Genomic DNA, 57,267 nt, shown 5'->3' on the forward strand with positions numbered 1-57,267 from the left:
ACCGGTCGGCGATCGCGAGCGCGGAACGCACCGCCAGCTCGCTCTTCCCCGAACCAGCCAAGCCGTACACCGAGCATACGGCACCCGGCTCGATCAACCTGGTGGTGAGCTTGGCGAGCTCGACCTGCCGTCCGATGAACACGGCCGTACCTGGCATGGGCAGTGCGGGTGCGGGACTCCGGGCGGGCATCGCCGACGGCACGGGTCCGCGCACCGCGCGTTGATGCCCCGGCTCGTCGGTGTCGACGGCCAGCAGCAGGGGATCCTCGGTGAGAATTCGCTGCTGCAGATCGCGCAACGGTTTGCTCGGCTCGATGCCGAGTTCGTCGACCAGGAGGTGGCGCAGATCCCGGTAGGCGCCGAGCGCCTCGGCCTGCTGGCCGGATCGGTAGAGCGCCAGCATCAGCTGCTCGTGCAGACGCTCGCGCAGCGGATGCTGGGACACCATGAGTTTGAGTCCAGGAAGCACGTCCTCGTGCCGTCCGAGACCGATCTGCACGGCGAAATGCGCTTCCGCCACGGCGAACTGGGATTCGTCGAGCCGCGCCGTCTCGGCCATCACCGACGGAGTCAGGGCGACATCGGAGAGCGCGGCGCCGCGCCACATCTCCATCGCCGCGCTCAACGCCTTCGCGGCACTGGTCAGATCCTCCGCTTCCCGCGCTGCCCGGCCCGCCACCACGAGCGATTCGTATTCGTGCAGGTCCAAAGCTCCGGGAAGCACGGTGATCCGATATCCGCTCGAATGCGTGCTGAGGACTTTGCCGTCCACGTCACCGAGCACCGATCGCAGCCGCCAGACGCAACCCGCGAGCAGGCCGGTCGCCCGGCCGCGTGGCTTGTCCGCCCACAACTCGGCGACGAGCAATTCCACCGGAACCACCCGGTTCGCGTTGAGCAGCAGGATCGCCAGCAAAGTGCGCAGCTTGGCGGCCGGAATGGTGGCCCATTTACCGCCGTCGAAGAACTCCACCGGCCCCAGAATCCGGAACTTGGACGCCGGTGGCCTGGATTCATCTGGCATCTCGAAATCCCCCCAGGGAGGCATTCTAGGTGTGCGCTCTCCGCACGGTGTACCGCCGAATCGACGCACTCACGCGCGGCATCGGGAGCAGGGCGAATCAGCCGCGGGACGACTCCAAATCCTTGGCCAGCAGTTTCCGGTCGACCTTGCCGACGATCGTCAGCGGGATCGACTCACGCCGGTGGAACCCGCGCGGGTGCATATAGGCCGGAAGCTGCTCGAGCAACCGAGCGAACTCGGCGAAGCTCACCTCGCCGCCGGTGTACAGCGCGTGCAGGTCGATCTCGCCGTCCGCCGCGGTCACGGTGATGACGACGATCTCCGCGACGGCGGGATGCCGCCGCAACACCGACTCGATCTCGCCGAGTTCCACCCGGTGACCGCGGACCTTGACCTGATGGTCGACCCGGCCGAGGCAGACGAGTTCGCCGTGTTCGAGCCGGCACCGGTCGCCGGTTCGGTAGTAGTGCTCGGCGGTGAGCGGCTCGCCGCCGTCGTAGATGTGACCCTGTCCGGCGGAAAACGTCACGAACCGGCCCACGTTCTCGCCCTCGTCGAGATATCCCGGAAAACGCTGCGCACCGCGGACGCAGAGTTCGCCATCGTCGCTTTCCCGCAGGTCCTCGTCCAGCAGCACCCAATCCAGATGTGGATACGGGTGTCCGAGCGGGATGGAACGGTTCGAGGTCTCCGGCCAGTCGACTCGTTCCCGCGGCACCGGGTAGCCGGTGATGATGACGGTCGTTTCCGACGGGCCATAACAGTTGTGCGCGGTCGAGTTGGGCGCCGCCGCGGACCACACCTCCGCCTGTTCGAAGGTCAGGCCCTCGCCGCCGAACATCGAGCACCGCAGGGTCGGCATGCTGCCAGGGGCGAGCGCCCGCAGTCGTTTGGCGAAGGAGATGATCGACGGCACGGACATCCAATGGGTCAGCTGCTTGGCATTGACGAACTTCACCGGGGTGAACACGTCGCTGTGCTGCGGGACGCACAACGTGGCGCCGGAGCACAGGGCGCCGAAAATGGAGATGACCGAACCGTCGAAGGACATCTCGAAGGTCTGCGACACGCGACAGCCGGGCCCCATCCGGAAACGCGGGATGGCGTCGGTGAGCAGCGACGAGAGATTGCCGTGTGTGATGGGCACGCCTTTCGGCCGTCCCGTCGTCCCGCTGGTGAAAATGATGTACGCGAAATCGTCACCGCTTCGCTGTGCCTGTGCAGGCACTGCGACGTCGGCGTCCGGGAGGAGAAGGCCACGCCAGCTCTCACCGGTCATGTCCAGGAGTACCGAGCTCGACTTTCGCCGGTACTCATCGAGACCGTCCCCGGATCTGTCGTCGATCACCGTCAGGTCGAGCCCGGCTTCGGCGGCGATGTCGATGTTGCGCAGCGCGGGTGCACCAGGGTTCAGCGGCACGGCCGCCGCCCCGAGCCGCGACGCGGCGAGGTAGCCGATATAGCTGACGACGTGGCGCGAGGTCAGCAGACCGACCCTGGCCGGTGCGGCGCCGAGTGCCTCCACCATGCGCGCGGACATGTTCTCGGCGGCCGTGCGCAGTTCCGTATAGGTCAGCGCGTCCTGGCTGACCTCGAGAGCGTTGCCGTCCGGGTTGGTTTCGGACGCCGCCAAGAACCAGTCGTAGAGGCTGCGGTCGGTCATCGTGTGTTCCTTCCGGGCGCGGGCAGGATCGGGTTCCGCCCGAATTCGCCGTCTACGAGGAGTTTCTGGTGCGCACCGAGAAATCCGTCCACCGCTTCGGACAACGCGGACGCGTGCTCGGGATCGAAGACGTCGAAATGTCCCGCTCGCAGCGAGACCGTCGTCAGGCTGGGGGCGAGTTCCGACCAGCGCCGGACCGCGGCGTCCGGAATCCCGGCACCAGGCGCCGTGCACCGCAGCAGCAGCACGTCGGCGTCGTACTCGCGGGTGGTCCGGTATTCGTTGAGCGCGGCCACCTGTCCCCGGAACACCCGGGCCACCCGGTCCCTCGCTTCCGGAGCGGCCTTCGGGCCGAGCTGGCGGACGATCAGTTCCTCGATCCGCCGATCCTCGTCCACTGTGGACACTCGGGCCAGGGGAGAGCTGTCGACGAGCATCAGTCGTGGTCGGTGCCCCCGGTCGGCGAGGCGTACACAGGTCTCCCAGGCGAGCAGCCCACCGAGCGACCAGCCGAAAACCAGTTCCGGTACGAGTTCGGACCTGTCGAGTTCGTGCAGCACCGAGTCGACCATCGCGGGAATGGCGTCCTGCGGTCGCTCACCGGCCAGCAAGCCGACAGGGCGGACGCCGTAGACGTTGTAGCCGAGGCCGAGATGCGAGGCGAGGCCGAAGTAGTGCGCCAGCCCGCCGCCCGCGCCGGGGAGCAGCAGACAGGCGGGCCGGTTCTTGCGCCGGACGAGAGTGATCATCAAGCTGGTCTCGGCGGCGTTCACCGGCTCTCCCTCACATTCGCGGGGTCCAGCTCGGAACGGACCAGCTCCGCCAGCGCGGCGACGGTCGGCCTTCGGAAGAAGTCGGACATGGTGATCGTCGTCCCGTAGTGCTGGTCGATCTCGGCGAACGCGGCGAACACGTTGAGCGAGTGGGCGCCGTATTCCAGCAGTGACCGGTCTCGTTCGATGCCGTCGACGTCGAGCACTTTCGCCCACAACCCGGCCATTTCCGACTCCAGTTCATCGGTGTAGGCCGAGGGCGGTGCGGCGGGGGAGACCTTGCGTTCGAGAACGAGCTTCTCGGCGAGCTCGGCCAGCGCGACGCGGTCGATCTTGCCTGTGCTGGAGGTCTGCAGGTCGTCCACGTCGAAGAACCAGGCCGGCACCATATGCGACGGCAGCGTGGCGGTCAGCCGGTGGCGGAGGTCCTCGTGGTCCGTGGCCGATCCCGGATCCGGGAGCAGCAGCAGTACGAGTTCACGATCGGCACCGGTTCCGCGGGCGACGGCGACGGCCTGCCGCACTCCCGGCACCGCGGTCGCCACCGCCTCGATCTCGCCGAGTTCCACCCGGTACCCGCGGACCTTCACCTGGTTGTCGCGTCTGCCGAGGAAAGTCAGGATCCCGCGCTCGTCGCGGACGACCAGATCGCCGGTGCGATACATCCGCGCTCCCGGCGTGCCATCGAAGCGGTCGGGCAGGAAGCTCGCCGCTGTGCGTTCGGCGTCGTCGAGGTAGCCGTCGGCCGGGCAGCCACCGCCGAGGTACAGCTCGCCCTGGACACCCACCGGTGCGAGATGACCGGAGTCGTCGACCACGTACGCCGCGACCCCGCGCAGCGGCACGCCGATCGGCACATGCGCGGGCCACTCCTCCTCGCCCGCGGTGAGCCTGCTGGTGGTCGCGGCGTTCGTTTCCGTCGGGCCGTAGAGGTTCACCAGCACGCACCGTGGATGCGCGCGGAAGAACGCCCGGATCCCGTCGTCGACGAGCAGCTGTTCCCCCGAAACACACAGGTAGCGCAAGGCAGGCATGTCGACGCCGCCCGCGCTCGCCGCCTGGGTGAACGGGCGCAGCGCGGCCACCGGGAGGAACGCGTGGGTCACCGCTTTGTCGGCGATATGCCTTGCCAGTGCGGGAAAGTCGCGCCGGTCGACAGGATCCCTCGATACCACGGTGCCACCGGCGATCAGCGTCGGCAGGATCTCCTGGAACGACACGTCGAAGCCGAGCGGCGCGTACTGGAGAAACCGGGTTCTCTCGTCGTGGCCGAGCGCGGCGTGCTGCCAGCTCGCGAGATCGAGCAGCGGCGCGTTGCCCATCAGCACACCTTTCGGCAGACCGCTGGAGCCCGACGTGAACATCAGGTAGGCGGCGGTCTGGGGATCACCGCCTCGCGGACGTCTGCTTCCGTCCGCCGCGGCCGTGATCTCCGCGATGGTGACGGATTCGTCCGACGGCAGATCGATCGCACCGCCGAGTACCACCGCGCAGTCCGCCCTGCGCACCATCGACGCGAGTCGCTCGGCAGGCAGGCTCGGGTCGAGGGGCAGGTAGGTCGCTCCACAATGGAGGGTGGCGAGGATCGCCACCACGGTGTCCGGCAGGGTGTCGAGCGCGAGCCCCACGACGTCACCGGCCCGCACCCCTCGGGTGGCGAGGCCGTCGGCGAGATCCTCGGCACGGGAAGCCAGTTCCGCGTAGGTGACCTGGCCTTGCGGAGCCTCGATGGCCACCGCGCCGGGCGTCCGGCGCGCGGTGTCGGCGAGCCAAGCGGCGAGCGTCGGCACGTCGCTCTCGATGCCGAGCCCGTCGGTGCACAGGCTCACCGCGGCGGACGCGTCGATGAACAAGTCGGCCAGTGTGCGCGAACCATCGGCGAGCGCGCGTCGCAGCGCGGTGCGCAGCGACCCGAGCACGCCGTCGGCGACCGCCGCGGAAAGGAGAGTGCGGTCGTATTCCAGTTCGAGCAGCCATCGGCCCTCGACCAGGGTCGCGCCGAGCCACAGATCGAATTTGGCCGTGTCGTTGCCCGGTTCGCTGATCCCGGCGATCGCGCCGCCAGGTTTGTCGTCGAAGGTGTCCTGCATCGCCAGCATGCAGGAGAACAACGGGTTGCGATTACCGGCGCGGTCCTGTTTGACCTCGGCGACGAGCTGATTGAACGAAACGTCGACATTGGCGCGGCAATGCCCGACCGCCGCACGGACGACCTCGCCGAAATGCTCGTCCACCGTGCGAGTCCAGTCGACCTCGACGGTGACAGGCAGCGTGTTGACGAAGAAACCGCACAAGTCGAACGAGGCCACCCTCCTGCGTGCGGTGAACGGACTGCCGACAAGCACGCTGGACACGCCGCCATGGCGCGCGAGCACCGTGCCGTAGACGGCGGTCAGCAGCACGAACGGGGTGATACCAAGGCGTTTGCAGGTGCGATACAGGTCCGCGGTCTCGGTCTCGCTCAGCGTCCACGCGATCCGCGCGCCGGAGAAGTCCGTTTCCACCGGCCGGTTCGGACGAGGGGAGAGGACGAGCGGCGGCACTTCCCGCAATCGCTCGGCCCAGGATCTCGCCCGTTCGGTGGTGTCCGCGGAACCGGAGATCCGGATCTGCGTCCGCAGTTCCTGTAACAGTGCCTCTTCCCGCCGCGCACTCTTGGCCCTGATCTCCGCTTCGCTCAGCTCACCGGTCAGCGCCGCGCTGAGGTCCCGGATGAGCGGTCCCATGGAGACACCGTCGCCGACGATGTGGTGCGCGCAGAACACGATCGCCGACGCCGACCCGTCGGACGCCCGGATGTGGGCGAGCCGGTAGGCAGGCCCGGTGGTGAGGTCGAACCGCAGGCCGCCGAGCCGCCGGGCCGCCGAGTCCACGGCCACCCGATAGCCGCCCGGCTCGACCACGACCTGTTCCAGCGGCAGCTCATCGGGGGCAGGTGGCGGCGTCAACGTCGCGTACGCCTCCGGCAACCGCGCGAACACCTGCCGCAACGCCGGCTGGAGGCCGACCATCGCGGCGAGTGCGGGCGCGACCACGTCCGACGGCAGCGCCGGATCCAGATCGATCCGCATGAGCTGGTTGTAGATCTGCGGAGTGGGCACCCAGCCGTCGATGACCAGCAGACCCTGTTGCTGTTCGGTGATCGGCAGTACGCCGGGTTCGACCGGGGTGTCGACCGTCATCAGGACGTCGTTTCGCCGGCCGGGCTGAGCTCACGCAGCCATGCCTTGAGTTCGCCGACCGTGCACAGGCCCGCCATACTGGTCGCGTCGATCTCCGCGTCGGTGTCGGTCGCGGTCTCGACCGCGAGCCGGAGTAGCGACAACGACTCCAGCCCGGCGTCGAGCAGCGGGGTCGAGTCGTCGAATCCGGACGTGGCGTACTTGGCAATCGCCGAGTCGAGGTCGACTGGAATGGTACTCACGATTCTTTTCACCTCGTGGTGCGAGCGGTAACGCCGGACTGCTGTCTCCGTCTGACGGCCGATGCTCCCGACAGTCGATGTTTTCTCGATGTACCGTCGATCTACTCGCGCTGTGTCGAGCACGGCACCGGCCGATCGCCGCTGTTCAGCGCCATCGCGCCCGGGGTCGTGGCGCGGATCAGATCGTCGATGGCGGCGACCCCGCGAGCCACCCGATCAGGACTTTCGGTGCCCACCGAGATCCGGATGTGCCGGTCGCAGGAAGCCCCGTACGCGATGCCGGCCACGACGCTGACATCGGACTCTTCGAGCAGCCGGGCGGCGAACTCGGTAGAACTGAGGCTGGAACCGCCCAGCGAGGCGAACAGGTAGAAGGTCGCCGTACCCGGCAACGTCCGGATTCCACGCTCCGTCAGCCACCCTTCGACCTCTTGCCGCATCCGCACCGTCCGCTGAATCTGTGGCCGGGTGATATCGAGAACGCGGTCGAAGTTCTCGGCGAGATATGCGGACAGAATGGTCGGCGCACAGGTCACCAGATGCTGGTTTATCTTGAGTACCTGGTCGACGAGTGTGCGGTGTGCGATGAGGTAACCGATTCGCCAGCCGGACACACCGTAATTCTTCGACATCGAATTGACCGTCACGGTGTGCCGCTTCTCCGGATCGAGTGCCCCGATGGCCAGGAATTCCTGGTCCGGCGGGATGAACTCGTTGTATGCCTCGTCGGAGATCAGCAGCAGGCCATGGCGATCCGCGAGGTCGTGCAGGTCGCGCAGTTCCGCCGCGGTGTAGACGTGCCCGGTGGGGTTGTTCGGGTTGTTGATGACGATCGCGCGGGTCCTCGGGGTCACATAGCCCGCCAGGTCGGACACGCTCACATCGTGCGGGACCATCACCGGAGTCCCGCCACACAGCCGGACCTGCTCGGGATAGCTGAGCCAGAACGGTTCCAGCAGGATGACCTCGTCATCCGCCTCCAGTATCGCCAGCAGCACCATGTATATCGCGGCCTTCGACCCCGCGGTGACCAGGAGTTCGTGGTCGGCGTCCACCGGAACACCGAACTGGGCGTCGTAGTACTTGGCCAGTGACCGGCGCAGTTCCGGCAGCCCCCGCGAATGCGAATAGTGGTGCAGTCCGGTGGTGATGAGCTCGTCGAAATTCGGTAGCGGGAGGTCGAAGAACGCCTCACCGAGGGACAAGGTGACGACGTCGCGTCCCGCGGCCCGCAAATCGTAGACGAGGTTGTTGTGTTTGATGGACAGCGCCTGGTCGATCCCGCTCATCAGCCTGGTGTTGCGCAACGGCGAGGGTGGTTCCATGACCGGGACGGCGTGGGTCGGCTGGTTCATCAGAGCACCCGCGTCTGGCCGTCGCCCCACACCACGTTCTTCACCGTGGTCAACGCTTCGAGCCCCATCGGACCGCGGACATGCAGCTTCTGGGTGGACACGCCGATCTCCACGCCGTAACCGAACTCGCCGCCGTCGGAATACCGGGTCGACGTGTTCACGAACACGCTGCCGGAGTCGACCTCACGGGCGAACCGGCGGGCGACCCGGATATCGGAGGCGACGATCCCTTCGGCGTTCGACGTGCCCCAGCGGGCGATGTGCGCGATCGCCTCGCTCGCGTCCTTGACCACCTTCACGGCGAGAGCGAGCCCGAGGTACTCGGTCCCCCAATCCGCCTCGGTCGCGGCCACCGCGGACGGCCAGGCGCCGCATACGGCGGGGCATCCGCGGATTTCGACTCCCTCCGCGGCGAGCGCGTCCAGCGCTCCAGGCAGCCAGTCGTGCACCAGTTCTTCGTGCACCAGCAGGGTTTCCATCGCGTTGCAGACGCTGGGCCGTGAGGCCTTGGCGTTGACAGCCACCTCCGTCGCCATCCGCCGATCGGCCGAGCTGTCGATGTAGACATGGCAGTTACCCGCGCCGTCGATCACTGTAGGCACGGTCGCGTCGCGCTCAACCTGGGCGATCAGCTCCGGCCCGCCTCTCGGCACCAGCAAGTCGACGTAGCCCTTGGCCCGCATCAGCTCCAGCGCTCCATCCCGCGAAGGATCGCGAATGAGCTGGACGGCGGCGGCAGGGGTGCCCGGATGGCGCGCGATCGCCTCGGCCAGTGCCGCCATGATCGCGGTGTTCGTGGCCATCGCCGTCGACGAACCACGCAGCACCGCGCAGTTTCCGGATTTCAGGCACAGTGCCGCCACTTCGGCGGTGACGTTGGGCCGCGCTTCGTAGATCACCGCGACGACTCCGAGCGGTTCCCGGATCTGCTCGACCAGCAGCCCGTTCGGCCGGGTCCAGCCCGCGACCACCTGACCCACCGGATCGGGCAGAGCGGCGATCGTGGTGATCGCCTCGATCAGTCCCGCGGTCCGCCGCTCGGTCAGCGTGAGCCGGTCGGCGAGCGTATCCGAGATCCCGCCGTCGCGGGCCACCTGGACGTCCTGGCCATTCGCCTCGAGGATCTTGCCGCGATGGTCGGCGATGGCCGTCGTCATATCGAGCAGTACGCGATCCTTTTCCGCGGTGGTCAGCGTTTTGACCGTCGCCGAAGCCTCGGCCGCGTCCCGGCAGATGTCTGTTACCGACATGGTTGATCCTCCACGATCCGTACGTAGTCACGATTGGTGAACAGGGTCGAACTGGGTGCGCAGGCCGGGCCGGACTTTCCGGATCCCAGGCGGATGGCGCCACGAGCGGCCGCGCCGCCGGTGACACCGGCGATGTCGACGACCGATCCCGCGTCGAAGCTGCCGCTGACCTCGCGGACCTGGCTCCGGAGCAGGCTTTCGTCGCGGTCGATGGCGCGCAGGCCTGCCTCCTCGCACACCACGGTGCCGCGCGGCGGGGTCCGGAAGGCCCGCCACAGGCGTTCTATGTCGACTGTGGCTCCGTTGACCGGCCGCGGCTGAAATCGGGTACCGACCGGGTCGCCGCGATGGGCGGCGACCAGCACACCGGGATCCTCGGTGTCGGCGATGACCGCCGGCACACCCGAGTAGGTGGCGATCCAGCAGGCGCTGAGCTTCGCCACCATCCCGCCGGTCCCGCCGTCACCGACCGACCCGCCCGCCAACGCCTCCAGCCCGGGGGTCAGGCGGCGCACTTCGGTGATCCGGGTGGCGTTCCCGTCCAGCATCGGATTGGCATCGTAAATACCGGGAACATTGGTCAGCAGCAACAGCAATCGGGCACGCAGGTATCCGCTGAGCACCGCGGCGAGTACGTCGTTGTTGCGTACGCCGAGCGCGTCGTTCTCGTTGACGATCGGAATGAATCCCAGCGACTCCATCGCGTCCAGGGTTCGCCCGACCCCGCCCGCGCCCTCGTGTCCCGGCGAGATGAGGTCGCGCGGGGTGAGCAAGATCTGCCCGGTCTCCAGACCATGGCGAGAAAACCGCTCGTGTAGTGCCGAATAGAGGATTCCCTGCCCCAGCGCGGCGGAGACCTGCTGCTCGGCGGCGCCCGCGCCGGCCAGCGCGTCGTGGCGGCGTCTGCCGATCGCGATGGCGCCGGAGGTGACGAGGACCGGTGACAATCCGGCTCGCCTGCCTCGGAGCACCGCCTCGCAGAGACGGTCCACCTTGGCCGGATCGAGGTGGCCATCGGTGACCAGTGAGGAGGTGCCGATCTTGAGTACCACTCGGTCGCCGTGTGCACGCCGCGCGGAGTCCGAGATGGTGCCGGGAATTGCCGAGCCGGAGCCGGATCGTGCCATTGTCACGGTTCTTCCACCTCCTGAGTGATTGCCGGGAATGGATAGGTGCGTGAATCAGCGCGATACGTACCGGAATCGTCGCCACGTCGGCGAACTTCGCGACTGTGGTATCGATACTCGCGCCGCCGGGTGTTTTTCCGATGTACTCACGATGGAGGAGCGCTGTGCCGGTACCGTGGCGGCTATTCGCGGCCGATCAGCGGCGCCTTTTTTATTCACCCATTCGGCGGCTGCTCGGCGTAGCCCGTCGAGGTCATTCTGGCAAGGGGTATATGATCCGAGCCTGCTCGATTCATGATTCCACGATTTCGCGAGGAGTTCGTTGATGGGGGACCCAACAGTCGTGGGCAACGCCGCGTCGGCCGGGCGTGCGGTGACCACCACGCCTGGTCCGTCCGACTCGAGTGGGCGCAACACGGTCGTCCTGGTGGTGATCACCGCGATCACCAACCTGGCGGACGGGGTCACCAAGATCGCCTTCCCGCTGATGGCCACCACACTCACCAATTCGCCGTTTCAGATCTCGGCGGTCTCGCTGACGCTGACGCTGCCCTGGCTGCTGGCGGCATTGCACGTGGGCGTCCTGGTGGACCGGGTGGACCGGCGCAAGTTGCTCTGGCTGGCGAATATCGCACGAGTGATCGTCGTTCTCGGGGTGCTCGCCGCGAACGCCGCGGGCGCGGTCACCCTGCCACTGCTCTACATCGGCGGCCTGATCCTCGGCGTCGCCGAAGTGATCGCGCTGACGGCGGCCACCGCGGTGGTGCCGGACGCGGTCGCGCCGCCGGGACGACAGCGGATCAACACCTGGATGGCGGGCGCGGAGACGGTGTGCAACGAGTTCGCCGGGCCGCTGCTCGGCGGGCTGCTGGTCGTGGTCGGCGCGTCGTTCGCGCTCGGCGGGACAGCCGCCGGTTACGTCGTCGGCATGGTGGCGCTGCTGTTCCTGGTCGGCAAGTTCCGGCCCGCGCGGCCCGAGGGGAAACCCGAGTCGCTGAACAGTCAGATTCGCGACGGACTGTCGTTTCTCTGGGGGCAGCCGGTTTTGCGGCTGATGGCGCTGGTGCTCACCATTCTGTGCGCGTGCTGGGGTGTCTGGCTCGGCCTGATGCCGCTGGTCGCGACCCAGCAGATGGGCCTGGACGCGAGCGGCTACGGAATCCTGCTCAGCGCACTCGGCGTCGGCGGGCTGTTCGGCGCGCTCGTGGTGAGCACCGTGAACCGGTGGCTGGGGCGCCAGTTCGTCATGTTCGCCAACATCTTCCTCACGCTGGCGCTGGTTCTGATGCCCGCCGTGACGACGAACTTGGTCGCCGTCGCCGCCGGAGCCTTCTGCGGCGGCATGGGGGGCACCCTGTGGTCGATCAACGCGCGGACGATCGCGCAGCAGCTCGTCAGCAGCGAGATGATGGGGCGCTACAGCGCCGCCGCGAAGATGTTCAGCTGGGGTTCTTTCCCGGTGGGCGCCGGGCTCGCCGGTGTGCTCGCGGAATGGTTCGGCACCCAGGTCGCCTTCTGGATCTTCTCGGTCGCCACTCTGACCCTCATCTTGCCCTTCCTGCGCATCTTCACCGCGGAGGCACTCGCTAAGATCGATGCCGGAGACGTCGCCGTCCGCGGCACGGAGACCGCGCCTGAACCCGAGAAGTAGGTCGCGGCGTCTGCACTCCTGGTGTCAGGTATCCATATCGATACTGCCGTAGTTGTCGTCAAAGGGTGACATGGCCGTAGCTGTCACCACCTCCTCTGCGAAATCCTGACCAGCAACGGTGAAGACGATGTTCTTGGCTGGGACTTCGTCGAACTGACCGATAGAGCATCATCGGCACCTCTCGGTCTTGTCGGGCCCTGCTGCGTCTCCACTGTCCACAGAGGACGATTCCTGGCGGCTGAATGTCGGGTTAATTCCTATATGTACGGTTCTGTTGTTGCGGGAGAGGTCGAGCTGTGCCGGACACTCGCTGTCTCCGCCGCGGCCACCGACAGCCCCAGGGAGGCCATCGCGTTCCGAAGGCGTGCCTTTGCGGTCGAGCCTGCGCGAAACCCGCATTGTCTTCGACCTGGCTGGCAGCGTGCTCGCCAGAACGCCACCGCCACAGTCGTGGTCATGATGTATGCCAGGTAGCGAAGCGCCCACCGACGCGCCATCCCGACTATCGTCCCGCCCTCCGGGACGACATCATGCGTGGACGTCGAAGGCACTGGGACAGTCGTCGCTAACGACGGACAAAGGGGCCGGCGAGTCGGACTTTCTCGACCTGGACTTCGAGGTGTCGTAGGCGAATGCCGTAGCGGAGGTTCGATATTTGGTCCATCAGGGATACTACTAGCCTCGAAGTATGATGCGTGAGAGTGAATTGTCTCGACAGCAGGCAAGTCATGGCGGACAATAGGATGCGCGCGGCACCCTGCAGGCAAGGTCCTTTGTTGCGCTCAGATCCCTGCTCCCATCATTCGGCGAAAAGGAAATTCATGCATGACGATGATGAGCCAGTAGGTCGGGTGCTCGGTAGGCGGCAGGCGTTGATTCTGCTCGGCGCCGCTGGTGCGACACTCGCTGTCGCCGGATCGACCACGGCGAGTGCTACCACCTCCACCGCAGGAACGCCCGACGTCTGCGCGCTGGATTGTGTAGTCAAGCCAGAGCAAATGGAGGGCCCGTACTTCGTCGACGAGCGGCTCAACCGCTCCGATATCCGCAGTGAGCCGGCCACCGGACAACTAGTTCCCGGCACCGCGCTGGTAATCAATTTTACCGTTCAGCAAATTCGTCAGCAGCTGTGCACGCCGCTACCGGGGGCGATGATCGACCTGTGGCAGTGCGACGCGTTCGGGCTGTACTCCGACATCCCGTCCCAAGGAAGTTCCGGCCGCCGATTCCTGCGCGGTTACCAGAACACCGACCAAGCGGGGACGGCCCGGTTCACTACCATTCTGCCGGGCTGGTATTCGGGGCGCACGCTGCATATTCACGTCAAAATACGCACCGTCGGAACCAACGGCCGACCCTACGAGTTCACATCGCAGCTCTACTTCACGCCCGAGTTCGGCACGGCCTATCTGCGGACCGAACCGTACCGGCGGAAAGGCCCGGCCGACACGACCAACAACCGCGACTCGATCTACCGCAACGGCGGTGCTCAGATGCTGCTACGCCCGCAGCAGGCCGGAAACGGCTACACGGCGGACTTCGCGATCGGTCTCGACCTGTCGAACACCCAAGTCGGCAGGCCCGACTAGGGCAGGCCCTGTAAGTCGCTTATCACGCCACATCGAGAGTGGCGTCGCTGATCGCCTCGGGCAGCCGGGCCGGTGACCTGATCAGGTGGCCGGCCCGGGTGTCGAGCAACTGGTGCTCTCGGTTCGCTGATGATCTTCGGCAGGTGCCGACTCGCGCCGCTGCGGCGGTCGAACATCCGCAACCGCTACTGGCGCGCGGTAGGGGATGGCAGCCAGGCCGAGGGCTCACGGCACAGCACTTGGCTGGCCGAGGACGGCATCCCCCGAGCTGGGGGAGTGGTTCCCGCACCTGCACGCCGCCTCCGTGTCAGGGAAGATCGAACCAGCTCCTGACCAGCGTCTCGTTCCTCCTCGTTGGGGCGACTCCTGTTCGGGTTCGGCGACGTCCTGGCCTTCGGGCCCCGACTTACCCGGTCGCGCGGAAGATGGAGACGTCGTCCACGGTGACGGTGAGTGGCGCGTTGGTGGCCGAGCCGGAGAGGTTGGTGAGCAGCCCGCGTTCCTGAGCCCTGAATCGCGGCGGTCTGGTCGGTCGCGGTTGCCTGCCAGCCCGTGGCAAGGCCGGTCGCCTGTGGACGGTCCTTTTCGGACGAAGCTCCCTCGCTTGCCGATATCTGCCGTCGCGGTCCGGTAACGTCCGTTGTGTCTCGTAGGCGTGGTGTGGTCTGGTAGCGGAATTCGCGGTCAGACCGAGCAGGTTCGGGTGATCTCGCGGTAGCAGCCGGTGAGGAGGCGCAGTGCCGTTCGTCCTTTCGCGGTTGCTGGCGCGCTGGGTGTTGCAGCAAGGCTGGATGCTTCCCGTCGCAGTGGTCCTCGTCGTCTTCGCGACCAGCTGGCCGTTGATGGCACTGGCCGAACCCGCGGGCAGCGAGCTCGTCCAGCCGGGGAATTACTGGTGGTACTTCGTGGTCACGGCCGCGACGGTCGGGTACGGCGACTTCTCGCCCGAGACCACCGCGGGGCATTTCGTGGGTGCCTACGTCATCATCGGGGGGATCGCGACACTCACCACGGTCTTCACCAAGCTCGCTTCGAGGCTCGAACAGGCGAAGGGACGGCGGATGCAGGGAATGGAAGCCGTACGGGCGAGCGGGCACACTCTCCTGATCGGCTATACGGCCGGTCGCACCGAGAGGATTGTCGTGCAGTTGCTCGCCGACGGGGTGACCGGTCTCGTGCTGTGCGCCGGGGACGAAGTGCAGGTGCACCCGATGCCGTCGCAGCCGGTGGACTTCGTCCGGGGCGAGCCGACCGCGGCCGACGTCCTCGCGCGGGCCGCCGTCGCCGACGCGAGCACCATCCTGGTCGACATGCGCGACGACAACGAGGCCCTGGCCGTCGCGGTGACCGTTGACCACGCGAACCGGTCGGCACACGTCGTGGTCACGTTGCGGGACATGGAGAAGTCCGAGCTGGTCCGCTACGTGGACCCGAGGATCAAGTGCGTGCAGTGGCACACGCCGCGGATGGTCACCGAGGAACTGACCTCACCCGGAATCGCCGAGGTCTACTCCCAACTAATGACGGCGGGCGGGGCGGGGACGTACTCGGTGACCTTGCCCGAGTCGCTGGGGCGGCTGAGTATCGAGAAATGCCGGATGGCGCTGGGCCGGACTTTCGGCGCCACGGTACTGGCCTCGCGGACAGGCGAAGATCTCGTCGTGAATCCTTCGTGGGACGGCGAACTACCGGCCGGCTCGGTGCTCTACTACGTCAGTCCTCGGCGCCTCACCGACGCGGAAATCGAAACGGCTCTGCGCGACCGCGGTCGTTGAGTTCACGACCACGAGGTATCGGTTTCGAGTGTCCGAAGTACGCGGAACCGCGCCAGGCGGTGGAGCATTTCTCATCGCGTCAGGGCGGATCTGGCCGTCGAGGTCCTCGTGAGCCGTCCGTACGATGTCGTGGACGGTCATGTCCCTCCTCCTTTCCGACGATTTCTTCATTGTGTCGGTGGTGGCGGGGACTGCACCTGACGACTGCCTGACGATTGCGGTGGGGTGAGCGGGCAGGGCGTCGGTGGCACCGATCGGCTGGAGACCGCCCGCGAAGACGAGCACGGACGTGCGGAGTTTCATACCGTGGCCTCCGGGAGTTCGACGACGAAGCGGGCGACACCGCCGGGCGGTCCTCTCCGCGCGACCGTGGGCTAGGGCCTCGGAATCGCCGCGGCCATGTTCGGCCTCCTGGCCATCCCGGCAGGTACCTGAAGTGACCTTGCGTCACTCTGTGGAGCACACTTCGCGTGCGGCGGGTCGCGCACCGATCAGGTTTTCGCGCCGCGCCCGTCTGTACGTGTGGGATCGACTCACGGGAGGCTGACGCCATGCGGAAACTGACCTTTGGCATGAATGTGACCCTGGACGGCTACATTGCCGCGCCCGGCGACGACCTCGGCTGGAGTGGGGGTGAGGGTCCGGACTCGTCGCCGAGCGACGAGCTGTTCCAGTGGTGGTCCGACCGGGTGGCGGCGACGGGCCTGGCGCTGTACGGGCGCAAGCTGTGGGAGGCGATGAGTTCCCACTGGCCGACCGCCGACCAGCAGCCCGGCGCCACACCGGCGGCGATCGAGTACGCCCGCCGCTGGCGGGACATGCCGAAGGTGGTGTTCTCCTCGACGACCAGCACGGTCGACTGGAACACCCGCCTGGTCACCGGCGACGCGGTCACCGAGATCACCCGGCTCAAGGCCGAGGACGCCGGCCCGATGGACATCGGCGGCGCGACGCTCGCCGGGGCGGCCATGCGGGCCGGGCTGATCGACGAGTACGTGCTGGTCACCGTGCCGGTCTTGGTGGGCAGCGGCACGCCGTTCTTCACCGTGCTGGACAGCTGGGTGAAGCTGACCCTGGTGGAGACCCGGGCGTTTCCCGGCGGCGTGGTGCTGACCCGCTACGCGACGAGGCGCTGATCCCCAATCCTCCTCGCCGGGCGGCCGATCAGCGGGATGCCCCGAACTCGGCGGAACAGCTTCGAGGGCGTCGTCCAGTTAGGCCGTCAGGACCCGTTCGACGAAAGCCCCGGCTGCCAACAGTTTCCGGTCACCGCCGACGGCGCCGTCGAGAGCCAGTCCCGCGGGCAGGCCACCGCGGCCGTGTCCCATCGGGACGGTCAAGCCAGGAACACCCGCGATGCTGCCGGGCTGGCAGTTTCGGATGAAGGTCGGGAAGGTCGGGACCGCGCGTCCACAGTGGATGAACTTTTCGACGGCGGAAAAGTCCTGGGCTGTCGCCGGTGTGGTGGGGAATCCCAGTGCGTCGATGCCGGTTTCGCCGAAGATCTTCGCGTAGGCGCGGCGTAAGGCCGAGCGGTTGGCGAGGGCGGCCTCGTAGACGGCCGGCTCGATGCCCGGCACGACCGACTCGGCGAAGATCGCCCGGACGTCGGACGCGGCGACTTCGTCGACGAGTCGCTCGAACGAAACCTCGGGCGTGTACTCGGCGAGGTACGCCCGTAGCCCGATGCCAGCTTCGTGGATCACCAGCGGCATGCCCTGATCGGTGACGAGTTCGGCGAGAGGCGCGTCGTCGACCGGCACCAGAGTGACCCCGGCCGCGCGCAGGCGGATCAGCGCGGCCGTCCACAGTTCTTCGACGTCGTCGGCCAGGTCGCCGGTCAGGAAACCGTGCGGCACACCCAGCCGGAACGGCGGGAGTTCGCGCAAAGGTTCCGGTTCCTCAGCCGCGAGTGCGGCGTCGAGGAACGCGAGATCGGTGACTGTGCGGGCGATCGGCCCCACCGTGTCCCGGGTGCTGCTCAACGGCGTGATGCCGTCGGACGGGTAGCGGCCCGTGGTGGGCCGGAAACCGCAGACCCCGTTGAGCGCGGCGGGCACGCGCACCGAACCCCCGGTGTCGGTGCCCAAGCCTGCCGGGACGATGCCCGCCGCGACGGCCACCGCGGTTCCGCCGCTGCTGCCCCCGGCGAAGCGGGACGGGTCGCGGGCGTTGCGCACCGGACCCAGTGGAGTCGTGTCGCAGGTGATGCCGAACGCGAGTTCGTGCATGGCCGCCTTGCCGATGACGGTGGCGCCCGCGTCGAGCAGACGCTGGATCACGCCCGCGTGCTCACGCGGAACGTGGTGTGCCAGTGCCGGGGTGCCCGCGGTGTTCGGCATGCCCGCGACGTGGATGTTGTCCTTGACGACCACCGGAAAGCCGGTCGGCGGCCCGATCGGCTCCGGCGCGAGGTGGCTGATCGCGTGGAGGTCCTGGACCTCTTCCGCCCGCGTGCGGCATTCGGCGGCACTCGGAGTTCCCTTCACCGGCGGCACCTCCAGATCGCGGGCGGCCAGCTTAGCGTGACAAGGCCGGAGTCACTGATAAAGACAGTCATTTTGATCAGGCTATGCCAAGATTCGATGGCACTCGGCCACAATCAGCGCGATGGCGGCGGTCGCCGCAGCGGGCAGCGGCCCTCTGGTGCCTCGGGCGTGGGTATTCTCGTGTCGTTGTGCATTTGGTGGTATGGGCGGGAGAGTGAGGTGACGTTGAGCGCGGTGGCGGAGTTCGATGCGCTGCACAACACGATACGGACGCGTGTCGAGGGTGGAGATGGCAACGGGGTGGTGGCTGATCTCGCCGCTGCGCTGGCGATGGCGCGGGCGGGGTTCGACGAGGATCCGGGTTTGTGGGTGATGCGGCTACGTATGGCCCAGCGGGATGTCGAGCGTGTCCCGGCGAACGCGCGGCTGAAGGCGGACAGCGAGGACGCCACGCGCGCGATCATCGCGTACGCGCGGGCGGGGGCAGCCGATGATCCTGCGCGACGGGGCCTCCTCGGCACCACCCTGAACAGCTACTCCATGCAGCTCGAAGCGGAGCAGCGGATCGACGAGAGCACCGTCTTCGCGTCTGAGTTTCTTGACCTTGTGCGCACCGAGCCGACGGCTAGCAGCGAGCAGGCGCACGCGCGCTCGCGTCTCGCGGAGCTTCGGCTCAGGGCCGGGGACCACACCGGGGCTCTCGCTCTCGCCGAGGAACTCGTCGACGCCGCACACCGGAACGGCGAGATTCCGGCGGAGGGCCCCAGTGGTCTGCCGTCATGGTTGCGGCTCCGGGCGCGGGCGTACGCGGCGCTGGGCCGGGAAGTCGAGGCCCGCGCTGATTTCGAATCCTCGCTCGACTGGGAACGCGCTCGCGTTCGCGCGGGAAAGTTCCTCGCTCACCTCGATCTCGCCGACGCCCTCGACGAGTACGCGGACCTCCTCGGCGCCCTGGGTGCGGCGGACGACGCTCGCGCGGCGGCGGTGTCGGCGGCAGAGACCCGCGAGAAGCGCCGCGGCTAACGGAATGTCGCTCCGCGCCCTCGTGAGGGAGACGACCGTCTCACGGTGGACCAAGGGTGAGCGGCACGCCGCCAATCCGGCGGGCGCTCCACCACGAAGACACGCAAGTGTGGTCCGGACAATGCAGGCGCACGGATGTCGCCAGCTCGGCACCACGTCACCGAGTACGTCCTCGACCACGATAGCGATCGCTTCCGCGGCCTGACCCTGCGTCCACGCCAAGGTGCTGCCCGGCTCAGATCGAGAGCGCTCGCGAATTCCATCGCTGGCGGTTGCGCCCGGCCCCCAAAAGGGCCGAATAGACCACACTGACCGGAGGCCCGTCCCCGTCGCGGGGGAGGAGCGCCCGAGTGGATATCAATCCGTCAATAACGGCTGGCCGAAGAGGCGACGGCTGTTAGGGTCCGGGCCATGCGTGTGTGGTGCTGTGGCCTGGTCGTGAGCGCGGGTGTGTTACTCGGCGCGTGTGCCGGGGGCGGGTCGGGGAGTGGCCAGGTGGTGCCCGCGACGACCACGCAGGCCCCGAAGACGGTGGCGACCGGCCCTCTGAAGACGTCGACGTCGTCACCGCCGGAGACCCCAGTGACCACCACGACCCAGCTGACGCCAGAGACGACGCGGACCACGGCTCATCGCTCCACGACGACCGCGAAGCGCCCGACGACCCCGCGCCGCACTCCCACCCGGAGACGCTGACGGCCTTGACCACTGTCCGCCGGTGGTCGACAGTCCTCTGTCCGGCGCGCTCGCCGATCGGGGTGACCGTTCCGTCGGCGGGGGTTGTTGTGCCGGAAGGCGATCAGTTGCCGTCCGTAGGTGAGATTTCGACGGCCTTGAGGCCGTAACGGGTGCGGCCGTCGCGTGTCAGTCCGGGTCCGGGAACAACGAACGGTAGGCTGCCGAGCCGCGGAACGTGGTGCCGTGGTGCGGCGACCGCCATACTATGTCTACTGTGGACATGCTGGCGCGCAGTATCCGGCCGGTGATCTCGTAGTCCGGGTGGACGCCATCATCACTGAGTGAACGCCGGATCTCCAGCGCGATGCGGTCGCCTCGCTCCACCGCGATGCCGTCCATGGACAGCGGCACGTACACGGGACACCAGCTGGTCTGCTGAGCCAGGGAGTCGATCGGCTGATCTTCCTCGCGCGTGATCCACAGGCGCATGCCGAGCGCGAGCCCGTGTATCCGGCCCGCCTTGGTCACCAGAAGGTCCACGTCATCGACACCCCTTCCCGGCATCGGACTGGTGAAGCGCAGTTCTTCCACCTCCGCTTGGGATGTAAGGAACTCTGCCTGTTCCAGCCCGAGCAGGCACAGCCGCAGATCGAACGGATTGCCGACGCTGGCGAAGATTTGTTCCAGATCCCGCAGGAAGAGCGGCGAGAACGCCAGGTCCCCAGCCGGAAGCACAGTGCTCGTGTCCACCGCGGCGACGGTGGTGACGCAGCGGTGCGGAATGGAGGCGCCGCCGGGTTTCAGGAACCGTCGACGTGCGTCGTCGAGTACGGACTCCGCACCCTCGGAACCACCGATGGCGCCGATGATCTCCGAAACCAGTACATCGACTCGTTCGGGCAGCGTGATTCGAGTGGACAGGCCCTCCAGGATGGTGACTTTATCCGTCAGGCCCGCGGCTTCGACCGATTGGCGGGCCTTCTCGGCTATATCCGGGATGACTTCGATGGCGTATACCCTGGTGGCACCCGCGTTCGCCGCGGTCACCGCCCAGATCGCGTCCTGGCCGGTGCCGATGTCCAGCACGACCTTGCCAGGGGCCAGCGCGTGCAGTGCCGCTCGGTACGCCTCGGTCCGGAGTTCGTCGGCGATCATGTAGTCGTACGAGAAATCGTCGTACACAGGATATTCGCCCAAGGAGGGCAGCAGGATCGGGGAGTCCTCGGCTGGGTCCTCGTCGGTGCTGACCCGCACGGCCAGGTCGTTACCAGACACGGAAATGGTACGGATGTGGGAAGCAGCGGACATGAAGGACACCTTTCGTGCCACGAGATCGACAACCACAACGTAGAGGCGGCACCGACGCTGCCAGAACCGCCAGATCGGTGGTCAAGCCGTAGGTTCGCGCGGCAGACCATTGTGGACAGACATGCACCGGCAGGCCGCGGAAGTGCCGGATGCCGTGGTGACGTTCCGGTGTGCCCAGGGAACACCGGGTGGGTATGGAAATCGAATGATCGCCGGTGCCGGGGCGAGGAAATCGGACGACATGGTCCACCCTTCACGGAAGACATGCGGCGCGGCTGTCCGGCCGATCCTCAAGCTGCTGCCGAACTCATGTCGCGGTGGGCGATCCACAGCGCTGGCTGCGACGGCTATCACCAGTGGCAGATAGCCGCAGGGCGCCGATGCGGGCCTGGACTTCCTCGTCGCGATCGACATCGAGTTCCGCGAACGACCAGGAATCGCCCCACGTCTTCAGAATTGACGCAGGCACGGGCTTCTCAGGTCCTGACGCCGTGGAGCGAGGAGACCTGTGCGGCTGTGCCGTTCACCGGGAGGTCGGGGTTCGGCGCGGTCGAGTCGCCGCATCGGCCAACCTTGCCGCGGTTCATCGAATCGCCACGGCTCCGGCAGTGGGCCACGGGACAAGCCCAAGCCGAGGCGCCGACGCGGTGACCTAGATGAGTGATTCCGTGAAGATCGCGTGAAGTGCAACCCCGCGAAGGAATCCTTCCCTTGACAGTCCATAAAGGACACTAGCCGAGCCCGAATTATCCGATTGCCCGTATTGCCGGGTCTGCGAGGATCCTCCCAAGGACTCGACATGGTCGTGAAGGCCTCCTTGCCTACCTTGAGGGTAAGCAAGGAGGCCTTCACGACCTTGACGATACGGACATACGGCATCTAATCGGACGTTTTGACTCGAAAAGCGTCCTCTATAGACAGTCACAGCGCCCCACTGAGCTTCACATGATCTTCACGGAATCAACCGTCTAGTGGTTGTCATACGCCGCGCGGGCGGCGTCGATGTGCGGCAGGTGCGTGATGCTCCACTCGAGCAGCGGTGCGGTGGCTTCGCGCAGGGTCCGGCCCATCGTGGTCAGCTCGTAGCTGACGTGCGGTGGCATGACGTTGCGGACCGTGCGCGTCAGGATCCCGTCGCGCTCGAGGTCGCGCAGAGTCACTGTGAGCATGCGCTGGCTGATGCCGTCGATGGCCCGTTTGAGTTCGGTGAAGCGTCGCGGCCCGTCCTTGAGCGTGCGCACGATCAGCAGCGCCCACTTGTCCCCGACGATCCCGAGGACTTCGCGGGCTTGGCACGGGTCCTGCATGGTTACCTCCTGAGAACCGGGGCACCGAAAAGTGCCGTATTGCCAGGTGTGCGACGTGTGGATCACGATGCTACCGGTTACCAAAGAGTACCGAGGCACGAGGAGGAACCGCACGACTATGGCCACATTTCTGCTGGTACACGGCGCCTGGCACAGCGGGCGGAGCTGGGACCGGGTGGTCCCGCTGCTGGAGTCGGCCGGGCACCGGGTGCTCGCGCCGTCGCTGACCGGCTACGGCGACAAGGCACACCTGCTGGGCCCCGAGGTCGGGCTAGGCACCCACGTTGACGACGTCACCGGCCTGATCGAAGGCGAGCGTCTCGACGACGTCGTGCTCGTCGGGCACAGCTACGCCGGGATGGTCATATCGGGGGTCGCCCACCGGGTCCCGGAGCGGATCGCGCATCTGGTGTTCCTCGACGCGATGGTTCCCGAAGACGGCGAAACCGCGGTCGACGTCCTTCCCGTCACCAAGCAGCTCATCGACGTCGCCGTGGACGGCTGGCGGATTCCGCCGATGCCGGAGCAGCCGCCGCCGCTCGGCTTGTTCGGGGTCACCGATCCCGAGGACGTCGCCTGGTTACGCTCGATGCTGTCGGACCAGCCGGTGCGGTGCCTTCAGGAGCCGGTCCGGTTGGACGATCCAGCCGCGCGCACGATCCCGCGTACGCACATCCACTGCGTCGGGGCTGGGCCGGCGGGCATCACCCGGCGTCCCGTCCCGGCAGGCGAGCGGGTGCGGGAGCTGTCGACCGGCCATGACTGCATGATCACCATGCCCGTCGAGCTCGCCGGGCTGCTGCGCGAGGTTTTCACGGTGTCGCCGTAGCCCGGTCGACAGGAGTCCGGCCATACGGGGCGCGGAGGTAGTCCTGCAACAGCGAAGGCATCAGAACTCCCTTCTGTACTAGGGAAATCGGGTCAGGTCAGGCTGCGCGGCGATCGATGTCTGCTGCGTGTGGACGGTTCTGCGACGCTGGTGCGGCCGAGCCTGCGCCGGGTACGACCCTGCCGGCCGTGTCCGCGGGTGTCCATGACTCGCGGGCGGTCTGACCTGGAGCAGGCGGGCGTAGGCTCTCAAGGATGCGGATCGGCGAGCTGTCCAAGCGCACGGGCGTGAGTCCGCGCTCACTGCGGTACTACGAAGAACAGGGCCTGCTGACCAGCTCACGCTCCGACGCCGGGCAGCGTCACTATGCCGATGCCACGGTTCAGCGCGTGTCGCTCATCCGGCAGCTGTTCGACGCGGGTATGTCCAGCCGGGTGATCACGACCGTTCTGCCGTGTGTGGACGTCCCCGGTGACCTAGGCGTCGCCGAGGAGACGTTCACGGCGATGACGCGCGAGCGCGCCCGGATCGACGCCGACATCGCGCACCTGATCGAGACCCGGGATGCGCTCGACGTGCTGATCAGGGCCAACAGTCGGCACCGGGCGATGCTGTCCACGACCCCGGAACCGGTGACCCGGTCGGCCTGATGCTGTGACCTGCACCTCAGCCGCTTGCCCCTTACGTCAATGTCAGCGGTGAGGATGGCGAAAGCGCCCGGAACCACCGGGTCGGTCATCCGGAAGGCGGCAGAGAATGGGGCAGGCATGGGGTTTTGGCAGGTATGGCGGGCCCGAGGTGCAAGAGTTCTTCGATCGTCCCGATCCCGTCCCCGGCCGCGGCGAGGTGCTGGTCCGGGTCACCGTGGCCGGCGTGAATCCCCTCGACCATCTTCTGCGCTCGGGTCTGGTCCCCGGGCTCGACGGCGGGCGTCCGTTTCCCCGCGTGCTGGGCATGGAGGCAGCCGGAATCGTTCTCGCCCTCGGCGAGGATGTCGAAGGGCTCGAGGTGGGTGATGCGGTCTTCGGCTTCGCCCTCACCGGTGGCGGCACCTACGCCGAGACGACGGTGCTGTCCGCGCCGAATACCGCGCGCATCCCGGCGGGCCTGTCCGCGACCGTGGCGGCAACGCTGCCGGTGGCCGGGACGACCGCGGTGGACGTGCTCGACCAGCTCGACCTCCCGGCCGGTACCACGGTCCTGGTCAACGGGGTCGGGGGCGGGGTCGGCCTCGCCGTCGCCAGGCTGGCCGTCGGGCGCGAGCTGCGGGTGATCGGCACCGGGAGTACCGCCAAGCGCGAGCACGCCGAAGCCATCGGGGTGCGGTTCATCGACTACACCGCCGAGGACGTCGTCGCCGCGGCACGCGAGCTGGTTCCGGACGGCTTCGACGGGATCGTCGATCTGGTCGGAGGCACCTCGCTCCGGACGGTCGCTCCGCTGGCCCGGGATCCCCGCACCATCATCGCCGTGGGTGATATGTCTGTGCCCGATCTCGGCGGGCGTTTCGTCGAGCGTCGCCTCGACCGCGAGAACCTGGCGCGATCCGCCCGGCTGGCCCTCGACGGAGTCCTCGCACCCGTGATCACCGCGATCCACCCGCTCTCCGACGCCCCGGCCACCCTCGCCACCGTCGAAAACGGTCACACCTCGGGCAAGGTTGTCATCAAGGTGACATGACTTCGGCTGGTACGCGGAGCGTGCGGTCTTCTTCGAGTGCGGCGATCGAACTTCCGCAACCGCTACTGGCGCCCGGTGTGGGACGGCAGCAGCCGGGAGCCATCTGTGAGAGTGCGCAGCAGGTCGTCGCCGCAGCGCTTCATCGCCGACGTGCCGGTAAAACCGGTGAGTGCCGAAAAGGCCGCGCACCTACGATGATCTTTGTGCAGGGGCCATCGGTTCGTAAGTGGGAGTTCTTGCTCTCCCGGCATCATCCCGGCGGGTGGGAGCCCGTCCTGAGCGGAGAGTCCGGCGCCTGGGTTTTCCGCAGTGCCGACGGCTCGCGGTATGCCAAGTGTGTCCTGGCCGAGCAGGAGGATCTGCTGGCACAGGAACGAAACCGGGTGGAGTGGCTCAGTGTCAGGGGCATCCCGGGACCCGAGGTGCTCGCGTGGAGCTCCGGAGCCGGCGGAGCGTGTTTGGTGACCAGCGCTGTCCGGGGCGTGCCCGCGGACAGCGTGTCGGCTCAGGACCTTCGTCGAGCGTGGCCGTCGATCGCTGACGGCGTGCGAGGTTTGCACGCCGTGCCGGCGAAGGATTGTCCGTTCAGCCGGGGCCTGGCGCAGATGTTCGCCATCGCCCAGGATGTCGTCGCTCGCGACAAGGTCGATCCGGAGTTCCTGCCGGCCGACCAGCGGCGGACGCCGCCCGCGGAGCTGCTCGCGCGGCTTGCCGGGCAAGTCGATCGCCGCCTCGTGCAAGAAGCCGGCGACACCGTCGTCTGTCACGGGGATCTCTGCCTGCCCAACATCATCCTCGATCCGGTCGCACTGAACTTCGCGGGATTCATCGACCTCGGTCGCCTCGGCCGGGCGGATCCCTATGCCGACATCGCTTTGCTGCTCGCCAACGCACGCGAAAGCTGGGATGACGAGAACCACGCGATCGCCGCCGACGACACCTTCGCCCGTACTTACGGGATCACGCTCGACACCGACCGACAACGGTTCTACCTCCACCTCGACCCCCTCACCTGGGGATAGCGGGCAAGGCCGAGACCATCGAGGATCCGGCTTGGCGGAACGGCGGTTCACGACGGGGCGGTGGCACGCCGCTTCGTGCTGAGGCCCCGCTTCGCGCGGTGTTCACTGGCGGGCTGCTGAGCTGACGGGCCGATCACGCGTGATTGGAGGCCGAACACCGCGTGGTTGAAGGCGAATTCGCGCATCGGGCGTCATCCGGCCACGCGACACTACGTTGGGCCAAGCGAGCGGCGGATCAGCGCAGTTTGTCGACCGACGCGATCCGCTCCCAGTGGGTGCCGAGCGCGTTGAGCAACGCCGCCATGTCGATGTCGCCGTCGATGCCGTCACCGTCGAGGAGCGCCTTGTCCAGGCGGCGGGCGCGGCGGTTCACCTGGCTCAGGACCGACTTGCCCTCGTCGGTGAGCGAAAGCAGTTTGCGCCGCGCGTCGTGCGGAGATTCGACGCGCCGGATGAGCCCCCTCCGCTCGAGTCTGCGGCACAGATCGGCCATCGTCGACGTGTCGAGGGCGACGGCGCCGGCCAGTGAACTCTGATCGCTCCCCGGGTAGGCACGGACCGCGGACAGGACCGCGAACTGCGGACCGGTCAAGACCGGATCCACGTGGCGGTTCCACGCGGCGAGGTAGGCCTGGTACAGCCTGCGGGCGCCGTAGCCGGGGGCCGCCAGCAGATCGGAGGGTGGCGCGGGAGTGACGGCCGGCGTGTCTTCCCTGCGCCGGCCCGTACGCGCCGGTTCACCCATCACTGTTCTCCCTTGTCGGTCTCACCCGCTGTCCGGGCCCCGAGTAATCCTACGTGTCCGGACGGTCGCTTACCGCCATCCATGGCCGAAGCCTGTCCACCGTCACCCCTTGCGTATCCGGATAGTACGTGTTCGGATGAGTGGCAGGCCCAATGCGTTGCGGGAGCGCGAATCCAGCGGCAACTCTTGCGCATCCGGATAATACGTGCTCGGATTAATGTGGAGGTGGTCAACGATGGATCAGAACCTGTTCAACGACATCTGCCTGCGCCAGCTGACGTTCTCGGGGGTGCACGAGGGCGAGACCGTGGTGGTGCTGACCCGCGGTGGGGAGCGGGCGGAGTACGCCGACGCCTTCCTGTGGGCCGCCCAGCAGCTGGGTGCCTCGGCGTACCACATGCGGCTGCCCTCGCCGGTCAGCGCCGCGGGCGCCTGGGCGGTCGGCGATTCGGGGCTCGGGAACATCCCCCTCGCGGTCGAGGCGCTCAAGAGCGTGGACATGGTGGTCGACTGCACGTTCCTGTTGTTCAGCAAGGAACAATTCGCCATCCAGGACGCGGGCACCCGGATCCTCACCGCTGTCGAGCCGCCCGAGCTGCTGGCCAGGCTCATGCCAACGAAGGAACTGCGGGAGCGCGTGGAGATCGGGGCCGAACTGCTCGCCAAGGCGGGCACCATGCGGATCACCAGCCCGGCGGGTACCGATGTCACCTATCAGCTCGGCGTCTACCCGACGCTGTCCGAGTACGGCTACACCGACACCCCGGGACGCTGGGACCACTGGCCGGCGGCGTTCGTGTTCACCGGCGGCGCCGACGACGGCGTCGACGGGAAGATCGTGCTCTCGCCCGGGGATGTGCTGCTGCCGTTCAACACCTACGTGCAGACCCCGGTGGAGATCACCATCGAGCAGGGTTTCATCCGGGACATCCGCGGCGGCGCCGGATCGTCCGGGCTGGACGCGGACCTCCTGCGGTCCTACATCGAGAGCTTCGACGACCCCCGCGGCTACGGCATGAGCCACGTGGGCTGGGGGCTCGACGAGCGCGCGCACTGGCACGGCCTGACCCAGTTCCCCGGCGGGATGGGCATGGAACTGCGCAGCTTCTACGGCAACGTGATGTTCTCCATCGGCCCCAACAACGAGCTGGGCGGCCCGAACGACACGCCGTGCCACTTCGACATCCCGATGCGCGGCAATTCCCTTTACCTGGACGACGAGCTGATCGTCGACAACGGCGAGCTGACCGTTTCCGAGATGCGTCCGGCGGGTCGTCGATGAGCGACCACCACATCGGGATGATCGTTCCCAGCTCGAACCTCACGATGGAGACCGAGCTGCCGAGGATGCTGCGTGCCAGGGAAGAGGCCGAGCCGGGGGACCGGTTCGTCTTCCATTCCGCGCGGGCCCGGATGAAGCACGTCGAACCCGAGCAGCTGCGGGCGATGAACGCGCAGGCGGGCCGGGCGGCCGCCGAACTGGCCGACGCCCGCCCGGACGTGGTCGCCACCGCCTGCCTGGTGGCGATCATGGCTCAGGGGCCGGGTTACCACTGCACCGCCGAGGCCGACATCGAGCGCGTGCTGCGCGACGAGGGCTCCGACGCGCCGGTCGTGTCCAGCGCCGGCGCGCTGCTGTCGGGTATCCGTGCGCTGGGTGCCCGCAAGGTCGCGATCATCACGCCGTATCTGAAGCCGCTCACCCAGGCGGTGGTGGACTACATCGAGGACGAGGGGATCGAGGTGGCCGACGCGCTCTCACTCGAGGTGTCGGACAACCTCGCCGTGGCCCGGCTGGACCCGGATGGGTTGCGGGAGCACCACCGCAGGCTGAATCTGTCCGATGTGGACGCGTTGGTGCTCTCGGCCTGTGTCCAGATGCCGTCGCTGCCGGTGATCCAGCCGGTGGAGGACGAGGTCGGGATCCCGGTCCTGTCGGCGGCGACCGCCACGACGTTCCGGATCCTGTCCGAACTCGGGGTCGAGCCCCGCGTGCCGGGTGCCGGGCGGTTGCTCGGCGGTGCCGAGGAATTGACGAAGACGGGAGGCAGGCATGGCCGCGAGTCAGTCGTTTGAAGTCATCGTCGTCGGCGGCGGCCTTGGCGGGTTGTGCGCGGCGCTGTCACTGCGGCAGCGAGGCCTGCGGGTCACCGTGGTCGAGGCGGCGCCGGCACTCGGTGAGATCGGCGCGGGTATCCAGACCGCGCCGAACGCGAGCCGGATCCTCATCGGGCTTGGCCTGCGTGCCCGGCTGGAACGGGTGCGGACCGAGCCACAGGACCAGGTCCGCCGTCGCTGGGCCGACGGGAGCATCATCGCCCAGCTGCCGCTCGGCAGGCGGGTGACCGACCAGTACGGCGCCCCGTACTGGCACTACCACCGCGCCGATCTGCACGGCGTCCTGCTGGACGCCTGCCTGGACCCGGAGGTTCCCGGTCCGGTGGTGCGGGTGGCGACCGGCGCGCGAGTGACCGAGCTGGACCGCGGTGAGCCGGAGCGGCCCGCTGTGATCACCGCCGACGGGCGCCGGTTCGCCGGTGACCTGGTGATCGGGGCGGACGGCATCCGGTCGGCGGTGCGTGACCTCGCCGGATTCGACGACACACTGGAGTTCTCCGGCGAGATGGCCTATCGGGCGCTGATCTCCGGGGACCTGGTCGCGCAGGACCCCGCCACCCGGTTCCTGGTCGACCGCTACCACTCCACGATCTGGTACGGCCCGAACAAACACCTGGTGCACTACATGATCCGCGGCGGGCAGTACCTCAACGTCGTCGCGATCGTGCCGTGCACCGAGGCGGTCGCCAGGGACTGGAGCGGTCCGGCCACCGCCGCCGAACTCGCCGCGGAATACCGGGACTGGGACGACCGGGTCCCGGCCGTGCTGGCCAAGGCGAAGGACGAGGACGTCTCGGTGTGGGCGATGTACCGTCGTCGCCGTGACCCGGTCTGGGTCGACGGCCGGGTCGCCCTGCTCGGCGACGCCTGCCACGCGATGCTGCCCTACCAGGCCCAAGGCGCGTCCCAGGCCATGGAGGACGCCGCGGTGCTCGCCGAGGAGCTGGGCCGCGTCACCCGCGACGGGATCGACGGCGCCCTCGTCCGGTACGTGGACCGGCGCGCCAAGCACGCGGGCATGGTCCAGGACGCGTCACTGCAGAACATGGACTTCTACCACCTGCCTGACGGTCCCGGGCAGCGCGAGCGGGACGAGAAACTGCGCCGGTTCGACGGCGAGTCCGATGTCTCCTACGACTGGCTGTGGAACGGCAGCCCGCTCACCGATCCTGACACCGAGTCCATCCATTACCAGTTCGCTCGCTGAGGAGCGGACTGCCGGCGCGACGGAGCGATTCATGCGCACTGGAGATCAGATCGTCCAGGACCTGCCCTGGCGTTGGAGCGTGCAAGGGAAGATCTTCCTCATCGGCGGCCTCGGCTACATGTTCGACGCCTGGGACGTCGCGTTGAACGGGTTCCTCACCCCGCTCGTCGGCGCGGAGTTCGGCCTGTCCGCCGGCCAGAAAGGGCTGGTGGCGACGGCCAACCTGATCGGCATGGCCGTGGGCGCGGTCATCTGGGGCACGGTGGCGGACCGCATCGGCCGGAAGCGGGCGTTCAGCGTGACGCTCCTGCTGTTCGCGCTGTTCTCCGTGCTCGGGGCGCTCTCGCCGAACGTGGAGACGTTCCTGCTCCTGCGTTTCCTGGCGGGTATCGGGCTCGGTGGCTGCATCCCGGTGGACTACGCGATCGTCAGCGAGTTCTCCCCACGCCGTCATCGCGGCCGGGTGCTGTCGGCGATGGACGGCTGGTGGCCCATCGGCACCACGCTGGCCGCCGTCACCGCGACGTTGCTGGTCCCGGTTTCCGGGAACTGGCGCTGGATGCTGGTGCTGATGATCCTGCCGGCGCTGCTGTTGTTCTGGGTGCGGCGCGGCGTCCCGGAGTCACCGCTGTACCTGGTCCGCAAGGGTCGCGAGGCGGAGGCCCGCGTCGTCATCGACGATCTCGTCCGCCGTACGGGCACGGCTCCCGAGCCGTACTCGATCCCGCCCGCGGTGGTGGAGGACACCCGCGGTGGCGCGCTCGCGGCGGCGTTCGATCAGCTTCGCCGGGTGTGGGCGTTCAACCCGCGCATCACCGGTGTCGCGTGGTCGTTGTTCATCACCGTCATGCTGGTCTACTACGCCGCGCTCAGCTGGATGCCGTCCATCCTGCGGGCACAGGGTTTCGGGCAGATCGCCGCTTTCGCCTCGACCGCGCTCATGAACGCGACCGGCATCGTCGGCGTGGCGCTGGCCGTGCTCCTCGTCGACCGGGTCGGGCGCAAGCGGATCATCATGGTCGCCGGGCCCCTCACGGCGCTGTCACTGGTCGTGTTCTCACTGCTGCTGGACACACCGGCCGCGGCGGTCGTGGCGATCGGCGCGTTCGGCCTGTTCGCCCTGGTGGTCATCCCGGTGATGTACGCCTACGTCTCCGAGCTCTACCCGACCGAACTCCGTGCCTCCGGCTTCGGCTGGGCGTCTTCGTCGAGCCGGGCGATCACCGGCTTCGCGCCGTTGCTGTTCGGCAGCGTCCTGTGGCCGGTGCTCGGGTTGCCCCTCACCTTCACCGTGCTGGGTCTGCTCGTGGTGGTGGCGGTCGTGTTCATGATGATGGGCGCGCCGGAGACCCGGGGCCGCGAGCTCGACCGGATCGTCGACCCGGCGGAGACCGCCACAGGCACGACGCCGGCGGCCCCGTGAAGCCCGCCGCGTTCCGCTATCACCGGGCGCACGACGTCTCCGACGCCGTCGGCCTGCTCGGTGAGCTCGCAGCGGCGGGCGAGGATCCGAAACTGATCGCCGGCGGCCAGAGCCTGATGCCGATGATGAACTTCCGGCTGGCCAGGCCGACTGCTCTGGTCGACCTGGGGCCGCTGCGCCGGGATCCGGCGCTGAATTCCTTCAGCCATACGGATTCGGGGCTCACCATCGGGGCGATGGTGACCCATCGGACGGTGGAGGTCTCAGCGCTGGGACCGGATTTCGCCGTACTCTCCCGCGCCATGCGGTGGGTGGGGCATCTGCCGATCCGTTCTCGCGGAACGGTGGCAGGCAGCCTGGTGCACGGCGACGCCACCGCGGAATGGTGCCTGCTCGCCCTGCTGCTCGACGCGGTGATCGTCGCCGAAGGCCCGGGCGGACGCCGGGAGATCCCGGCAGGGGAGATGTTCCACGGCTTCTACAGCACGGCCGTCGAGCCGGACGAGGTGGTGACGGCCGTGCGCTTCACCCGCCCGGCGCCCCGGGCGGCGCTGACCGAGTTCGCCCGTCGCCACGGCGACTTCGCGATCGTCGACGCCGCGGTCAGCCTGGACCCGGGCCCGGATGATCGTGCTCCGCTGGCCGGTGGGCGGGTGGTGCTCGGCGGCGTGGCTCCGGCACCCGTCCGGGTTCCCGAGGCCGAGGCCCTGCTCACCGGAGGTGACCCGGGACCGGAGCTGTTCGACTCGTGCGGAGAGGCCGCGGCGGCGACCATCGACCCTCCCGACGACGCGGTGGGCACGGGTACCTACCGCCGTCGGCTGACACGGACCCTCGTCGCCAGGGCCCTGCGGCAGGCGTGGGAGAAAGGAGTGACGCGATGACGCAGGGGTTCGACGGGCGGAGCGGCCGCTGGGTCGGGGCATCGGTGCCCCGGCGCGAAGACCCCCGCCTGCTCAGCGGCCGGGGACGGTTCGTGGACGACATCAGGCTGCCCGGGATGCTGCACGCGGCATTCGTCCGCTCGACGGTCGCGCACGGCACGATCTCCGAAGTCGACCTGTCGGCCACGTTGGCGGTCGACGGGGTCGTGGCCGCTTATACGGCGGCCGACCTAGAGCTGGGTGACATCGTCGCGCTGCTCGACCGCCCACCGGAGGAGTTCTCGCCGACCGCGATGCCGATCCTCGCCAGGGAGAAGGTCCGGTTCACCGGCGAACCGGTGGCACTGGTCATCGCTCGTGACCCGTACAGCGCCGAGGACGGCGTCGAGGCCGCGGTGGTGAGCTACGAGCCGCTCGGGGCGATCGTCTCGGAGGAATCGGCGTTCGCCGAAGGCGCGCCGCTCGTGCACGAAGAGGCGCCCGGCAACGTACTGGTCGACGTGTCCATGTTCGACACACCCGGCGTCGACGCGGCCTTCGAAGCGGCCCGCGCGGACGGCGGTTGCGTGGTCGAGGTCGTCACGAAGAGCGGGCGCCAGAACGCGCTTCCGCTCGAAACGCGCGGCGTGGTCGCGTCCTGGGACGATCACGACGATCAGCTGCTCGTGCAGATGTGCACCCAGGTACCGCATCAGGTGCGCACGGCGATGGCCCGCTCGCTGCGGGTCCCCGAACGCACGGTGCGGGTCACCGTCCCGGACATGGGCGGCGGCTTCGGCCAGAAGTGCGTGGTCGGCCGGGAGGAGATCGCGGTCGCGGCGGCCGTACGACGGCTGAACCGGCCGGTGAAGTGGATCGAAGACCGCAGGGAGGCGCTCACGGCGGGCTTCCTCGCCAGAGAGCAGCGCTACCGCACTTTGGCGGCGTTCGACGCGGACGGCAGGATCACCGCGCTGGACGTCGACGTCGTCTGCGACATGGGCGCCTACTCCTGCTACCCGTTCACAGCGGGGATCGAACCGCTGATGGCGTCGGCCGAGATGCCCAGCGTGTACCAGGTGCCCGAGTACCGGGTCCGTGCCCGCGCCATCGCCAGCAACAAGGCACCGACGGCGCCCTATCGCGGGGTCAGCCGTCCGCAGTACGTCATGGCGATCGAACGGGTCATGGAACGGGCGGCGCGCGAACTCGGCCTCGACCCGGTCGAGATCCGGCGGCGCAACGTGATCACCCAGTTCCCGTACACCGGTGTCAACGGCATCACCTACGACCCCGGCACCTACCGCGAGTCGCTCGATCTGGCCGAGGCCACCCTCCGCGACGAGGGGTGGTACGAGATCCGGGAACGCGCCGCCGCCGAGGGCAGGCACATCGGCATCGGCTATTGCTGCTTCTCGGAGCGGACCGGCTACGGTTCGGGTGCCTTCGCCAAGCGGAAGATGGCCGTGGTCCCCGGTTTCGACATCTCCGAAATCCGCATGGACACCACCGGATCCGTCGTCGTCACCAGCGGCACCATGAACCACGGCCAGTCGCACGAGACGACGCTGGCGCAGATCGTGGCCGACCGGTTGGGGCTGCACCTCGACCAGGTCAAGCTGCGCCAAGGCGACACCGAGCGCATCGCCTACGGCTGGGGGACTTTCGCTTCCCGTTCGGTGACGATCGGTGGTTCCGCGGTCTCCCTCGCCGCCGGGAAGCTCGGCGAGCTGCTGTGCAAGATCGCCGCGCACCTGCTCGAAACGAGTCCCGACAACGTTCGCCTCGACGGTGACGGCGGGGTCATCCAGATCGACGATCCCGCCCGGCGCGCGTCGTTCGAGGAGATCGCCGACGTGGCCTACCTGCGCAGTCACCTGCTGCCCAAGGACGTCGAACCGACGCTGACGGCCACGGCGAGCTTCGACGTGCCCGGTGACGGAACTTTCTCCAACGCCACGCACGCCGTGGTCGTCGAGGCCGATCCCGGCACCGGTCAGATCAGGATCCTGCGGTACGCGTGCGTGGAGGACTGCGGGGTGGTGATCCACCCGCAGGTCGTCGACGGCCAATGCCGCGGCGGGATCGCGCAGGGCATCGCCGGCGCGTTGTTCGAGGAGGTGACCTACGCCGGAAACGGGGAACCGTCGGCCGCCAGCTTCATCGACTACCTCGTCCCGACCGCGACGGAGATCCCCGACATCACCGTCTCCCATCTCGAAACCCCTTGCGCCTTCACGGAAAGCGGTGCGAAGGGCGCGGGTGAGGGCGGCACCATCGGCGCGCCCGGTGCCGTGCTGAACGCGATCAACGACGCGCTTCGCCATACGGGGGTGGAACTCGACGTGACCCCGGTCCACCCGCAGACCGTGCTCGCCGCGCTCGAAGCGGGGATCCCCAAGGAAATGAGCGTCCCATCATGACCGACCGGCACCTGATCGTCCTGAACGTCAACGGCGACGAGCACGAGGCCCTCGTCGAGCCGCGCAAGACCCTGCTCGACGTTCTGCGCCACGACCTCGGGCTCACCGGCACCCACGTCGGCTGCGAGCACGGAGTGTGCGGCGCCTGCACCGTCCTCGTCGACGGCGAACCGGTGCGGGCCTGCCTGATGTTCGCCGTGCAGGCGGAAACGGCCGAGATCCGCACGGTCGAATCACTGAGCCGCGATGGCGAACTTTCCGACCTGCAACGGTCTTTCAGCGAGCACCACGGCCTGCAGTGTGGTTTCTGCACCCCCGGTTTCCTCGTGCTGGCGGAAGGATTTCTCGCCCAGCGTCCGGACGCCGGCCGCGAGGAGATCCGCGAAGCCGTCTCGGCGAACCTGTGCCGCTGCACCGGCTACCAGACCATTGTGGACGCGATCGAGGCGACCGCGACCCGCCGCTGCCACGCCACAGACTAGAGCGTGTCTCCCAAACTGAAGTTTGCAGGTCAGGCGAGGACGCGCGCGCGTTCTTTTCGGCCGGCGGCCTCGGATTTGCGGAGACGGGCCGCTGACACGGCTTAGTGAGTGGCTCGCTCATGCCGCGGCCCGGCTGTGGAAATCCGAAAGCGCGCTTTGAGAGACACGGAAAAGGAGGCAACAGCGTGATCCTGGAAAACCAGCTGTCCGTACCGGCCGGACCCGACGAGGTCTTCGCCTTGATCAACGACGTCGAGCGGGTGGCGGGCTGCCTGCCGGGTGCGACCCTGGACGGGCGGCAGGACGACGCCTACCTTGGCCGCGTCAAGGTCAAGGTCGGTCCCATCACCGCCGCGTATTCGGGCACCGTGCGCTTCACCGACGTCACCGAGGCCGACCGCAGTCTGCGGCTGCTTGCCAGAGGAGCGGACGCCCACGGCAACGGTGACGCCGAGGCCGACGTGACGCTGACGGTGCGCGAGGCACCGGGCGGCGCCACCATCGAGCTGCGCACCGATCTGTCGATCCGCGGCAAGCTCGCCCAGTTCGGCAAGGGCGCGATCGGTGCCGTCTCCACCCGGCTGCTCGACCAGTTCGCCGGCAATCTCGCGGACCAGTTGCGAGCACAACCCGTACCGGGTTTGCCCGCGAAACCCGCTCCAGCGGAGGGAGGCGAGGCTCTCGACGGACTGGCGATGCTGGTTCCCGACAACGTCAAGCGCTACGGCGTGATCGCGGCCGCCGCGGCGCTCGGGTTGTTCCAAGGCTGGCTGCTGGGCCGGATCCGCACTCAGGACAAACTGATCAAGGAGTTGCAGCGTGCCCGCCGATGAACGCCTCGACAGCGTGTACGACCGAGCCGGTTTCGGCGCGAGCGTGCCCCGCGGATCGCGCCCGGCACTCGTCGTGGTCGACCTGACCCGGGGGTTCACCGAACCCGGTTTCCCGTCCGGAGCGGACCTCACCGCCGAAGTGACCGCGACCGCCGCCCTCGTCGCCGAGGCCCGGCGGCGGAATGTGCCGGTGATCTACACGGCGATCAGTTACACGCCCGCCGAGGCGGACGGGGACGCCATCGCGTGGCTCCGGAAAGCGCCGGGAATGCGGGCGCTCCGCGAAGGAAGCGAAGCGGTCGACCTCGACCCCCGGATCGACCAGCGTGAGGGCGACCATCTCGTTTTGAAGAAGGGCGCCTCGGCGTTCCACGGAACCGCGCTGGCCGCACTCCTCACGAGCCTGGGCACGGACACCGTTGTCGTTTGCGGTGCCACGACTTCGGGATGTGTCCGCGCGACCGCCGTCGACGCCGTCCAGTCCGGCTTCAACACTCTCGTCGTCCGAGAAGCCTGCGGTGACCGCGCCCGAGCGCCGCACGACGCCGCGCTGTTCGACCTCCAGGCCAAGTACGCCGATGTGATCGGCCTCGATGACGCCCTGGCGTACCTCTCGGTTCCGGATGTCCGCACGCTCGGGCAGGCCGCGCTGGCCGATCTCGGCACCGTGCCCGCGACCAGCCGCTGGGTGCGGTCGGGGCCGGTCCGGCTGCACGTGCTCGACTACGGGCCGTCCGACGGTGTCCCGGTGCTCTTGCTGCCCGGGATCACCAGCCCGGCCGTCACGATGGACTTCGTGGCGCGGGAGCTCACCGACCTCGTGCGTCCGCTCGTGCTCGACGTCCGCGGCCGTGGATTGTCCGATGACGCACCGAATTACGACCTGGGGAGCTACGCCACGGACGTCGAGGCGGTCGTGGCCGGGCTCGATCTTCGCGATCCCATCCTGTTCGGACACTCCATGGGCGCGCGGATCGCCGCACGGGCCGCGGCCGGCGGCCTTCCGCTTCGCGGCACCGTTCTGGTCGACCCTCCGCTGAGCGGCCCCGGACGGGCGCCGTACCCCACCACCCTCGACGCCTTCCTCGGGCAGCTCGACCAGGCCCGCCGGGGGACCGACGCCGACGAGGTGGCCCGGTCCTGGCCACGATGGCCACGCCGGGAACAGGAGTTGCGCGCCCGCTGGCTCTCGTCGTGCTCCCGCACCGCGATCGCCGCCACCCACGCCGGTTTCGAATCCGAGGACTTCTTCACCGACTGGCCACGGGTGCCCGCTCCGGCCTACTTCCTTTACGGCGGCGCGAGTCCGGTCGTCACCGCCGCCGGCGCGGCCGAAGCCGCCGAGCGCAATCCGGCGGCCGAGTTCGTCGAGATCCCGGAAGCCGGGCACATGGTCTTCTGGGACCAGCCGGACGCCGCCCTCGCCGCGCTACGAGAGGTGCTGCGGAAGCTGCTCTGAGACCGTCGCGGGCCGGGTCGTTGGGCCGGTCGGCGCCCGGGAGCGGGGATGATTCTCGAAACCCGCATGGGTTTCTCCGGTCACTTCGGTGGAAAGCCGTTTCCCGGCTCGGTCTCATCGCGGGAACGTGTGGGGATCGACGACACCGAGGCGGGCCGGACGTCCCGCGCGCGTGCATCGATGGCGGCCGAATGGGGTATGCGTCGGATGACGGGATTTCGTCGGTCACCAGGGTTGTTTGGGGCCCTCGAACGAGAGGAAAGGGATGGCCCGGATCGAGAAGGCCGAATCGACGTCACCCGGGGCTGCACAACGCCGCTCTGTTGCGAGCAGGGCTGACTTTCCGGGAATTCCGTGATCGGGCCTGGTTGCCACCCGAAGGCAATCGCGAGCACAGTTTCGGTTATGTGCACGGTGTGGGGATGTCGGTCGAATATCCTCAGGTTCCGCCTGCGTACGAAGCGCGGACACCGTCCTACGACGGCACATTCGAAACCAGAATGATCATTTGTGTGGAAAGTTATGTGACCGCTGACGACGGTACGGAAGGTGTCAAACTGGAAAACCCGTACCTGATCCAACCCGGCGGGGGAGAGCAGCTGACGACCTTCCCGTTCTAGGACACTCTGTCAGCCTGAACAGGCGCGAAAACGGTGGTGCCTGACGAGCGAAAGCGCCCTTCACCGCGTCTGATGTGGTGAAGGGCGCCTTCGTCACGTGCGGCTATGTCAATCGGACGAACCTGACGGGGTGGCCCGCGACCGGAACGGGATCGAGGGTGCCGGTGCGGGCGAAGGTCGCCCAGACGGCGCGGAGGGCGGCGCCGAAGGCGTCGACCCCGGGCCACGGGACCTTGCCGAGCATCGGGCTGTCCTGCCAGGCCCGCTGGGTGCCGAGCAGCAGCGGCAGTTCCAGGCAGTGGGTGGCGCCGAACTCGGACCCCTCGGGCCGCCAGTCCAGGCGATACGACCAGACTCCGGCTCCGGCCGAGCGCAGCCGATCGCCGAAAGCGGCCAGCGGTTCGACGTAGATCTCGTCGGTTCCGGCGGCGCCGGGGAACGCGGTCATGTCGTCGGCGTTCCAGCCGTACAACACTTCGAGGTCGCGCACGTTGTCCGCGAAGGACGCCTTGTCCAAGGTGTCCACCGGAATGAACGCGGGCTCCATCGGATCGCCGGTGAGCCGCAGGTTGGTCAGCGCGGTTTCCCTCTGTGCCGCAAGGATTTCCGAGATGCCGGCGGCGTGCGGGTCGGTGCCGAGCGCGTCGGCGAACACCCGGCCGAGTTTCTCCGCTCGCTCGGGCGAACGGGAGCCGAGGCCGAGCGGTGCGCTCTGTAGGATGGCCCGCCGGAACAGGCCGCGTGCCTCGGGCAGGTCCATCAGCAGCCGGATGGAGATTCCGCCCGCCGACTGCCCGGCGACCGTCACGTTGTCCGGGTCCCCGCCGTAGGCCGCGATGTTGGCCCGCACCCAGCGCAACGCCTCCAGCTGATCGGCCAGCCCGAGATTGCCGGGACTGACCTCGTCCAGGTACAGGTAGCCGAGCGCGCCGAGCCGGTAGTTGACGCCGACCACCACCAGGTCACCTTCGGCGGCGAGCGCGCCGCCGTCGTACCAGTCCAGCAACCCGCCACCACTGGAGAATCCGCCACCGTGCAGCCACACCAGCACAGGCCTGCGTCCGTCATCCAGGCCTGGGGTGCTGACCGTGAGATTGAGACAGTCCTCGCCCTGCGGAAGGCGATCGCGCGGCGGTCCCATCACGCGGTCCAGCCGGGACGGTGGTTGCGGGCTGATCTCCCCGCTGGACGGCGTCTGCTCCGAAACGGCGATCGGCAGCGCAAACCGCGCCGCTGTGGCATAGCGAATCGGTCCGGTTCGGACAATCGTGGTCATACGCACCTCACGGGTAGGATCGGCTGGTGATCTTGCCTCGCCTGCTGGACGGCCGACTGAAATTCCGCCATCTCGTCCTGCTCGACGCGCTGGCCAGGCAGGGCACCGTGGTCGGGGCCGCTGCCGAGTTGCACGTGACGCAGCCGGTGGCGACCCGAAGTCTGCACGAACTCGAAGAGATCCTCGACGTGCGGCTGTTCGAACGCGGCCCGCGCGGCATCACCCCGACCGTGTTCGGCGAGGCGTTCACCGGACACGCCCGGGCGGTGCTCGCCCAGCTCGAGCAGGCCGGGCGGCACGTCGCCGAGCTGGCCGACGCGGAGCGCGGCACGGTGGTGGTCGGCACCCATCTCGCGGGGTCGAACATGCTGCTGCCGCGCGCCATCGCGGCGATCAAGACCGAACGGCCGTACCTGACCATCGTGGTCCGGGAGGGTTCTCCGGAAGCACTCCTGGTGGAGTTGGAGGCGGGCCGGGTCGACCTGATCATCGGAAGGCTGACAGCGCCGTCGGACGAGCGGATCGAACGGCGCAAGCTGTACGACGAGTCGGTGGATCTGGTGGTGCGTAACGCGCATCCGCTGGCGGGCGCGACCGGTGTCGAGCTGGCCGACCTCGCGGAGTATCCGTGGATCCTGCCCGGCGCGGAGACCGCGCTTCGCCGTGAGCTGGAGCAGTTGTTCACCCGCAACGGCTTCCCGCTGCCCGCGAACCGGGTGGAGACCACCTCGTTCCTCACCGTGCGGCAACTCCTGCTCGAGACAGATGTGATCGCCGCACTGCCCAGCCTGATCACCAAGGACGACCCGAGGATCACCAGGGTCGCGCTGGCACTGGAACCCATCGGGCACAGCGTCGGGCTCACCCTGCCCGCCCAGCGCACGCTCAGCCCATCGGTGGACGCGCTGATCCGCAGCCTGACCGACGTCGCCACCGGTATGTCGCATTAGGACTGTCCGATCACGATAGGGACAGGAAGCGTTCGGCGTTCCCGCTGGTGATCAGCCGCCGCTCGGTCTCGCTCAGGAAACCACTCTTGCGCACCACCTCGCCGACCGGACGCTCGCCGAGCGGGTACGGGTAGTCGCTGCCGACCATCACCCGCTCGGCGCCGAGCGTGTCCACGAGCAGCCGCAGCGCACGCTCGTCGAAGACCACCGAGTCGACGTGGAACCGGTCGAGGTAGTGCGACGGCGGGAACTCCGAGGTACCGATCACGTCGTTCCGCCGATGCCAGGCGTTCTCCATCCGGCCGAGCCAGAACGCGAACGACCCACCGCCGTGCGCGAAACAGATCTTCAGGCTCGCGTCGATCCGGTCGAAGACCCCGCCGAGCACCAGCGCCAGGATCGACAGATGCGTTTCCGCGGGCATCGCGGTCAGCCACCGCGCCATCCACCGGTCCAGCCGGGGCGAATCGGCCATGTCCCACGGGTGCACGAACACCGGAACCCCGAGCGACGCGCAGTGCTGAAGGAAAGTCTCTACCCCGGCGCTGTCCAGGTCTTGGTCGCCGACGTGGTTGCCGATCTCCACCCCGCGATGTCCTGCGGCCAGGCAGCGTTCCAGTTCGCGGCAAGCGGCGTCGGTGTCCTGCAACGGAACCTGGCAGAACGGGATCAGCCGGTCCGGTGCCGGTGCGACGATCTCCAGTGCCAGGTCGTTGAAGATCCGGGCGATCCGGCCCGCCTGCTCGGCGGTCCGGCCGTAGTTGAAGAACGCGGGCGTCGGGGAGACCACCTGGGTGTGCACGCCGTCGGCGTCCATGTCCAGCAGTCGGGTCTCCGCGTTCCAGCAGTCCGCGCCGATCCGGCGGAATTCCTTGTCACCCATCATGATCATCGCCTCGGACTCGGTCTCCGCGCGCAGCCACGGCGCGTCCGGCCCGGCGTCCGCGCGCAGATCCGGCCAGCCGTTCGGCACGTAATGCGTGTGGATGTCGATCAGGCCGGTCATTTCAGCCCTTTCCGGGGTGAAGGGCTCCGCAGCCGCCGCAGGTGCGGGCCTGCTCGTCGCCGTAGAACGCGGTGAAGACGGGCGGCAGATCCTCGACGATGTCGCGCACCTGGAGTTCCACCTCGTGCACGAGCGCGTCGCATTCGAGGCAGTACCACTGGAACTTCTCCAGCGTGCCCTCCTCGCGGACGCGTTCGATGACCAGGCCGATCGAGTCGGCCTCCGGGCGCTGCGGCGAGTGCGGGATATCGCCCGGTAGCAGCCAGGTGTCGCCTTCGGAGATGCGGACGGTCTGCTGGCCTTCGTCGGTCATGATGTTCACGTGCATGTTGCCCCTGAGCTGGTAGAACCATTCCTCATAGGGATCGACGTGGAAGTCGGTGCGCTGGTTCGGCCCGCCGACGACCTGCACGATGAAATCGCTGCCGAGCGCCATGGTCCGGTTGTTCACCGGCGGCTTGAGCAGATGCTCGTGCTCGGCGATCCAGGCCTGGAAATTGACGACGTCGGGAATGCGGGTCATCGCGGGACCTCCGTGTCTTTCGGTAGATGAGCGATCGCCTGGATTTCGATCAGCAGATGCGGATGCGGCAGCTGATGCACGGCGACCGTGGTGCGGGCCGGGCCGGTTTCGTCGAAGTATTCGCCGTAGATCTCGTTGTAGCCGCCGAAATCGTTCATCGAAACCAGGAAGGTGGTGATCTGGGTGATGTGGGTGAGGTCGGCGCCGACCTCGTGCAGGATGCCGCGGATGTTCTCGATCACCGCGCGGGTCTGCGCCCGGATGTCCAGGTTCGTGGTGCCGAGTTCGTCCACCTCGACGCCGGCGAACGTGTTGTCCGGGCGGCGGGAACTCGTCCCGGACACGAAGATCAGGTCTCCCGCGACCTTCACATGCGGGAACCGGCCCCTCGGCTTGGCCAGCCCGGAAATCACCCGCCCGCTCATGCCAGCCCTCGCACCGAAACCCGGCCGAGTCCGGCGATGTCCGCTTCGGCGACGCCGGGCGCGAACGGCACCGCTTCGGTCGCCGCCCCGGCCAGTATCACCTGCCCGGCCCGCAACGGGATGGCCCGTTTCCGGCACAGCTCGACCAGTGCGTGCAGCGCGCGCACCGGATCGCCGAGGATCGCTGCCGTCGAGCCGATCACCTCGCGGTCCCCGGACCGCAGCCGTACCGCCCGGTTCGCCGCCTCACCGAACGCGCGCCACGGGCCGAGCACGAACCCGGCGGCCGAGGTGTTGTCCGCGACCACATCGGTGTGGGTGAACCGGAAATCCCGGTACCGGGAGTCGATGATCTCGATCGCCGGGGCCATCGCGTCCACAGCGGACTCGACGTCGAACGCGGGGTCGGCGAGATCGACGTCGCGGGCCAGCCGGTACGCGACCTCCGGCTCCACCTTCGGATGGATGAAGCCCGCCAGCGAGACCTCGCCGCCGTCGGCGACGCGCATCGCGTTGGTGAGCCTGCCCGCGATCACTTCGGACACGCCCATCTGTGCCATCTTCGCCTTGCTGGTCAGCCCCAGCTTGACCCCGATCACCCGCTCGCCACGAGCTTCCCGGCGGGCCACCAGCGCGGCCTGGATCGCGTACGCGTCGGCGGTGTCGAACTCGTGGTCGTCGGCGAGGCTCGGGGTGTCCGCGCGCGTGGTCTGCGCGGTGTCCAGCCGATCGGCGAGCGCCGAGATCTCCTCGGTGGCCATCATGTGCTGCTCCGTACCAGGTCGAGTGCGATGTCCACGATCATGTCCTCCTGCCCGCCGACCAGCTTCCGCCTGCCGACCTCGGTGAGAATCCGCCGGGTGTCCAGTCCGTAGCGGGCGGCCGCGCGCTCGGCGTGCAGCAGGAAGCTCGAATACACCCCGGCGTAACCGAGAGTCAGCGTCTCGCGGTCCACCTGCACCGGCCGCTCCCGCAGCGGGCGGATCAGGTCGTCCGCCGCGTCCTGCAACGCGAACAGGTCCGCGCCGTGCTCCCAGCCGAGCAGGTCGGCGACCGCGACGAACGGCTCGGCCGGGCAGTTGCCCGCTCCCGCGCCCTGCCCGGCCAGCGCGACGTCCACCCGGTAGGCGCCGTGCTCGACCGCGGTCACGCTGTTCGCCACCGAAAGGGAGAGGTTCTCGTGCGCGTGGATGCCGATCTCGGTGTGCTCGCTGAGCACCTGCCGGTACGCGTCGATCCGCTCGGCGACCCCGTTCATCGTCAACCGCCCACCGGAATCGGTGACGTACACGCACTGCGCGCCGTAGGACTCCATCAGCCTGGCCTGTTCGGCGAGCGCCGCCGGCGGGGAAAGGTGGCTCATCATCAGGAATCCGGACACGTCCATGCCCTGCTCGCGAGCCCAGGCGATGTGCTGCGCGGCCACGTCGGCCTCCGTGCAGTGAGTGGCGATCCGCACGCTGCGCACCCCGAGGTCGTGGACGCGGCGCAGCTGTCCGATGGTGCCGATACCGGGCAGCAGCAACGTGGTCAGCATGGCGTTCTCGATCACCTCCGCGGCCGCGGTGATCCACTCCTCGTCGGTGTGTGCGCCGAATCCGTACGTCGCGCTGGACCCGCCGATCCCGTCGCCGTGCGCGACCTCGATCGCCGCCACGCCCGCCTTGTCCACAGCGGACACGATCCGCCGGACCTGGTCCACTGTGTACGCGTGCCCCATCGCGTGCATACCGTCGCGCAAGGTCACGTCCTGGAGGTAGACCTTCATCCGAGCCACCCCCTCAGTTCGGCGATCCGCTCGGCCGTGCGCAGCGCCGCCGAGGTCATGATGTCGAGATTTCCCGCGTAGTCCGGCAGATAGTGGGCCGCGCCCAGCACTTCGAGGAACACCGAGACCTTGAGCCCGGAGATCTCCCGGCCCAGTTCCGGCACCCACTGACGGCACACCGGGTCGAACTGCACTTCCTGTTTCAGTGTGTAGCCCGGCACGTACTCGCGCACCCGGTCGGCCATCTGCCGCACCGACGCCGCGATCTTCTCCCGGCCCGGCGCCCCCTCGACCAGGCAGTACACCGTGTCCCGCATGACGATCGGCGGGTCGGCCGGGTTCAGCACGATGATCGCCTTGCCCATCGCGGCGCCGCCGACCGCGCGGATCGCGGCCGCGGTGGTCTCGGTGAACTCGTCGATGTTCGCCCTGGTTCCCGGCCCCGCCGAGCGGGACGAGATCGACGCGACGATCTCCGCGTACGCGACCGGCGCGACCGAGGACACCGCGGCCACGATCGGGATCGTGGCTTGTCCGCCGCAGGTCACCATGTTCACGTTCGGGGCGGCGAGGTGCTCGTCCAGGTTCACCGGCGGCACCACGAACGGGCCGAGTGCGGCCGGGGTCAGGTCGATCATCAGCTTGCCGTGCTTCTCGGCCACCTCGGCGTGCCGCCGGTGCGCGCCGGCGGAGGTCGCGTCGAAGATCACGCGGACGTCGGCGAACTCCGGGAGCCCGGCGAGGCCGTCGATGCCGCCGTGGGTGGTGGCCACCTTGAGCCTGGCCGCCCTGGCCAGCCCGTCCGAGGCCGGATCGATACCCGCCATCGCGGCCATCCGCAGCGACTTCGACAACCGCAGCACCTTGATCATCAGATCGGTGCCGATGTTGCCGGAGCCGATGACGGCGACCGGAACCGTTGCTGTCACTGAGTCTCCTCTTCGATCACCGCGTCGACCTCGCCGAGTCCGTCGAGCCGCAGCCGGAACCGGCCCGCTCCCGTGATCGGCACCATCGGGCCGAGCGCCCCGGACATCACCACGTCACCCGCGCGCAACGGCTGCTCGCGGGCGGCCAGCTCGCGAGCCAGCCACGCGACCGCGACCACCGGCGAGCCGAGGCAGGCATGGCCCGCGCCGAACGACACCGCTTCCCCGTCCAGCTCCAAGGTCATCCCGGTCGCGGCGAGATCCCGGCCGGTCAACGAGAAGGGAGTACACCCCAGCACCACCGCGCCACTGGACGCGTTGTCCGCCACCGTGTCCACGATGGACAGATCCCAGGCGTCGATCCGGGAGTCCACGATCTCGATCGCGGGCAGTACGAACTCCGTCGCCCGCAGCACGTCCGCGACCGAAGCGCCCGGCACGTCCAGATCGCGGCCGAGTACGAACGCGATCTCGCCCTCGGCACGGGGTTGCAGGAACCGCCGATACGGAACGGGTTCGGTGTGCGCGTACAGCATGTCGTCGAAGAGCACGCCGAAGTCCGGCTGGTACACGCCGAACTGCCGCTGCACCGAAGGCGCGGTCAGCCCGATCTTCGCCCCGGCGACCCTGGCGCCCGCCGCGACCCGCTCGTCACGCAGTCTGCGCTGCACCGCATAGGCCGCGTCGACATCTTGCGTGCCAAGGAGTTCGCGCACCGGCGGGCACGGGGTCGCGGTGCTCGCCGCGGTCGCGAGCCGGGCGGCGGCCGCCTCGATCGGCGCGGTCACAGCCGCACGCACACATTCGTCGGCTCGGTGTAGAAGTGCAACGAAGACGCGCCACCTTCCCTGCCGATCCCGGAAAGCCCCATCCCGCCGAACGGCGAGCGCAGGTCGCGCAGGAACCAGGTGTTCACCCAGGACATGCCGACGTGCATGGCCTGCGCGACCCGGTGTCCCCGGCGCAGGTCCTGGGTCCACACCGACGACGCGAGCCCGTATTCGGTGTCGTTGGCCAACGCGATCGCCTCGTCCTCGGTGTCGAACGGGATCAGCGCGGCCACCGGGCCGAAGATCTCCTCCCGTACCGGCCGGTCCTTGTTGGTCAGGCCGGTCCACAGGGTCGGCTCCAGCCACGAGCCGCCGTCGAGTTCCGGGCCGAGCTCGGGAATCCCGCCGCCGGTCAGGGTCTTGGCGCCGGCCTCCTCGGCGAGCGCGAGGTAGTCCAGCACCTTGCGCCGGTGCTCCGGCGAGATCAGCGGGCCGGTGGTGGTCCGCTCCGCCGACGGGTCGCCGAGCCGCAATCCGCGCGCCCGCTCCACCAGCCCGGCGGCCACGTCATCGAACACCGAGCGCTGCACGTACACCCGCTCGGTGCACAGGCACACCTGCCCGGTGTTCGCGAACACCGACCGGGTCAGCCCGGCGAGCGTCTCGTCGAGATCGGCGTCCTCGAACACGATGGCGGCGTTCTTCCCGCCGAGTTCGAACGACACCGGCCGGACCCGTGGCGCGACCGTGCGCATCACCTGGGTTCCCGTGGCGGATGAGCCGGTGAACGTCACCCCGTCGATGCCGGGGTGCTCGGTCAGGTACTGCCCCGCCGAGTCGCCGCCGAACCCGTGCACCACGTTGTAAGCACCAGCGGGCAAGCCGACTTCGGCCAGCACCTCGGCGAGCAGGGTCGCGGTGGAGGGGGTCTGATCACTCGGCTTGACGACGACCGCGTTGCCGCAGCCGAGCGCGGGCGCGACCTTCCAGGTCAGCAACAGCAGCGGCAGGTTCCACGGCACGATCACCGCGACCACGCCGAGCGGCTTACGCACCGCGTAGTTCAGCGCCTGCGCCCCACCGGGCAGATCGGTGACGAACGATTCCTGGCCGGCGGCCGCGATCACGTCGGCGAACGTGCGGAAGTTCGCCACCGCGCGGGCCACGTCCAGTTCGCGGGCCTGGGTGACCGGCTTTCCGGTGTCCGCGACCTCGGCCGCGACGAACTCCTCGAACCGGGCCTCGATCCGGTCGGCCGCCCGGCGCAGCAACGCGGTCCGCTCCCGCACCGGAGTGTCCGCCCAGCCGTTGTGCAACGCGGCGCGCGCACCGGTGACCGCGCGGTGCACCAGCTCCCGGTCGGCCTCGTGCACGCGGGCGAACTCCGCGCCGGTCGCCGGATCGACCGCCGGGAATCCCGGCCCGTCCGGCTCGGCGAACTCACCGTCCACGAAGTTGCGGATCCACCGCACTGACTGCGTCATGCCGTTCACTCTGACCGGCCGCGCCATGCGGAACAAATGCGTATCTGCTCGCTAGCTATACCAGTTCACACATACTGACCGAGCTATATCAGTCCAGGCATGGCATACCGACAATTCGGCATTTGTGGCCTATGCCTCACGGTGTCAGGCTTCTGCCCAATTACCAGCAGCCGCGATCGGCTGTCGCCCGAGTCGATTGGGTTTTCGCAGATGAACGCACCCGCGCCCCGCAAGATCGCCGCCGCCACGCTCGCCGGGACCACCCTGGAGTGGTACGACTTCTTCCTCTACGGCACCGCGTCCGCGCTGATCTTCAACAAACAGTTCTTCCCCTCGCTGAGCCCCACGGTCGGCACCCTTGCCGCGTTCAGCACCTTCGCCGTCGGCTTCATCGCCCGCCCGCTCGGCGGCCTGGTGTTCGGCCACTTCGGCGACCGGATCGGCCGCAAGTCCACGCTGGTGGTGTCGCTGATGCTGATGGGCGTCGGCTCCACCTTGATCGGGTTGATCCCGAACTATCAGGCGATCGGCATCTGGGCGCCGATCCTGCTGGTCGCGATGCGGATCGTGCAGGGCATCGGGCTCGGCGGCGAAGGCGCGGGAGCGACCCTGATGTCGATGGAACACGCGCCCGCCGATCAACGGAACCGGTACGCCGGGTTCCCGCAGATGGGTACCCCGGCCGGACTGGTGCTGGCGAACCTGCTGTTCCTCGGCAGCAGCGCGGTGATGCCCGCGAGCGCGTTCGCCGCTTGGGGCTGGCGGATCCCGTTCCTCCTGAGCTTCGTACTGGTCGCGATCGGCCTGATGATCCGGCTGCGGATCACCGAATCACCGTCCTTCATCCAGGCGGCGCAGAACGACAAGGTGGTCCGGTTCCCCCTCGGCGCGGCGCTCAAGGTCGGCTTCGGCAGGCTCGCACTGACCCTGCTGGTCGGCGTCGCGAACTCGGCGGTCGCCTACGTGTTCATGGTTTTCACCCTGTCCTATGGAACCCAGAACCTGCACTACGACCGGCAGTTCCTGATCCTGTCGGTGACCGGATCGGCGGTGCTGTGGTTCGCCACCATCCCGATCTGGACCCGGATCGCCGACCGCCACGGCAGGCGCACCATGTTCGTCGCCGGGTCGGCCGCGCTTCTGCTGTGGTGCCTCGCGTTCTTCCCCTTGCTGAACACCGGTAACACCGGGCTCGCGATGCTCGCCCTGGCGGGCATGGGCCTGGTCGTCCCGATCACCCACTGCGTGCAGGGCGCGATCATCGCGGACACCTTCCCGGTCAACGTCCGGTTCTCCGGCATGTCGCTGCTGCTTCAGGGCGGCGCGATCCTCGGCGGCGGGCTCGCCCCGCTGATCGCCACCGCGGTGCTCAACGCCACCGGATCGACCACCGGCATCACCTGGTACCTGGCCGCGATCTGCGGTGTCAGCATGATCAGCGCGATGGCCCTGTTCCGCCTGATCCCGTCCCGCGTCACCGCCACTGCGATCGCCGGGTAAACCCCGTCTGCGCTGGATATCGGCGAATTGCTTGTGTGCGGCGCTCGGGTCGGCGGTGCAGGACATACCCGGCGTAGGCGACGGATCGGTCGACCGCGACCCGGGAGCGGATGATTTTTCAGCAATTCGACCGCGAGAACGCGGGGCGTCAGTTCCCGTCCGTTGAGCTGCAGCGCCGAGCGCCTCGAGCCCGCAGTGCCGCCGGGAGGCGGTATTGAAACCGATCACCGCCGTCAGGTCCGCGCCATCGCCGGGACTTCCACGTTGGTAGGCGAGACGGCCTCCCGCCTGTACAAGGTAGTTTTGATCACCTTGCCCGCCACCTCTGGTATTTCGACTATGGGCCCATTGAAAGAGTTCGTAAGGTGGTCCGTCGATTGGTCGCTACTGTCACCGGTCATGGCGACACTCCTGACCCAGCCAGTCCACGGCCTGGTCGGTATCGAGTACAAGCACTTCACCATTCAATCGCGGGGGCTCACCGAGCCCCCGCGATTCCCGTTCGACCGGCCACACGACCTGATACTGCCGCTGCGGGACGCCCTCGCGATCTTCGTCAAAAGCGACCCCACCACCTACGCCTTCGTTCACCTCGAAGTCTGGGACAGTGAACCCGCGACCACCGCGCCGCCGCATAGCGACACCGAAACACAGACAGTCGTGTTCACCGTCCCGGAGGTCACTGCCCAGGGCGCGATGGCGACAGCGCCCGACACCGGCACCCTCCGGCTCGCCGCTCCCGGCCCCTACCGCGTGCGCGTCCACCGCTGGGGCGCCGAGGACGTGAACCAGGTTTTCGACGCCAACCCGAACGCGCTCATCCACCTCAGCGAACGATTCATCGTTCAACTCTGGCCGACCGAAGAGCCCAGCACCGAACAGCACCCACGAACCACCCGCACTCAGCCACGACCGGCAGCTGCACACCGCGATAAGGCACTGGGCGGCTACCAACAACTCCAGCGCACACTGAAGGGACCGGCACTTTCAGTAACCGTCCGGCTGGCGTGCGATTCCGGATCGCTGCTCGTCCTGGACATGCCCGGAAGTCGCGATCGGATCCTCGAGTACGTGATGTGAACGACGAATCCCTGAAAACTCGGCGAGTAGCTGCATGTAACTAAACAGGCGTCTGAATCGACTCTGATTCGACAGTGGTTTGCGCTGGGCGGGGCTCTAGATCCTGTCGCGCCGGTAGGAGTAATGGATGAGTCCCTGGTGGAAGTCAGCCACTTTGTCGTACAGGGCGCGAGCCGGGGCGTCCTCCAGTGTGTTCCAGTAAAGGCGAGGGAACCCGTGCGCCTCGGCGTCCCACGCCACCCACTTGATCATCGCCGTCGCGACACCTCGCCGCCGGACCTCCGGGTCCACATACAGGTCCGCCAGGTAGCACCTGCCCCCGGCCCTCCAGACGCTCGCGTGGAACACATAGTGCGCGATGCCGACCATCTTGCCGTCGACCCACGCGGCTATCCCTCGCGCCTGCACCCCTTCGAGCACGCGTTGCCAGGCCTGTTCGTAGCTGTCGTCGCCGACCTCGGCCTCGAAGTGGGCGTGGTGACCACGGGCCAGCACTTCCCAGCTGGCGCGGTCGGATTCGGTCAGGAGGCTAATCTCCACCATGGCGGCCATCCTTCACTACAGCCAGGTCAGCACCGCCTCGAACCTGACGGATGGCCGAGCCAGCGATAGCCGCCAGGCACGTACGGCGCAGCAGAGGCTGCCTAGCTGGGCTAAGACTCTGACGGGATCTCGACACTGTGGGAGCCGGTGCGCGCCGCCGGGATTCCTTCAGGTACCAACCCACCCAGACGAACTCGCACACGGCATGCAAAGAGGTCATACCGCGTGGCCATTCGTGCGGTTGCGATTCGGGCCGGCTGCTGCACGGACGACTCACTGAAATATTCGCCGTCTCGGAACTGATCACGAGTGAGGTCGAGCTCCAGGCCACTCGGCAAACGATTCCAATAGTGGAGTCCGTCGGGCCGGCCATCGCGTCGAAAGACCTCCGACCAGAGCAAGACACCGCCAAGGAGCTCCGCCACGGCCATCGATGTGACACCGCAATGCCCAGCAGCAGGGTTAGCGGAATCCCACGAGATGGCAGGGTCACATGTTCGCTCATCCCAGCATCGCCGGAACACGGCGTCCAGCTCCGCCAAAGACCAGACAGTAGTCATCCGCACCCAAAGATCGAGTTGCTCAGCACAGAGACCCTATCGACTGAACCAACGGTATGGAAACAGGCGGATGGCGGCGTCGGAGATGGCGGTCCTTGACGACGGAGTCCGGTTCACCAGGGGATGACGTCCTCGAGGGAATCCGGGCCGCGGAAGACGCCGGACGGGCCGTCCGCGGGGATCGTCGCGAGCAGGACCGGAACGGCCGCACCGTCGGCCACGGTGCGGTGCCCGCGCGGGAAAGGGGCCCCGGCGTTCTGGTCGGTCGGCACCATGCCGGGGCTGGCGGCGTTGACCTTGATGCCGTCTGCGCGGAGGGTTTCGGCGTAGAGCAGGGTCAAGGCGTTGAGCGCGGCCTTGGACGAGCTGTAGGCGAGGAATCCTTCGGTGGGCAGGGAAACCTCCGGATCGCTCAGCAGGGTGAGGGACGCGAGCCCGCTCGACAAGTTGACTACGCGCGGGTTGGGGGAGCGGCGCAGCAAGGGCAAGCAGGCCGAGATCATCGTGACGACACCGAAAACGTTGACCTCGTACACCTCGCGCAGGTGCGCGGCCGTGAAGTCGGTGGTGCGGAGTCCCCATTCGCTGGTGATACCGGCGTTGTTGACCAGGACGTCGAGTCTGCCAGTCTCGGCCTCGATGGTCTCGATCGCCGCCGCCACGGAGGCTTCGTCGGTGACGTCGAGCCGGATGGGCCGGATGCTCGGACCAGCCTGGCCGCCCCCTTCCGGATCCCGTGCGCCGAGGTAGACGGTGAGTCCGCGCGCGGCCAGTCGCTGGACGATCTCCTTGCCGATGCCTTTGCTGCCGCCGGTGACGAGCGCGACTTCGTGGGGGTGCATGCCACTACCCCAGCCGACCTCGTGCCGGAATAGAAGCACCGATTCGGTGTGCGGACCCTACCCTGGCGGTATGCCGGATCCGGAGATCCGCGAACTGCGCTATTTTCGCGCCGTCGCCGAAGACCTGAACATCACCCGCGCGGCCAGTCGTCTCGGTATCGCGCAACCGCCGTTGTCACGCGCCATTCGCGGGCTCGAACGCCGGATCGGCGCGGAACTGTTCGACCGCACCGGGCGGCGGATGGCGCTGACGCCCGCCGGGGAGACCCTTCTCGCCGAGTCGGCCAAGGTTCTCGCCGCTCTGGACATAGCCGTTCGCCGGACGCGTCGGGACGGGAACGCGCTCGTGGTGACCGCTAAACCCGGAGTGGCCACCCGGCTGCTGCACCGCGTCCGCGAACGCTTCCAGGAGGATCCGGCCGCGGCGGAGATCCGTGTGGTGGTGAGCGGGTTCGGTGAACAGGCCGAGCTGGTCCGCGACGGACGCGCCGATCTGGCGATCGCCGCCTGCGTGGACGGCGATGGCCTCGAAACCGAACTCCTGACGACCGAACCGCGCGTCGCCGCGCTCGCCGCCGATCACAGGCTAGCCGGTCGCGGTGTGCTCAGCGTCGCCGATCTGATCGCCGAGCCCGCTCCGCGATGGGCGGATTCGCGGGTCGTCGAGCGCGGCTACTGGCTGGGCCATCCCGATCGCCGGTCCGACGGCCCAGTCGTTCGCGACACCGCCCAGCTGCTGGAAGTCGTCTCTCTCGGGCAGGCCGTCGCACTGGTGCCCGCCTCGCTGGCCGCCGTGAACGTCCGCCCGGACGTCGTCTACCTGCCGGTCAGTGATGTGACGCCGTACCGGACCCTGGCACTCTGGCGCTCAGGGAGCCGGTCATCTTCGATAGCGAGATTCCTCAGGATCGCCGCTGAACACGGACCGAACTAGGATCGGCCGAACGTTTGTCGAGCGCTGGCACGACGCGGTCGGGTCGGAGATCCCGGATGCGCCCGGTCGGCGCCCCGGGCTTCCGAATTGCCACCGAAGCGCGATCGCGCGGGAACACCCGCCGCCGGACTCTCCCCACACGATCGCGCCCACTACCGCCAGAGTCCGATCAGCGGAAAGCCCACACGGCGTCGGAGCCGTCCGGGGCGGCCAGTGTGATCAAGACACGGTCGGCGCCGCCCGGCTTGTCCGCCGGGACCGGGACGTGGAACGGCCAGTTTCCGTCGCAGCGCGGAGTCGAACTCCCGCTGCCGAGATAATCGGAAATGCTGGGCCCCGCGTAGGAGTCGCCGTAGATGACCCGGCCACAGCCGACCGCGTGCAGGGTGCCGTCGAGGATCACCGACCGGTTGGTGAAGGTGGCGGTGCCGGAGGCGTAGCTGGCCCCGTAGTCGACGTAGAAGTCCCGGACGACGGATGCCGGTGCTGCCGTGGCGGCGGGGGCGCTTGCGAAAACAAGCCCGACAGCGGCTACGCCGGCCGCCGCGGCCGTGCGGCGGCGTCGGGTGCGGCTCGCGGTCGTCGGTGCGGGTTGCGGTGTGGAACTGAGCATCGAGAACAAGGAAATTCCCTCCGTGGTCAAGTCGGCGCCCAGGAATTTCGGGCGCTCTGCAGGATGTCGCTTCCAGTCCCCGCTCGTCTGCGTCATCTGACACAGATCAGCGAGGACCAGGCTGCCGCTCGCGGCCTGGTTTCACCCGAATACAGGCGGATCCAGCAGCGCCGCCGCCGCCATGTTCTTCACGGCCGCGTTCACCGTGAGGCGCTATCTCGAGAAGTGCCTCGGGTCAGGAGAGCCGGTCGAGGATCCGCGGCGCGAGCTCGGCGGCGGTGAGGCGGCAGGGAGACCACGTGTCGCGTACCGGCACCGGTCGCGCGCTGTCTCGCAGTTACCGCCACGGTGAAACGTGGCCGCACCTAATACGCCGGGTCGGCACCTCGCGTCTCGCTGATCTCGGGCTGTGGCCGACTCGTCCGGTGACGCCGAGACGACAGGGCGGCAGGGCGAAGTCGGTGCTGGCGTTGCTGATCGCGATCCGGCAGTGGTCGCTGCGTGGCGCCTTGGCGGAGGTGAGCCGGCTGGCGCGACGGCTCCTGCTGGTCTCGAGTGTCGTCACGCTGGCCCTGAACGTGGCAGAGCCGCTCATTGCGGGGGAGATCGGCCGCGCGCTATTCGATGCAGTCGGCCCCCTCCTGCTTATTGGGTGGGCCGACGTCGGACCCGCGCTGCTCCGTGAGCTGGCGACAACAGCAGAACGGGAGCGAGGCGAAACGCCCGCGCCGCCGAGTCCTCGTGTGAAGGCGCTCCCGAGGGCGCGAAGATCGTAGGGTGAGCTGCCTCGCAGCCCAACGAAGCGGTCGAGTTTGCCGAAGATCGACGACGAGCTGGTAACGAAGGCGATCGAGGCGGATCGCCGTCATCGACAGGAGACCCAACGCCCGATCTCAGCGGAGAGCCTGATGCGGACCTTCGGCCTCGGGGCGGAACGTTCACGTCTACTGATGCGCACGGTTCGCGCGCGCTGGGAGAACGAGCGCGATCGTCACAACGGCGGCGAGGTACTGAACTAAACACAAGACAACCCACCACGAATTGTTAGCTAGATTTTCGTACGAGGCCGGCGTAACCGCCGAGTGTCAGCGTAGCCAAGCCCCATACTGCGGCTGTACAAGCCATATTGCGAAGGCGAGTACGTCACCCCAGTTCGTGTCTGGGAACACTGTAGGACAACGTCGAGTTCGTGATCAGTGTGGATTCCACGAGTGTCCGGGCGCATCAGCACGCGGCCGGTGCCCGGAAGAAAGGGGCTGCGCGGACTGGATCGAAGACCTCGCGATCGACGGGGAATGCCTCGGACGCTCCCGGAGAGGGCTGACGACGAAGCTTCACCTGGCGGTCGACGCGGCCGGTCTGCCGTTGGCGGTGATCCTCACCCCGGGCCAGGCCGGGGACAACAACCCGCAACTGCAGCCCCTGCTGGACGACATCCGTGCCATCCACCTTCGCTCCTGTCGGGTCCAGCAGCCAACGATGTTGTCCTGGCTAGCAGGCATGGCATAACACTTCGAGTCGTTCTGCGACTTGTTGAGGCGTTCGGCAGATTCGAGGGTGGTAGCGCGTGAGCGACGTTGATGAGATGGAAGACGCGGTTCTGGAGGTTCCGGTAGCGTTGGCGGCTCCTGCGAGTGCCGTGGTGGTGGATCTACCCGTTGGAGAGCCTGCTCGGCTCGCGGGATGAAGCCCGTCGGCTCTTGACGTTGGCTGCGATACCGGTGGCTGCCGGGCGGGTCGGCAGCCACCGGACAAGGCGGTACTCAGGCGCGCGGGATCCGGGGCAGGAGCAGGTACGGCCGCTGCTTCTCGTTGCTGTGCAGGGTGGTCCGGCCGTGGAAGGCCGGCCGGTCTCGGTCGCCGGGGAGCTCGTGCCAGTAGGCGCCGCTACCGCGAATTTCGCGACCGTAGACGATCTCGTGCGGCCCGGGCAGGTGGTGTTCGTAGTCTTTGCCGCGCACGGATACCCCGAGGGTGTAGCCGGCCGGGACGACGATCGACAGTGGCCAGATCTCGACGTCCGCTTCATACACCTGCCCGTGGACCAGTGGGGAGATCTCGGTGTGCCGCTGCCATGGCCGGTACGGTCGCGACAGGTCCGGGTCGAGCTCGCGGTGCGAGACGCGCAGCCAGCCCTGGCCGACGGGGCCGTGGGGCTCGAAGGCTGTCGGGAAAAGCACTTCGGTGCCCTCGGGGTCGAGCAGGTGCACCGTGGCGAACAGGTCGGCGTCCTCGGTCGTGGACGAGACGAAGAGTTTCAGCGCCGCGGGGCCGGTGTACTCCACCTCCTGGTCGGCGGGCGGCAAGGTGAACATCAGTCCTTCCGACCGCGCGACGAACTCCGAGTGCTGCGCGCCGGTCGGAGCGCGGTCGGTCAAGGTACCGGTATCTAGGTCGAGGTGCAGTTCGGTCCATTCCGTGCGCGCGAGAGGCCATTCCTGTTCGTGTCGTGGGAAGAAGCCATCGGGCGTGCACACCTGCAGCTGAACCGGCGGCTGGTCGTCCCACCCGTTGGCCTCGCCTTTGAGGAAGTGGTCGAAGAAGCGCCGCTGCACATCGAGGCCGTAGTCGGTGTAGAACTCCGTCCAGTGTTCGAGCCCGTGCACCTCCAGCCACTTCTGCTCGGACGAAACCCGGTGGTAGCCCTCGAAGTTCCCACGCGAGTGCAGGCCCATACCTCCCCAATTGGCGGCGGTCAGCACGGGCACGGTGATCTTCTCCAGTACCGCGGTGCGATCCAGGTAGTAGTCGTCGATGACGGGCCGGGCAAGCAGTATCTCGGAGATCCGGATCGCGGCCGCCCGCAGCGCCTCCTCCGTGCGCACCGGTTTGCCCGACACCTTTCGGCCGGTGTTCGGATTGAGCGGCGCGTCGGCGCGGCCGTGCTGGATGCGCAGTACCTGGTGCGGCGCCCAGCCGGGCATGAACTCCGACGGGATCCCGCCGTGGTGGGTGTACTCGCGGAAGAAATCGGACGCGCCCTCCCATGGGCAGATGGCCTTGAGGTGCGGCGGGGACAGCGCGGCGGCCTGCCACTGGTTGGTCGCGAGGTACGAGATGCCGAGCATGCCGACGTTGCCGTTGCTCCACCTCTGGACGCCTGCCCATTCGATCGCTTCGTAAAGGTCTTGTGTCTCACGCGGGGAGAAGAAGTCGATCGCACCCTCGCTGCCGCCCGTACCGCGCACGTCGATCCGCACGCATGCGTAGCCTTCCGGGACCCACCGTTCCGGGTCCGGGTATTCCCAGACCTGGTACGCGCTGGTCGATTTCTCCGCCACTTCGGGATGGTCACGCACGAGAGCGGAGAACGCGGATGCGAACCCCTCCGCGAACGCGAGTCCCTTGCCGTACGGGCTGGCCGCCAGCAGCACCGGGTGCGGCTCGTCGTCGTCAGGCCGGAAGATGTCGACGGCGAGCGTCACCCCGTCGCTCATCGTGATCCGCACATCCCAGTCGACCCGCATGCCGTCGCGCACTTCGCTGTAGGGCTCGTAGTGCTGTGTCATGACTTCCTTTCCTTCTGTCCTTTGTGGTCAGTCGCGCGCCTTGCCCATCGCGGCCATGGCGACGAGGCCGACGACCGGGATGGCGCACAACTGGATGACCCCGGCGGTTTGCCAGCCGAAGCCGGATTTGGTGGCCGCGAAGAAATAGCCGGAGAAACTCGCCGGGATGTACATGGCCGCGACGAAAAGGCCCGTTGCCCGGCCGACCTTCGCGCTGGGCACCGAACGCTGGATGAGTGCGCTGGTGTTGGTGTAGACGACGCCGGTGAAGGAGACCCCCAGCAACAGTGAGAACACGAGCTGCGCGGGATAGGTCGTGCCGAAGACGAAGATCCCGGCCCCGCATCCGGCGATCGCGGCGAATCCGGCTACGTTGACCAGCCGCTGGTCGAACCGGTCGGCGAAGATGCCGCAG

At 68.0% G+C, this 57,267-nt stretch carries 51 protein-coding genes and 1 pseudogene (2 of these 52 cut by a window edge); 25 read left to right on the plus strand and 27 right to left on the minus strand.

Annotation, left to right across the window (positions count from 1 at the left end; all coding sequences use genetic code 11):
• The 8 genes from ACLARN_RS09525 to proB all read right to left on the minus strand — a co-directional run.
• Positions 1-1,024: the 5' portion of a BTAD domain-containing putative transcriptional regulator gene (locus ACLARN_RS09525; protein WP_409490944.1), read on the minus strand. It extends 1,028 nt beyond the left edge of the window; only the first 1,024 of its 2,052 coding nucleotides appear in the window; its start codon is at positions 1,022-1,024; its stop codon lies off the left edge, out of view.
• Positions 1,025-1,121: 97 nt separating this feature from the next.
• Complete coding sequence (locus ACLARN_RS09530) at positions 1,122-2,687, minus strand: AMP-binding protein (RefSeq protein WP_409490945.1); 1,566 nt, start codon at positions 2,685-2,687, stop codon at positions 1,122-1,124.
• Positions 2,684-3,460, minus strand: coding sequence for a thioesterase domain-containing protein (locus ACLARN_RS09535; RefSeq protein ID WP_409490946.1), 777 nt, complete (start codon positions 3,458-3,460; stop codon positions 2,684-2,686). Before ACLARN_RS09535 ends, ACLARN_RS09530 begins: the two co-directional genes overlap by 4 nt.
• Complete coding sequence (locus ACLARN_RS09540) at positions 3,457-6,642, minus strand: non-ribosomal peptide synthetase (RefSeq protein ID WP_409490947.1); 3,186 nt, start codon at positions 6,640-6,642, stop codon at positions 3,457-3,459. The genes ACLARN_RS09535 and ACLARN_RS09540 overlap by 4 nt, the downstream gene beginning before the upstream one ends.
• Positions 6,642-6,884 (minus strand): phosphopantetheine-binding protein, encoded by a 243-nt coding sequence (locus tag ACLARN_RS09545; RefSeq protein ID WP_409490948.1) that lies wholly within the window; start codon positions 6,882-6,884, stop codon positions 6,642-6,644. Before ACLARN_RS09545 ends, ACLARN_RS09540 begins: the two co-directional genes overlap by 1 nt.
• A 101-nt stretch (positions 6,885-6,985) precedes the next feature.
• A complete protein-coding gene (locus tag ACLARN_RS09550; RefSeq protein ID WP_409490949.1) occupies positions 6,986-8,239 on the minus strand; it encodes a pyridoxal phosphate-dependent aminotransferase in 1,254 nt (417 codons plus the stop codon).
• The gene (locus ACLARN_RS09555) at positions 8,239-9,489 is read right to left on the minus strand and encodes a glutamate-5-semialdehyde dehydrogenase (RefSeq protein WP_409490950.1); all 1,251 of its coding nucleotides are present in this window, start codon (positions 9,487-9,489) and stop codon (positions 8,239-8,241) included. The genes ACLARN_RS09550 and ACLARN_RS09555 overlap by 1 nt, the downstream gene beginning before the upstream one ends.
• Positions 9,480-10,616 (minus strand): glutamate 5-kinase, encoded by a 1,137-nt coding sequence (proB, locus tag ACLARN_RS09560; protein ID WP_409491018.1) that lies wholly within the window; start codon positions 10,614-10,616, stop codon positions 9,480-9,482. The genes ACLARN_RS09555 and proB overlap by 10 nt, the downstream gene beginning before the upstream one ends.
• Positions 10,617-10,941: 325 nt before the next feature.
• On the opposite strand from proB, the gene ACLARN_RS09565 reads away from it, so the two are divergent.
• From ACLARN_RS09565 to ACLARN_RS09580, 4 genes are all read left to right on the plus strand, one after another.
• Complete coding sequence (locus tag ACLARN_RS09565; RefSeq protein WP_409490951.1) at positions 10,942-12,267, plus strand: MFS transporter; 1,326 nt, start codon at positions 10,942-10,944, stop codon at positions 12,265-12,267.
• An 821-nt stretch (positions 12,268-13,088) separates the two neighbouring features.
• The gene (locus tag ACLARN_RS09570; RefSeq protein ID WP_409490952.1) at positions 13,089-13,856 is read left to right on the plus strand and encodes a twin-arginine translocation pathway signal protein; all 768 of its coding nucleotides are present in this window, start codon (positions 13,089-13,091) and stop codon (positions 13,854-13,856) included.
• Between the two features lie 737 nt (positions 13,857-14,593).
• On the plus strand, positions 14,594-15,631 hold the full coding sequence (locus ACLARN_RS09575) for an ion channel (RefSeq protein WP_409490953.1): 1,038 nt from the start codon (positions 14,594-14,596) through the stop codon (positions 15,629-15,631).
• Positions 15,632-16,182: 551 nt separating this feature from the next.
• Entirely contained in the window at positions 16,183-16,767 is a 585-nt protein-coding gene (locus ACLARN_RS09580; protein ID WP_409490954.1) for a dihydrofolate reductase family protein, read from the plus strand.
• Positions 16,768-16,845: 78 nt separating this feature from the next.
• On the opposite strand, the gene ACLARN_RS09585 is transcribed toward ACLARN_RS09580, so the two are convergent.
• The gene (locus ACLARN_RS09585) at positions 16,846-18,120 is read right to left on the minus strand and encodes an amidase family protein (RefSeq protein WP_409490955.1); all 1,275 of its coding nucleotides are present in this window, start codon (positions 18,118-18,120) and stop codon (positions 16,846-16,848) included.
• A 219-nt stretch (positions 18,121-18,339) separates the two neighbouring features.
• Here ACLARN_RS09585 and ACLARN_RS09590 point away from each other — a divergent pair, with 219 nt between their 5' ends.
• Positions 18,340-19,143 (plus strand): hypothetical protein, encoded by an 804-nt coding sequence (locus tag ACLARN_RS09590; protein WP_409490956.1) that lies wholly within the window; start codon positions 18,340-18,342, stop codon positions 19,141-19,143.
• 864 nt (positions 19,144-20,007) lie between these two features.
• Here the strand turns inward: ACLARN_RS09590 and ACLARN_RS09595 are convergent.
• Both ACLARN_RS09595 and ACLARN_RS09600 read right to left on the minus strand, forming a co-directional pair.
• Positions 20,008-21,129, minus strand: coding sequence for an SAM-dependent methyltransferase (locus ACLARN_RS09595; RefSeq protein WP_409490957.1), 1,122 nt, complete (start codon positions 21,127-21,129; stop codon positions 20,008-20,010).
• A gap of 968 nt (positions 21,130-22,097) precedes the next feature.
• On the minus strand, positions 22,098-22,436 hold the full coding sequence (locus tag ACLARN_RS09600) for a winged helix-turn-helix transcriptional regulator (RefSeq protein WP_409490958.1): 339 nt from the start codon (positions 22,434-22,436) through the stop codon (positions 22,098-22,100).
• Between the two features lie 118 nt (positions 22,437-22,554).
• Here ACLARN_RS09600 and ACLARN_RS09605 point away from each other — a divergent pair, with 118 nt between their 5' ends.
• The 4 genes from ACLARN_RS09605 (at position 22,555) to ACLARN_RS09620 (ending at position 25,967) form a co-directional block, all read left to right on the plus strand.
• Complete coding sequence (locus tag ACLARN_RS09605) at positions 22,555-23,265, plus strand: alpha/beta fold hydrolase (protein WP_409490959.1); 711 nt, start codon at positions 22,555-22,557, stop codon at positions 23,263-23,265.
• A gap of 254 nt (positions 23,266-23,519) precedes the next feature.
• Positions 23,520-23,915, plus strand: coding sequence for a MerR family transcriptional regulator (locus tag ACLARN_RS09610; RefSeq protein ID WP_409490960.1), 396 nt, complete (start codon positions 23,520-23,522; stop codon positions 23,913-23,915).
• A gap of 106 nt (positions 23,916-24,021) precedes the next feature.
• Positions 24,022-24,945, plus strand: a complete 924-nt coding sequence (locus tag ACLARN_RS09615; RefSeq protein ID WP_409490961.1) for an NADP-dependent oxidoreductase — start codon at positions 24,022-24,024, stop codon at positions 24,943-24,945.
• A gap of 77 nt (positions 24,946-25,022) precedes the next feature.
• Positions 25,023-25,967, plus strand: a complete 945-nt coding sequence (locus ACLARN_RS09620; protein ID WP_409490962.1) for an APH(3'') family aminoglycoside O-phosphotransferase — start codon at positions 25,023-25,025, stop codon at positions 25,965-25,967.
• 47 nt (positions 25,968-26,014) lie between these two features.
• On the opposite strand, the gene ACLARN_RS09625 is transcribed toward ACLARN_RS09620, so the two are convergent.
• Positions 26,015-26,152, minus strand: coding sequence for a hypothetical protein (locus tag ACLARN_RS09625; protein ID WP_409490963.1), 138 nt, complete (start codon positions 26,150-26,152; stop codon positions 26,015-26,017).
• Between the two features lie 50 nt (positions 26,153-26,202).
• On the minus strand, positions 26,203-26,712 hold the full coding sequence (locus tag ACLARN_RS09630) for a MarR family winged helix-turn-helix transcriptional regulator (protein ID WP_409490964.1): 510 nt from the start codon (positions 26,710-26,712) through the stop codon (positions 26,203-26,205).
• Positions 26,713-26,947: 235 nt separating this feature from the next.
• Between ACLARN_RS09630 and ACLARN_RS09635 the strand changes: the two genes are divergently transcribed.
• The 9 genes from ACLARN_RS09635 to ACLARN_RS09675 all read left to right on the plus strand — a co-directional run bounded on the left by ACLARN_RS09635 (position 26,948) and on the right by ACLARN_RS09675 (position 37,520).
• Positions 26,948-27,994: a leucyl aminopeptidase gene (locus ACLARN_RS09635; protein WP_409490965.1), complete on the plus strand. Its 1,047-nt coding sequence runs from the start codon at positions 26,948-26,950 to the stop codon at positions 27,992-27,994.
• A complete protein-coding gene (locus ACLARN_RS09640) occupies positions 27,991-28,788 on the plus strand; it encodes an Asp/Glu racemase (RefSeq protein ID WP_409490966.1) in 798 nt (265 codons plus the stop codon). The genes ACLARN_RS09635 and ACLARN_RS09640 overlap by 4 nt, the downstream gene beginning before the upstream one ends.
• Entirely contained in the window at positions 28,766-30,037 is a 1,272-nt protein-coding gene (locus ACLARN_RS09645) for an FAD-dependent monooxygenase (RefSeq protein WP_409490967.1), read from the plus strand. The genes ACLARN_RS09640 and ACLARN_RS09645 overlap by 23 nt, the downstream gene beginning before the upstream one ends.
• 31 nt (positions 30,038-30,068) lie before the next feature.
• Positions 30,069-31,460, plus strand: coding sequence for an MFS transporter (locus ACLARN_RS09650; protein WP_409490968.1), 1,392 nt, complete (start codon positions 30,069-30,071; stop codon positions 31,458-31,460).
• Positions 31,457-32,344, plus strand: a complete 888-nt coding sequence (locus ACLARN_RS09655) for an FAD binding domain-containing protein (protein ID WP_409490969.1) — start codon at positions 31,457-31,459, stop codon at positions 32,342-32,344. The genes ACLARN_RS09650 and ACLARN_RS09655 overlap by 4 nt, the downstream gene beginning before the upstream one ends.
• Positions 32,341-34,746: a xanthine dehydrogenase family protein molybdopterin-binding subunit gene (locus ACLARN_RS09660; protein WP_409490970.1), complete on the plus strand. Its 2,406-nt coding sequence runs from the start codon at positions 32,341-32,343 to the stop codon at positions 34,744-34,746. The genes ACLARN_RS09655 and ACLARN_RS09660 overlap by 4 nt, the downstream gene beginning before the upstream one ends.
• Positions 34,743-35,228 carry a (2Fe-2S)-binding protein gene (locus tag ACLARN_RS09665; protein ID WP_409490971.1) on the plus strand — a complete coding sequence of 162 codons (486 nt, stop codon included), beginning with the start codon at positions 34,743-34,745 and terminating at the stop codon, positions 35,226-35,228. Before ACLARN_RS09660 ends, ACLARN_RS09665 begins: the two co-directional genes overlap by 4 nt.
• A gap of 185 nt (positions 35,229-35,413) precedes the next feature.
• Complete coding sequence (locus ACLARN_RS09670; protein WP_409490972.1) at positions 35,414-36,061, plus strand: SRPBCC family protein; 648 nt, start codon at positions 35,414-35,416, stop codon at positions 36,059-36,061.
• Positions 36,048-37,520 (plus strand): isochorismatase family protein, encoded by a 1,473-nt coding sequence (locus ACLARN_RS09675; protein ID WP_409490973.1) that lies wholly within the window; start codon positions 36,048-36,050, stop codon positions 37,518-37,520. The genes ACLARN_RS09670 and ACLARN_RS09675 overlap by 14 nt, the downstream gene beginning before the upstream one ends.
• Positions 37,521-38,243: 723 nt before the next feature.
• On the opposite strand, the gene ACLARN_RS09680 is transcribed toward ACLARN_RS09675, so the two are convergent.
• Complete coding sequence (locus tag ACLARN_RS09680) at positions 38,244-39,416, minus strand: carboxylesterase family protein (RefSeq protein ID WP_409490974.1); 1,173 nt, start codon at positions 39,414-39,416, stop codon at positions 38,244-38,246.
• Positions 39,417-39,442: 26 nt separating this feature from the next.
• On the opposite strand from ACLARN_RS09680, the gene ACLARN_RS09685 reads away from it, so the two are divergent.
• Positions 39,443-40,366 (plus strand): LysR substrate-binding domain-containing protein, encoded by a 924-nt coding sequence (locus ACLARN_RS09685; protein ID WP_409490975.1) that lies wholly within the window; start codon positions 39,443-39,445, stop codon positions 40,364-40,366.
• Positions 40,367-40,376: 10 nt separating this feature from the next.
• Here ACLARN_RS09685 and ACLARN_RS09690 read toward each other — a convergent pair whose 3' ends face one another.
• The 8 genes from ACLARN_RS09690 to ACLARN_RS09725 are packed head-to-tail and all read right to left on the minus strand — an operon-like array spanning position 40,377 to position 47,271.
• Positions 40,377-41,372: an amidohydrolase family protein gene (locus ACLARN_RS09690; RefSeq protein WP_409490976.1), complete on the minus strand. Its 996-nt coding sequence runs from the start codon at positions 41,370-41,372 to the stop codon at positions 40,377-40,379.
• 1 nt (position 41,373) lies between these two features.
• A complete protein-coding gene (locus ACLARN_RS09695; RefSeq protein ID WP_409490977.1) occupies positions 41,374-41,895 on the minus strand; it encodes a 3-hydroxyanthranilate 3,4-dioxygenase in 522 nt (173 codons plus the stop codon).
• Positions 41,892-42,320, minus strand: coding sequence for a RidA family protein (locus ACLARN_RS09700; protein ID WP_409490978.1), 429 nt, complete (start codon positions 42,318-42,320; stop codon positions 41,892-41,894). The genes ACLARN_RS09695 and ACLARN_RS09700 overlap by 4 nt, the downstream gene beginning before the upstream one ends.
• A complete protein-coding gene (locus ACLARN_RS09705; RefSeq protein ID WP_409490979.1) occupies positions 42,317-43,084 on the minus strand; it encodes a 2-keto-4-pentenoate hydratase in 768 nt (255 codons plus the stop codon). Before ACLARN_RS09705 ends, ACLARN_RS09700 begins: the two co-directional genes overlap by 4 nt.
• Complete coding sequence (gene dmpG, locus ACLARN_RS09710; protein ID WP_409490980.1) at positions 43,081-44,088, minus strand: 4-hydroxy-2-oxovalerate aldolase; 1,008 nt, start codon at positions 44,086-44,088, stop codon at positions 43,081-43,083. The genes ACLARN_RS09705 and dmpG overlap by 4 nt, the downstream gene beginning before the upstream one ends.
• Complete coding sequence (locus ACLARN_RS09715; RefSeq protein ID WP_409490981.1) at positions 44,085-45,017, minus strand: acetaldehyde dehydrogenase (acetylating); 933 nt, start codon at positions 45,015-45,017, stop codon at positions 44,085-44,087. Before ACLARN_RS09715 ends, dmpG begins: the two co-directional genes overlap by 4 nt.
• A complete protein-coding gene (locus ACLARN_RS09720; protein ID WP_409490982.1) occupies positions 45,014-45,805 on the minus strand; it encodes a 2-keto-4-pentenoate hydratase in 792 nt (263 codons plus the stop codon). Before ACLARN_RS09720 ends, ACLARN_RS09715 begins: the two co-directional genes overlap by 4 nt.
• Positions 45,802-47,271 carry a 2-hydroxymuconic semialdehyde dehydrogenase gene (locus ACLARN_RS09725; RefSeq protein ID WP_409490983.1) on the minus strand — a complete coding sequence of 490 codons (1,470 nt, stop codon included), beginning with the start codon at positions 47,269-47,271 and terminating at the stop codon, positions 45,802-45,804. Before ACLARN_RS09725 ends, ACLARN_RS09720 begins: the two co-directional genes overlap by 4 nt.
• A gap of 210 nt (positions 47,272-47,481) precedes the next feature.
• On the opposite strand from ACLARN_RS09725, the gene ACLARN_RS09730 reads away from it, so the two are divergent.
• Both ACLARN_RS09730 and ACLARN_RS09735 read left to right on the plus strand, forming a co-directional pair.
• Positions 47,482-48,771, plus strand: a complete 1,290-nt coding sequence (locus ACLARN_RS09730) for an MFS transporter (RefSeq protein ID WP_409490984.1) — start codon at positions 47,482-47,484, stop codon at positions 48,769-48,771.
• 399 nt (positions 48,772-49,170) lie between these two features.
• A complete protein-coding gene (locus ACLARN_RS09735; RefSeq protein WP_409490985.1) occupies positions 49,171-49,851 on the plus strand; it encodes a hypothetical protein in 681 nt (226 codons plus the stop codon).
• Between the two features lie 96 nt (positions 49,852-49,947).
• Here the strand turns inward: ACLARN_RS09735 and ACLARN_RS09740 are convergent, their stop codons facing one another.
• Entirely contained in the window at positions 49,948-50,394 is a 447-nt protein-coding gene (locus ACLARN_RS09740; protein WP_409490986.1) for an N-acetyltransferase family protein, read from the minus strand.
• Between the two features lie 673 nt (positions 50,395-51,067).
• Complete coding sequence (locus ACLARN_RS09745) at positions 51,068-51,796, minus strand: SDR family NAD(P)-dependent oxidoreductase (protein ID WP_409490987.1); 729 nt, start codon at positions 51,794-51,796, stop codon at positions 51,068-51,070.
• Positions 51,797-51,866: 70 nt separating this feature from the next.
• Between ACLARN_RS09745 and ACLARN_RS09750 the strand changes: the two genes are divergently transcribed.
• Positions 51,867-52,730 carry a LysR family transcriptional regulator gene (locus ACLARN_RS09750; RefSeq protein ID WP_409490988.1) on the plus strand — a complete coding sequence of 288 codons (864 nt, stop codon included), beginning with the start codon at positions 51,867-51,869 and terminating at the stop codon, positions 52,728-52,730.
• A gap of 169 nt (positions 52,731-52,899) precedes the next feature.
• Here ACLARN_RS09750 and ACLARN_RS09755 read toward each other — a convergent pair whose 3' ends face one another.
• Positions 52,900-53,343 carry a hypothetical protein gene (locus ACLARN_RS09755; protein WP_409490989.1) on the minus strand — a complete coding sequence of 148 codons (444 nt, stop codon included), beginning with the start codon at positions 53,341-53,343 and terminating at the stop codon, positions 52,900-52,902.
• A 425-nt stretch (positions 53,344-53,768) separates the two neighbouring features.
• On the opposite strand from ACLARN_RS09755, the gene ACLARN_RS09760 reads away from it, so the two are divergent.
• The 3 genes and pseudogenes from ACLARN_RS09760 to ACLARN_RS09770 form a co-directional block, all read left to right on the plus strand.
• Positions 53,769-54,119: a hypothetical protein gene (locus ACLARN_RS09760; RefSeq protein WP_409490990.1), complete on the plus strand. Its 351-nt coding sequence runs from the start codon at positions 53,769-53,771 to the stop codon at positions 54,117-54,119.
• 36 nt (positions 54,120-54,155) lie between these two features.
• Complete coding sequence (locus ACLARN_RS09765; RefSeq protein WP_409490991.1) at positions 54,156-54,362, plus strand: hypothetical protein; 207 nt, start codon at positions 54,156-54,158, stop codon at positions 54,360-54,362.
• Positions 54,363-54,535: 173 nt separating this feature from the next.
• Positions 54,536-54,744: pseudogene (locus tag ACLARN_RS09770) on the plus strand (transposase); the annotation flags it as partial.
• Between the two features lie 362 nt (positions 54,745-55,106).
• Here the strand turns inward: ACLARN_RS09770 and ACLARN_RS09775 are convergent.
• Positions 55,107-56,852 (minus strand): CocE/NonD family hydrolase, encoded by a 1,746-nt coding sequence (locus ACLARN_RS09775; RefSeq protein ID WP_409490992.1) that lies wholly within the window; start codon positions 56,850-56,852, stop codon positions 55,107-55,109.
• Between the two features lie 27 nt (positions 56,853-56,879).
• Positions 56,880-57,267, minus strand: partial view of an MFS transporter gene (locus tag ACLARN_RS09780; RefSeq protein WP_409490993.1) — the 3' end only. Its footprint extends 857 nt past the window's final position; the window shows 388 of its 1,245 coding nt (coding positions 858-1,245); its start codon lies off the right edge, out of view; it ends in the stop codon at positions 56,880-56,882.

It is taken from the genome of Amycolatopsis sp. cmx-11-12 (assembly GCF_046269425.1).
In the GTDB taxonomy this organism is placed as follows: Bacteria; Actinomycetota; Actinomycetes; order Mycobacteriales; family Pseudonocardiaceae; genus Amycolatopsis.

Excerpts from the sequence above, each read along its gene's own strand:
- ACLARN_RS09705 (WP_409490979.1), bottom strand. The coding sequence starts at position 43,084 with ATGATGGCCACCGAGGAGATCTCGGCGCTCGCCGATCGGCTGGACACC.
- ACLARN_RS09610 (WP_409490960.1), top strand. The coding sequence starts at position 23,520 with ATGCGGATCGGCGAGCTGTCCAAGCGCACGGGCGTGAGTCCGCGCTCA.
- ACLARN_RS09565 (WP_409490951.1), top strand. The coding sequence starts at position 10,942 with ATGGGGGACCCAACAGTCGTGGGCAACGCCGCGTCGGCCGGGCGTGCG.
- ACLARN_RS09725 (WP_409490983.1), bottom strand. The coding sequence starts at position 47,271 with ATGACGCAGTCAGTGCGGTGGATCCGCAACTTCGTGGACGGTGAGTTC.
- ACLARN_RS09630 (WP_409490964.1), bottom strand. The coding sequence starts at position 26,712 with ATGGGTGAACCGGCGCGTACGGGCCGGCGCAGGGAAGACACGCCGGCC.
- ACLARN_RS09580 (WP_409490954.1), top strand. The coding sequence starts at position 16,183 with ATGCGGAAACTGACCTTTGGCATGAATGTGACCCTGGACGGCTACATT.
- ACLARN_RS09775 (WP_409490992.1), bottom strand. The coding sequence starts at position 56,852 with ATGACACAGCACTACGAGCCCTACAGCGAAGTGCGCGACGGCATGCGG.
- ACLARN_RS09570 (WP_409490952.1), top strand. The coding sequence starts at position 13,089 with ATGCATGACGATGATGAGCCAGTAGGTCGGGTGCTCGGTAGGCGGCAG.
- ACLARN_RS09730 (WP_409490984.1), top strand. The coding sequence starts at position 47,482 with ATGAACGCACCCGCGCCCCGCAAGATCGCCGCCGCCACGCTCGCCGGG.
- ACLARN_RS09735 (WP_409490985.1), top strand. The coding sequence starts at position 49,171 with ATGGCGACACTCCTGACCCAGCCAGTCCACGGCCTGGTCGGTATCGAG.
- ACLARN_RS09645 (WP_409490967.1), top strand. The coding sequence starts at position 28,766 with ATGGCCGCGAGTCAGTCGTTTGAAGTCATCGTCGTCGGCGGCGGCCTT.
- ACLARN_RS09660 (WP_409490970.1), top strand. The coding sequence starts at position 32,341 with ATGACGCAGGGGTTCGACGGGCGGAGCGGCCGCTGGGTCGGGGCATCG.
- ACLARN_RS09650 (WP_409490968.1), top strand. The coding sequence starts at position 30,069 with ATGCGCACTGGAGATCAGATCGTCCAGGACCTGCCCTGGCGTTGGAGC.
- ACLARN_RS09605 (WP_409490959.1), top strand. The coding sequence starts at position 22,555 with ATGGCCACATTTCTGCTGGTACACGGCGCCTGGCACAGCGGGCGGAGC.
- ACLARN_RS09690 (WP_409490976.1), bottom strand. The coding sequence starts at position 41,372 with ATGACCGGCCTGATCGACATCCACACGCATTACGTGCCGAACGGCTGG.
- ACLARN_RS09640 (WP_409490966.1), top strand. The coding sequence starts at position 27,991 with ATGAGCGACCACCACATCGGGATGATCGTTCCCAGCTCGAACCTCACG.
- ACLARN_RS09740 (WP_409490986.1), bottom strand. The coding sequence starts at position 50,394 with ATGGTGGAGATTAGCCTCCTGACCGAATCCGACCGCGCCAGCTGGGAA.
- proB (WP_409491018.1), bottom strand. The coding sequence starts at position 10,616 with ATGGCACGATCCGGCTCCGGCTCGGCAATTCCCGGCACCATCTCGGAC.
- ACLARN_RS09745 (WP_409490987.1), bottom strand. The coding sequence starts at position 51,796 with ATGCACCCCCACGAAGTCGCGCTCGTCACCGGCGGCAGCAAAGGCATC.
- ACLARN_RS09615 (WP_409490961.1), top strand. The coding sequence starts at position 24,022 with ATGGGGCAGGCATGGGGTTTTGGCAGGTATGGCGGGCCCGAGGTGCAA.
- ACLARN_RS09695 (WP_409490977.1), bottom strand. The coding sequence starts at position 41,895 with ATGACCCGCATTCCCGACGTCGTCAATTTCCAGGCCTGGATCGCCGAG.
- ACLARN_RS09600 (WP_409490958.1), bottom strand. The coding sequence starts at position 22,436 with ATGCAGGACCCGTGCCAAGCCCGCGAAGTCCTCGGGATCGTCGGGGAC.
- ACLARN_RS09680 (WP_409490974.1), bottom strand. The coding sequence starts at position 39,416 with ATGACCACGATTGTCCGAACCGGACCGATTCGCTATGCCACAGCGGCG.
- ACLARN_RS09625 (WP_409490963.1), bottom strand. The coding sequence starts at position 26,152 with ATGCGCGAATTCGCCTTCAACCACGCGGTGTTCGGCCTCCAATCACGC.
- ACLARN_RS09755 (WP_409490989.1), bottom strand. The coding sequence starts at position 53,343 with ATGCTCAGTTCCACACCGCAACCCGCACCGACGACCGCGAGCCGCACC.
- ACLARN_RS09595 (WP_409490957.1), bottom strand. The coding sequence starts at position 21,129 with ATGTCCGCTGCTTCCCACATCCGTACCATTTCCGTGTCTGGTAACGAC.
- ACLARN_RS09530 (WP_409490945.1), bottom strand. The coding sequence starts at position 2,687 with ATGACCGACCGCAGCCTCTACGACTGGTTCTTGGCGGCGTCCGAAACC.
- ACLARN_RS09550 (WP_409490949.1), bottom strand. The coding sequence starts at position 8,239 with ATGAACCAGCCGACCCACGCCGTCCCGGTCATGGAACCACCCTCGCCG.
- ACLARN_RS09750 (WP_409490988.1), top strand. The coding sequence starts at position 51,867 with ATGCCGGATCCGGAGATCCGCGAACTGCGCTATTTTCGCGCCGTCGCC.
- ACLARN_RS09540 (WP_409490947.1), bottom strand. The coding sequence starts at position 6,642 with ATGACGGTCGACACCCCGGTCGAACCCGGCGTACTGCCGATCACCGAA.
- dmpG (WP_409490980.1), bottom strand. The coding sequence starts at position 44,088 with ATGAAGGTCTACCTCCAGGACGTGACCTTGCGCGACGGTATGCACGCG.
- ACLARN_RS09700 (WP_409490978.1), bottom strand. The coding sequence starts at position 42,320 with ATGAGCGGGCGGGTGATTTCCGGGCTGGCCAAGCCGAGGGGCCGGTTC.
- ACLARN_RS09665 (WP_409490971.1), top strand. The coding sequence starts at position 34,743 with ATGACCGACCGGCACCTGATCGTCCTGAACGTCAACGGCGACGAGCAC.
- ACLARN_RS09635 (WP_409490965.1), top strand. The coding sequence starts at position 26,948 with ATGGATCAGAACCTGTTCAACGACATCTGCCTGCGCCAGCTGACGTTC.
- ACLARN_RS09555 (WP_409490950.1), bottom strand. The coding sequence starts at position 9,489 with ATGTCGGTAACAGACATCTGCCGGGACGCGGCCGAGGCTTCGGCGACG.